At 64.2% G+C, this 55,909-nt stretch carries 59 protein-coding genes and 1 tRNA gene (2 of these 60 running past the window's edge); 17 read left to right on the top strand and 43 right to left on the bottom strand.

Going from position 1 to position 55,909, the window contains the following annotated elements; all coding sequences use genetic code 11:
- The 3 genes from AC1MBU_RS02800 to AC1MBU_RS02790 all read right to left on the bottom strand — a co-directional run.
- Window positions 1-702: the 5' portion of a hypothetical protein gene (locus AC1MBU_RS02800; protein ID WP_479788410.1), read on the bottom strand. It extends 39 nt beyond the left edge of the window; the window shows 702 of its 741 coding nt (coding positions 1-702); the start codon lies at window positions 700-702; its stop codon lies beyond the left edge, outside the window.
- The gene (locus tag AC1MBU_RS02795) at window positions 699-1,433 is read right to left on the bottom strand and encodes a hypothetical protein (RefSeq protein ID WP_479788408.1); all 735 of its coding nucleotides are present in this window, start codon (window positions 1,431-1,433) and stop codon (window positions 699-701) included. The genes AC1MBU_RS02800 and AC1MBU_RS02795 overlap by 4 nt, the downstream gene beginning before the upstream one ends.
- A gap of 155 nt (window positions 1,434-1,588) precedes the next feature.
- On the bottom strand, window positions 1,589-1,801 hold the full coding sequence (locus AC1MBU_RS02790) for a hypothetical protein (protein ID WP_056545819.1): 213 nt from the start codon (window positions 1,799-1,801) through the stop codon (window positions 1,589-1,591).
- A 410-nt stretch (window positions 1,802-2,211) separates the two neighbouring features.
- Between AC1MBU_RS02790 and AC1MBU_RS02785 the strand changes: the two genes are divergently transcribed.
- A complete protein-coding gene (locus tag AC1MBU_RS02785; RefSeq protein WP_277358787.1) occupies window positions 2,212-2,694 on the top strand; it encodes a tetraspanin family protein in 483 nt (160 codons plus the stop codon).
- A gap of 45 nt (window positions 2,695-2,739) precedes the next feature.
- Here the strand turns inward: AC1MBU_RS02785 and AC1MBU_RS02780 are convergent, their stop codons facing one another.
- The 3 genes from AC1MBU_RS02780 to AC1MBU_RS02770 form a co-directional block, all read right to left on the bottom strand.
- Window positions 2,740-4,008, bottom strand: a complete 1,269-nt coding sequence (locus AC1MBU_RS02780) for an endonuclease/exonuclease/phosphatase family protein (RefSeq protein ID WP_479788406.1) — start codon at window positions 4,006-4,008, stop codon at window positions 2,740-2,742.
- Window positions 4,009-4,044: 36 nt separating this feature from the next.
- On the bottom strand, window positions 4,045-4,701 hold the full coding sequence (locus AC1MBU_RS02775; protein ID WP_479788404.1) for a hypothetical protein: 657 nt from the start codon (window positions 4,699-4,701) through the stop codon (window positions 4,045-4,047).
- Window positions 4,702-4,836: 135 nt separating this feature from the next.
- Window positions 4,837-4,909, bottom strand: a tRNA-Lys gene (locus AC1MBU_RS02770).
- Window positions 4,910-5,063: 154 nt separating this feature from the next.
- On the opposite strand from AC1MBU_RS02770, the gene AC1MBU_RS02765 reads away from it, so the two are divergent.
- The 4 genes from AC1MBU_RS02765 to AC1MBU_RS02750 all read left to right on the top strand — a co-directional run bounded on the left by AC1MBU_RS02765 (window position 5,064) and on the right by AC1MBU_RS02750 (window position 8,099).
- On the top strand, window positions 5,064-5,711 hold the full coding sequence (locus tag AC1MBU_RS02765; protein WP_277358790.1) for a hypothetical protein: 648 nt from the start codon (window positions 5,064-5,066) through the stop codon (window positions 5,709-5,711).
- A gap of 64 nt (window positions 5,712-5,775) precedes the next feature.
- On the top strand, window positions 5,776-6,240 hold the full coding sequence (locus AC1MBU_RS02760; RefSeq protein WP_277358791.1) for a pyridoxamine 5'-phosphate oxidase family protein: 465 nt from the start codon (window positions 5,776-5,778) through the stop codon (window positions 6,238-6,240).
- Between the two features lie 230 nt (window positions 6,241-6,470).
- Window positions 6,471-7,088, top strand: coding sequence for a DUF47 domain-containing protein (locus tag AC1MBU_RS02755; protein WP_204533535.1), 618 nt, complete (start codon window positions 6,471-6,473; stop codon window positions 7,086-7,088).
- The gene (locus AC1MBU_RS02750) at window positions 7,089-8,099 is read left to right on the top strand and encodes an inorganic phosphate transporter (RefSeq protein ID WP_277358792.1); all 1,011 of its coding nucleotides are present in this window, start codon (window positions 7,089-7,091) and stop codon (window positions 8,097-8,099) included. It begins immediately after the preceding gene.
- A gap of 21 nt (window positions 8,100-8,120) precedes the next feature.
- On the opposite strand, the gene pstB is transcribed toward AC1MBU_RS02750, so the two are convergent.
- The 4 genes from pstB to pstS all read right to left on the bottom strand — a co-directional run bounded on the left by pstB (window position 8,121) and on the right by pstS (window position 12,230).
- The gene (gene pstB, locus AC1MBU_RS02745) at window positions 8,121-8,900 is read right to left on the bottom strand and encodes a phosphate ABC transporter ATP-binding protein PstB (protein ID WP_056545807.1); all 780 of its coding nucleotides are present in this window, start codon (window positions 8,898-8,900) and stop codon (window positions 8,121-8,123) included.
- Window positions 8,901-8,929: 29 nt separating this feature from the next.
- Window positions 8,930-10,033, bottom strand: a complete 1,104-nt coding sequence (pstA, locus tag AC1MBU_RS02740) for a phosphate ABC transporter permease PstA (protein WP_277358793.1) — start codon at window positions 10,031-10,033, stop codon at window positions 8,930-8,932.
- A complete protein-coding gene (gene pstC, locus AC1MBU_RS02735; RefSeq protein ID WP_277358794.1) occupies window positions 10,033-10,965 on the bottom strand; it encodes a phosphate ABC transporter permease subunit PstC in 933 nt (310 codons plus the stop codon). Before pstC ends, pstA begins: the two co-directional genes overlap by 1 nt.
- 149 nt (window positions 10,966-11,114) lie before the next feature.
- Window positions 11,115-12,230 carry a phosphate ABC transporter substrate-binding protein PstS gene (gene pstS / locus AC1MBU_RS02730; RefSeq protein WP_277358795.1) on the bottom strand — a complete coding sequence of 372 codons (1,116 nt, stop codon included), beginning with the start codon at window positions 12,228-12,230 and terminating at the stop codon, window positions 11,115-11,117.
- A gap of 246 nt (window positions 12,231-12,476) precedes the next feature.
- On the opposite strand from pstS, the gene AC1MBU_RS02725 reads away from it, so the two are divergent.
- The 4 genes from AC1MBU_RS02725 (at window position 12,477) to disA (ending at window position 17,052) form a co-directional block, all read left to right on the top strand.
- Entirely contained in the window at window positions 12,477-13,238 is a 762-nt protein-coding gene (locus AC1MBU_RS02725; protein WP_346027829.1) for a hypothetical protein, read from the top strand.
- Window positions 13,239-13,248: 10 nt separating this feature from the next.
- Window positions 13,249-14,376, top strand: a complete 1,128-nt coding sequence (locus AC1MBU_RS02720; protein ID WP_277358797.1) for an FUSC family protein — start codon at window positions 13,249-13,251, stop codon at window positions 14,374-14,376.
- 55 nt (window positions 14,377-14,431) lie between these two features.
- Window positions 14,432-15,808 (top strand): DNA repair protein RadA, encoded by a 1,377-nt coding sequence (radA, locus tag AC1MBU_RS02715; RefSeq protein ID WP_277358798.1) that lies wholly within the window; start codon window positions 14,432-14,434, stop codon window positions 15,806-15,808.
- Between the two features lie 167 nt (window positions 15,809-15,975).
- Window positions 15,976-17,052, top strand: coding sequence for a DNA integrity scanning diadenylate cyclase DisA (disA, locus tag AC1MBU_RS02710; RefSeq protein ID WP_479788398.1), 1,077 nt, complete (start codon window positions 15,976-15,978; stop codon window positions 17,050-17,052).
- 24 nt (window positions 17,053-17,076) lie between these two features.
- On the opposite strand, the gene AC1MBU_RS02705 is transcribed toward disA, so the two are convergent.
- A complete protein-coding gene (locus tag AC1MBU_RS02705; protein WP_479788396.1) occupies window positions 17,077-17,757 on the bottom strand; it encodes a hypothetical protein in 681 nt (226 codons plus the stop codon).
- Between the two features lie 120 nt (window positions 17,758-17,877).
- Between AC1MBU_RS02705 and AC1MBU_RS02700 the strand changes: the two genes are divergently transcribed.
- Complete coding sequence (locus AC1MBU_RS02700; RefSeq protein WP_479788395.1) at window positions 17,878-18,801, top strand: HhH-GPD family protein; 924 nt, start codon at window positions 17,878-17,880, stop codon at window positions 18,799-18,801.
- Window positions 18,802-18,899: 98 nt separating this feature from the next.
- On the opposite strand, the gene dhaM is transcribed toward AC1MBU_RS02700, so the two are convergent.
- The 24 genes from dhaM to dacB form a co-directional block, all read right to left on the bottom strand.
- Entirely contained in the window at window positions 18,900-19,628 is a 729-nt protein-coding gene (gene dhaM, locus AC1MBU_RS02695) for a dihydroxyacetone kinase phosphoryl donor subunit DhaM (protein WP_277359649.1), read from the bottom strand.
- Window positions 19,625-20,263, bottom strand: a complete 639-nt coding sequence (gene dhaL / locus AC1MBU_RS02690; RefSeq protein WP_277359650.1) for a dihydroxyacetone kinase subunit DhaL — start codon at window positions 20,261-20,263, stop codon at window positions 19,625-19,627. Before dhaL ends, dhaM begins: the two co-directional genes overlap by 4 nt.
- Window positions 20,264-21,265: a dihydroxyacetone kinase subunit DhaK gene (dhaK, locus tag AC1MBU_RS02685; protein WP_479788392.1), complete on the bottom strand. Its 1,002-nt coding sequence runs from the start codon at window positions 21,263-21,265 to the stop codon at window positions 20,264-20,266. It lies immediately after the preceding gene.
- Window positions 21,266-21,442: 177 nt separating this feature from the next.
- The gene (locus AC1MBU_RS02680; protein WP_056545784.1) at window positions 21,443-21,616 is read right to left on the bottom strand and encodes a CsbD family protein; all 174 of its coding nucleotides are present in this window, start codon (window positions 21,614-21,616) and stop codon (window positions 21,443-21,445) included.
- Between the two features lie 111 nt (window positions 21,617-21,727).
- The gene (locus AC1MBU_RS02675) at window positions 21,728-22,237 is read right to left on the bottom strand and encodes an amino-acid N-acetyltransferase (RefSeq protein WP_277359652.1); all 510 of its coding nucleotides are present in this window, start codon (window positions 22,235-22,237) and stop codon (window positions 21,728-21,730) included.
- Window positions 22,238-22,266: 29 nt separating this feature from the next.
- The gene (locus AC1MBU_RS02670; RefSeq protein WP_479788389.1) at window positions 22,267-24,354 is read right to left on the bottom strand and encodes a S9 family peptidase; all 2,088 of its coding nucleotides are present in this window, start codon (window positions 24,352-24,354) and stop codon (window positions 22,267-22,269) included.
- 120 nt (window positions 24,355-24,474) lie between these two features.
- Window positions 24,475-26,982, bottom strand: coding sequence for an ATP-dependent Clp protease ATP-binding subunit (locus tag AC1MBU_RS02665; RefSeq protein ID WP_277359654.1), 2,508 nt, complete (start codon window positions 26,980-26,982; stop codon window positions 24,475-24,477).
- A 107-nt stretch (window positions 26,983-27,089) separates the two neighbouring features.
- Window positions 27,090-27,413, bottom strand: coding sequence for a histone-like nucleoid-structuring protein Lsr2 (locus AC1MBU_RS02660; RefSeq protein ID WP_056545775.1), 324 nt, complete (start codon window positions 27,411-27,413; stop codon window positions 27,090-27,092).
- Window positions 27,414-27,507: 94 nt separating this feature from the next.
- Window positions 27,508-27,693: a hypothetical protein gene (locus AC1MBU_RS02655; protein WP_277359655.1), complete on the bottom strand. Its 186-nt coding sequence runs from the start codon at window positions 27,691-27,693 to the stop codon at window positions 27,508-27,510.
- 3 nt (window positions 27,694-27,696) lie between these two features.
- Window positions 27,697-29,151 (bottom strand): lysine--tRNA ligase, encoded by a 1,455-nt coding sequence (lysS, locus tag AC1MBU_RS02650; protein WP_277359659.1) that lies wholly within the window; start codon window positions 29,149-29,151, stop codon window positions 27,697-27,699.
- Between the two features lie 70 nt (window positions 29,152-29,221).
- Window positions 29,222-30,127, bottom strand: a complete 906-nt coding sequence (gene panC, locus AC1MBU_RS02645; RefSeq protein ID WP_277359656.1) for a pantoate--beta-alanine ligase — start codon at window positions 30,125-30,127, stop codon at window positions 29,222-29,224.
- Entirely contained in the window at window positions 30,124-31,062 is a 939-nt protein-coding gene (locus AC1MBU_RS02640) for a Rossmann-like and DUF2520 domain-containing protein (protein WP_471672663.1), read from the bottom strand. Before AC1MBU_RS02640 ends, panC begins: the two co-directional genes overlap by 4 nt.
- Window positions 31,049-32,587: a PH domain-containing protein gene (locus AC1MBU_RS02635; RefSeq protein WP_479788383.1), complete on the bottom strand. Its 1,539-nt coding sequence runs from the start codon at window positions 32,585-32,587 to the stop codon at window positions 31,049-31,051. The genes AC1MBU_RS02640 and AC1MBU_RS02635 overlap by 14 nt, the downstream gene beginning before the upstream one ends.
- On the bottom strand, window positions 32,584-33,096 hold the full coding sequence (locus AC1MBU_RS02630) for a PH domain-containing protein (RefSeq protein WP_346027822.1): 513 nt from the start codon (window positions 33,094-33,096) through the stop codon (window positions 32,584-32,586). The genes AC1MBU_RS02635 and AC1MBU_RS02630 overlap by 4 nt, the downstream gene beginning before the upstream one ends.
- A complete protein-coding gene (locus AC1MBU_RS02625) occupies window positions 33,089-33,580 on the bottom strand; it encodes a DUF3180 domain-containing protein (protein ID WP_056545763.1) in 492 nt (163 codons plus the stop codon). Before AC1MBU_RS02625 ends, AC1MBU_RS02630 begins: the two co-directional genes overlap by 8 nt.
- A gap of 7 nt (window positions 33,581-33,587) precedes the next feature.
- Complete coding sequence (gene folK, locus AC1MBU_RS02620) at window positions 33,588-34,082, bottom strand: 2-amino-4-hydroxy-6-hydroxymethyldihydropteridine diphosphokinase (protein ID WP_277359359.1); 495 nt, start codon at window positions 34,080-34,082, stop codon at window positions 33,588-33,590.
- Window positions 34,079-34,462: a dihydroneopterin aldolase gene (gene folB / locus AC1MBU_RS02615; protein WP_277359360.1), complete on the bottom strand. Its 384-nt coding sequence runs from the start codon at window positions 34,460-34,462 to the stop codon at window positions 34,079-34,081. The genes folK and folB overlap by 4 nt, the downstream gene beginning before the upstream one ends.
- Before the next feature lie 7 nt (window positions 34,463-34,469).
- Entirely contained in the window at window positions 34,470-35,375 is a 906-nt protein-coding gene (folP, locus tag AC1MBU_RS02610; RefSeq protein WP_479788378.1) for a dihydropteroate synthase, read from the bottom strand.
- Window positions 35,376-35,389: 14 nt separating this feature from the next.
- Entirely contained in the window at window positions 35,390-36,007 is a 618-nt protein-coding gene (gene folE, locus AC1MBU_RS02605; RefSeq protein WP_404800751.1) for a GTP cyclohydrolase I FolE, read from the bottom strand.
- 36 nt (window positions 36,008-36,043) lie between these two features.
- A complete protein-coding gene (ftsH, locus tag AC1MBU_RS02600; protein WP_277359362.1) occupies window positions 36,044-38,140 on the bottom strand; it encodes an ATP-dependent zinc metalloprotease FtsH in 2,097 nt (698 codons plus the stop codon).
- A 186-nt stretch (window positions 38,141-38,326) separates the two neighbouring features.
- The gene (gene hpt / locus AC1MBU_RS02595) at window positions 38,327-38,878 is read right to left on the bottom strand and encodes a hypoxanthine phosphoribosyltransferase (RefSeq protein WP_277359363.1); all 552 of its coding nucleotides are present in this window, start codon (window positions 38,876-38,878) and stop codon (window positions 38,327-38,329) included.
- 3 nt (window positions 38,879-38,881) lie between these two features.
- Window positions 38,882-39,961, bottom strand: coding sequence for a tRNA lysidine(34) synthetase TilS (tilS, locus tag AC1MBU_RS02590; RefSeq protein ID WP_471672659.1), 1,080 nt, complete (start codon window positions 39,959-39,961; stop codon window positions 38,882-38,884).
- Window positions 39,958-41,076, bottom strand: coding sequence for a zinc-dependent metalloprotease (locus AC1MBU_RS02585; RefSeq protein WP_479788375.1), 1,119 nt, complete (start codon window positions 41,074-41,076; stop codon window positions 39,958-39,960). The genes tilS and AC1MBU_RS02585 overlap by 4 nt, the downstream gene beginning before the upstream one ends.
- A 59-nt stretch (window positions 41,077-41,135) precedes the next feature.
- On the bottom strand, window positions 41,136-42,563 hold the full coding sequence (gene dacB, locus AC1MBU_RS02580) for a D-alanyl-D-alanine carboxypeptidase/D-alanyl-D-alanine endopeptidase (RefSeq protein WP_277359366.1): 1,428 nt from the start codon (window positions 42,561-42,563) through the stop codon (window positions 41,136-41,138).
- A gap of 172 nt (window positions 42,564-42,735) precedes the next feature.
- Here dacB and AC1MBU_RS02575 point away from each other — a divergent pair, with 172 nt between their 5' ends.
- Window positions 42,736-43,302: an inorganic diphosphatase gene (locus AC1MBU_RS02575; RefSeq protein ID WP_056546699.1), complete on the top strand. Its 567-nt coding sequence runs from the start codon at window positions 42,736-42,738 to the stop codon at window positions 43,300-43,302.
- Between the two features lie 90 nt (window positions 43,303-43,392).
- Window positions 43,393-44,019, top strand: a complete 627-nt coding sequence (locus AC1MBU_RS02570) for a hypothetical protein (RefSeq protein ID WP_479789709.1) — start codon at window positions 43,393-43,395, stop codon at window positions 44,017-44,019.
- Here the strand turns inward: AC1MBU_RS02570 and AC1MBU_RS02565 are convergent.
- Window positions 44,016-44,873, bottom strand: a complete 858-nt coding sequence (locus tag AC1MBU_RS02565; RefSeq protein WP_277359367.1) for an HAD family hydrolase — start codon at window positions 44,871-44,873, stop codon at window positions 44,016-44,018. The two genes, AC1MBU_RS02570 and AC1MBU_RS02565, sit on opposite strands and share 4 nt — an antisense overlap.
- Before the next feature lie 92 nt (window positions 44,874-44,965).
- Window positions 44,966-46,231 carry a serine--tRNA ligase gene (gene serS, locus AC1MBU_RS02560; RefSeq protein WP_277359368.1) on the bottom strand — a complete coding sequence of 422 codons (1,266 nt, stop codon included), beginning with the start codon at window positions 46,229-46,231 and terminating at the stop codon, window positions 44,966-44,968.
- Window positions 46,232-46,299: 68 nt separating this feature from the next.
- On the opposite strand from serS, the gene AC1MBU_RS02555 reads away from it, so the two are divergent.
- Window positions 46,300-47,403: a diacylglycerol/lipid kinase family protein gene (locus AC1MBU_RS02555; RefSeq protein WP_346027817.1), complete on the top strand. Its 1,104-nt coding sequence runs from the start codon at window positions 46,300-46,302 to the stop codon at window positions 47,401-47,403.
- 8 nt (window positions 47,404-47,411) lie between these two features.
- Here the strand turns inward: AC1MBU_RS02555 and AC1MBU_RS02550 are convergent, their stop codons facing one another.
- From AC1MBU_RS02550 to AC1MBU_RS02535, 4 genes are all read right to left on the bottom strand, one after another.
- Window positions 47,412-47,795, bottom strand: a complete 384-nt coding sequence (locus AC1MBU_RS02550; RefSeq protein WP_277359370.1) for a hypothetical protein — start codon at window positions 47,793-47,795, stop codon at window positions 47,412-47,414.
- 84 nt (window positions 47,796-47,879) lie between these two features.
- The gene (locus tag AC1MBU_RS02545) at window positions 47,880-48,851 is read right to left on the bottom strand and encodes a DNA topoisomerase IB (RefSeq protein WP_479788370.1); all 972 of its coding nucleotides are present in this window, start codon (window positions 48,849-48,851) and stop codon (window positions 47,880-47,882) included.
- Between the two features lie 33 nt (window positions 48,852-48,884).
- Window positions 48,885-49,832: a prephenate dehydratase gene (pheA, locus tag AC1MBU_RS02540; RefSeq protein WP_346027815.1), complete on the bottom strand. Its 948-nt coding sequence runs from the start codon at window positions 49,830-49,832 to the stop codon at window positions 48,885-48,887.
- The gene (locus AC1MBU_RS02535) at window positions 49,829-50,155 is read right to left on the bottom strand and encodes a rhodanese-like domain-containing protein (protein WP_056545739.1); all 327 of its coding nucleotides are present in this window, start codon (window positions 50,153-50,155) and stop codon (window positions 49,829-49,831) included. Before AC1MBU_RS02535 ends, pheA begins: the two co-directional genes overlap by 4 nt.
- 113 nt (window positions 50,156-50,268) lie before the next feature.
- Here AC1MBU_RS02535 and AC1MBU_RS02530 point away from each other — a divergent pair, with 113 nt between their 5' ends.
- Both AC1MBU_RS02530 and AC1MBU_RS02525 read left to right on the top strand, forming a co-directional pair.
- The gene (locus AC1MBU_RS02530) at window positions 50,269-51,678 is read left to right on the top strand and encodes an amidase (RefSeq protein ID WP_479788367.1); all 1,410 of its coding nucleotides are present in this window, start codon (window positions 50,269-50,271) and stop codon (window positions 51,676-51,678) included.
- A gap of 57 nt (window positions 51,679-51,735) precedes the next feature.
- Entirely contained in the window at window positions 51,736-53,202 is a 1,467-nt protein-coding gene (locus AC1MBU_RS02525) for a peptide MFS transporter (protein WP_479788365.1), read from the top strand.
- A 63-nt stretch (window positions 53,203-53,265) separates the two neighbouring features.
- On the opposite strand, the gene AC1MBU_RS02520 is transcribed toward AC1MBU_RS02525, so the two are convergent.
- Window positions 53,266-53,451, bottom strand: a complete 186-nt coding sequence (locus tag AC1MBU_RS02520; RefSeq protein ID WP_471672653.1) for a hypothetical protein — start codon at window positions 53,449-53,451, stop codon at window positions 53,266-53,268.
- Here AC1MBU_RS02520 and AC1MBU_RS02515 point away from each other — a divergent pair.
- Window positions 53,450-54,043, top strand: a complete 594-nt coding sequence (locus tag AC1MBU_RS02515) for a hypothetical protein (protein ID WP_479788362.1) — start codon at window positions 53,450-53,452, stop codon at window positions 54,041-54,043. The two genes, AC1MBU_RS02520 and AC1MBU_RS02515, sit on opposite strands and share 2 nt — an antisense overlap.
- Window positions 54,044-54,137: 94 nt before the next feature.
- On the opposite strand, the gene AC1MBU_RS02510 is transcribed toward AC1MBU_RS02515, so the two are convergent.
- Window positions 54,138-55,088: a DUF559 domain-containing protein gene (locus AC1MBU_RS02510; RefSeq protein WP_479788360.1), complete on the bottom strand. Its 951-nt coding sequence runs from the start codon at window positions 55,086-55,088 to the stop codon at window positions 54,138-54,140.
- 252 nt (window positions 55,089-55,340) lie between these two features.
- Here AC1MBU_RS02510 and AC1MBU_RS02505 point away from each other — a divergent pair, with 252 nt between their 5' ends.
- Window positions 55,341-55,909 carry the 5' portion of a LacI family DNA-binding transcriptional regulator gene (locus tag AC1MBU_RS02505; protein WP_277359541.1) on the top strand. 451 nt of this gene lie beyond the right edge of the window, so only the first 569 of its 1,020 coding nucleotides appear in the window; the start codon lies at window positions 55,341-55,343; its stop codon lies beyond the right edge, outside the window.

Below are 55,909 nucleotides of genomic sequence, written 5' to 3'. Positions count from 1 at the left end.
GCGGTTGCGTACCGAACGCCGGCGGGACAGCCAGATCATGGTGAGGCCGCTGGTGACGAGGACAATCGCGCCGAACGGCAGAATAAGGTCCGCCGCCCCCATCTCAAGTCCGGTGAAGTAGAGCGCAGTGTGGACCAGCACCATCGCAAATCCGGCCGCCATAAAGGCCGCAGCAACACGGTGAAGACCCCTCGCCGAGGTGTCCCGTGCACTTGTGATCGCCGGGACCAGTAGGCATGCGCCGACATACGCCGGGTAGATTCGCCCCAGGTGGCCGTACCAGTGCACGGTGGGTTGGTCCGCATATTCCCGCAGCCCCGTTGAGGGTTCGGGAAGGTCACTGAGCCCGAACAGAATCACCGTAGCCAGAACCGTGAGGCCCAGTACGGCGGCACCCAGTGGCCCGCTGATGAGCCTCAACGCCCGCTCAGAACTGAACGCGGCCGCGACCCGCAGCCCCAGGAGCAGCATGATGGCATACAGGCAGAACCGGATGAGCAGGTTCGCGATGTTGTCCCCGCCGAGCAGGCCGTCAACAAAAAGATAAATCGGCGCCAGGCTGAGGCCTACCGCAACACACAGCAGAACCAGCACCGCGAAGATGCTCCGCCCTTTACCCCGCAGAGCATCCGGGAGGCGCGTAGCCGCGAAGAGAACGCACAGTGTCAGCGCCAGCCATTGGGTAAACGTTCCGACGCTCATCCGAGGTTCTCCCATAAGGTCTGGTCACGAGTGTTGTCCTGCTCCTGCTTGCGAAGCCTCTTGCCCAGTCCATCAAGCCGGTCCCGCCCTATCAGGATGAGTTTCGAATCAGGCAGGGAACTCAGCACCTGCTCACGGCCGTCATCTGCCCAGCTGCCTTCCTGCGGTGTGAGCAGCCCGGTGACAACCAGGCCGTTTGCGAGCGAAACCCCGGAAACCCTGGCCACCTCAACGCACAACTGGGTACTCAGCCGGCCGGCGCTGAGTTGCGCCGAGAGGTTTTGCGGAGCAATGCCGGTGCGCGTGGTCAGCGCCTGGCGGAGTTCACCGCCGTCGACCGCATCGAACCACGAGCGCACTGAGTAGCGATGAGGCAGGGGCGCGAGCCGAAAACTCAGCGGACTGCCCACCCAGTCCGTTTCCTCACTGCGGCCAAGGATCAGCCGCAGCAGATCCATCGGGGAAACCTGGCTGAGATATTCCTCGCCGGTGGGCGGCAGGATTCCCTCCGCGAGGTCCCGGTAGCCGTCAAACACACTCAGCGCCTGAACCGGCGGAATCCCGTAGGCGCGGGCGATGCTGATGACGGTTTCTATTGAGACTTTTCCACGGACCAGCTGCTGCGCCAGTGTGGACCGCTTGATGTCCGCCTTCCGGCAGAGGTCGGAAACCGTTGCCTCAGGTGCTATCTGGGTACGCCACAGCTGGAAAGCTTTGGCTGTGACTGCCATCATCACCCTTCAGGAACATTTCGACTGGACTTCTGACCCCTACTGTGAAGTATAGTTGGAGAGCTGGCTCCCCATTCTGCGATTCCCCCATACGCAGAACGCGGAGCCAGTTTCACTTTAATCTCTCCAGTGGCGCCTCGAGGCGGGCTGTCGCCCTACCAGCGCACCTTCTTCTCCCGCTTTCCCTGACGGTTACTGGCGTGTACTGACTTGTTCCTGCGCCCAGTGCTGTGCGCGCTGTCCAGGTCCCCGAAGGCGGGGTTCTTCCGGGCCAACGCTTCCCGCGCGCGCGGATCATCCACCAGTTTCTTTGCAGCATCTTCGGTCAGATGGACGTTGAGCGGCTGTTGATTGTCTTGCTGGGTCATGGCTCTCCTTCAGTGGCTCTGACCGGCTGGGCCACTCACCTACCGGCAATGACGACGACGGCGGCTCTTGCTGTCCGCCGGCGCTCCGCCGGTTCCGTAGGGGTCCTGTTGCGCTGATTGGCCGGTTCAGGGCGACCCTGATCCGGACTCATGCAGGGGAGGAGTGGAAACAAACATGGAGACGAAGGCCTCAACACGGTCTTTTCGAATGGTTTCGTTGATGTTTGGACGAGTGCGCCAGGCACGCGACCGGCACAATTACTCGAAAATTATTGTTCCCATGCACTTCAACCTACACGAGCCCCCGGAGCCTTGGCCAGAGGTGTCCCGGATTTTGGCGCGCAGACAGCGGCTACTTACCCCGACGGAGCAGAACGAGTAGATTTCCAACAAAGGGTCAGGGAGGAACAATGGGCGAAAATACGCCGAACATCGACAATCGGTACAGTTCCATCTACCAGCGGGGCGGCGGATCATCGACCACCCAGGGTGATCGCTGGCCCGCACCGAAGGAACCACCGCAGCAGCGCCGGGCAGTATCCGAGGCGCACACCGCAACCTCACCCGAGCAGCCCGCCAACGTTGTTGAAGTGATGCCGGCAGGAGCGGTCTTGCCGGACCCCGGACCGGCGCACCCGCGGTTCAATCCGTTTGTTTTGGTGCTCTGGCTGCTCGGGGCGGCCATGCTTGCCCTGGGCTTGTGGGCGGTGTTTGCACCTCTACAGGTTGATCAGACCGCAGTCAGCGGCCCGTTCCCGCAATGGATCTTCATCATCAGCCAGTCGGCGGGCGGCATCATTGTCAGCGCCAGCATTCTGCTCACGGCGGCAGGGGCACTCAGCGCGGTCTTCTGGGACCGGCGGCGCCGCCTCACCTCCAATCAACAGGGGTGACCGGCCTGACCGCGGTTCGCGGCGGTTCCTGTTGAGTCGGTCTGGTCAGCGCTTCTTGACGTCAACATCGACGTACACCAACCGGTGGTCGCTCGTGGGGAAAGGGAAAACCCCCGTGAGCTCCGCGCCGGGAGCCCCTGCGCGCGGCCAGAAGATGCCGGCGCCGCGCACCTTGAGAGACTTGGACGGCAGCACATAATCCACCCGGAGGTTTCCCGCCTCAGCGTCCTCGAAGTCCGCCGTGTCCAAAGCCGGATTACCGCGGTGCTCAGGATTCACCCGCCCCTGCAGGACTGACGCTTCAGCCGCGCCTTCCGCTGCCGGCTCCGGATCCTGGAGTTCCTTCAGCTCGAGCAACGAACTGATCGAGCCAGGGCGGGAATCGCCATCAGCCGGGTCGCTGTTGAGGTCTCCCAGCACAACGAAGTCATCACGTCGGTCCAGTCCGCCGCGTTCGCCGTCGTCGTCGTAGATGTAGCGCGCGTTGCCGCCGCCGCGGATATAGTCCACCCAAAAGCGGATCTCGTCGCTGTTCCGTCTGCCGTTGCGGTCTTCCTCAGAGTCGAAAACCGGGGGCGTGGGGTGACTGGCGAGAACATGGACTGTCGAATCACCGATGGTCACCGGAATGTCCCAGTGCGATTTGCTGGACAGGCGGACAGCCGCCAGTTCGTCCTCGGTGAACCAGTCCGCGGCGCCGGCGGTAGCCGGGTCATCGGGCAGGAGCGCACCCGGCATGTCCGCCCAGAGGAAGTTCTGGAAGGTGCGGACATTCCTGGTGTCGATGGGGTACCTGGAGTAGAGAACCATTCCGTACTGGCCCTCGAACTGGCCGAACCCGAATGCATCGTCCGGCCCACCTACGGTGCCGTCATTGTTCAGGTCCATCCCGCTGGGAACACCGGTGTTGGACGGGGCGGTGTAGACGTAGGGGTAGCTGACGGGGGCTTTACCGTTCTGGCTCAACTCAAGGTAGTTGGTCCGGAAAAGTTCGGCCGCCGCGTGGTCTGCGTCGAAATCGAATTCGTTGAGCAGCACCACATCAGGGTTGTTGATCTGAATCACTTCGGCGATGCGCCGCGCCTGCTCATCATGGCCGGTCGACAGGTCCTCGACGAGCTCACCCTCGGCGGACCGGTTCAGGCTTGCGTTGTAGGTGGCGAAGCGCACTTCCTGCTTGCCCTGGCCCTGCGCAGCACCGGTCGGTTTGTGAGCAGCAGTTGCCGTTGACGGCACCGCCAAGCCGGCAGCGGCGACCGCGAGCGCGACGACAATAGCGGCCGTTCTGCGGCGCGGTGCACGTGCTGAATCCATGGACTTCCCCTCCGGTCCCCCAGTGACCGGTCCAGCCTAACTGTCCCGGCTGGGAGGGGTCGAACGGGCTCCTGCGGCACGCTCGGCCTTTTCAAAGGCAGTCTCCAGCTCGCTGACCGCGGATTCATAAGCAGGTGCAGCTCCGTCGTCGTCAGTATCTGCCTGCTCGCGCAGCACCGCCGCGGTCCGCATCGCGCGGACCAACCCGGCAGTCTCGGGACGCTTGACGTCCGTCATGTCCGGATAGTCGATGGCGACGGCGGGATCCAGTTCATAGCTCACCCACCGCTGCAACACGGATTCATGGCGTGCCCGCAACGCTGACCGCGCCTCTTCCACGGATCGACGACGACGGCGCACAGCCCGCTCCTGCTCCCCGCGCCAGACCCAGCCGCCCGCCAACCCCATCCCGAGCATGCCTGCCAGCCCGGTCACCGCAGCTGTCTCGGGGATGAGCACCATGGCTCCCAGCATGGCGCTGAGGCACGCGAACCCGCCGGTGAAGCCGTACCAGAAGACGCCATCGCGGTCCTTGTCCGTCAGCAGCCCGCGCGAGACGGCGAAAGCGGTCAGCGCAATGAGCGCTCCGATGACGGCGACGGCTAGCGCCGTCTGAACGGGTAACGCCAATAGGCCGGGCATCGGAGTTCCTCCCGGCACTTTCCCGTGCCGCTCGATGGAAAGGATCTGCACTTCCAGTACAGGCTTCCTGTGCCCGGGAGTCAATGCTTGTTGCCTGAAAGCAACCTTGGAAAGCGGATCGGCCTTCCACGAAAAAGCGCGCCCTCACCGATACCTCGGCGGGGGCGCGCTCCTCGTACTCGCGGGTGGGCCCTGTGGGACTCGAACCCACGACCCACGGATTAAAAGTCCGATGCTCTACCAACTGAGCTAAAGGCCCACGTCACCCGGGCACGCCCGAACAACGTGTCTACTTTATCGCACCCGATCGGGCGATAAGGCAACCTGGGCCGATATGCCCTGTGCCGTGGGAGCGAACCCGCGGGTTTGGTTGGCGCCTAGCCCCCCATTAGGCGCAGGAGTATTCTCGACCCATGGACGGCGAATATGTAGACAACAGCCCTCGGCACCACAAACCCAAGCCGTTTGCGCCCGCAGATTTTGAGGTTTTCGCCGGCGGTGCAGACCCCTCGCGGGTTTCCGAAGCCGCCCACCTTGCCGCGCACGCACTGGTTCACCACGGCCGCGAGACCGATGACCCCGTGGTGACGCAACGCCTGGTGCAACTGGCTGACCAGCAGGGGCTGGAAGCCATTGCCGAGTTGTGGGCGGAAAGTCCTGCTCGTTCCCTGCCCGGCGCACTCTGGCGCCTCTACGCGCTCCGTGCCGCTACCCAGCAGAACCCGGAAAAAATCGCCGCCTTCTTCAAAGCCGGCAAGGAGGTGGCCCAGGTTTCGAAGGTTGTCGCGGGAGTCGCCGAGCCCCCCGGCGCGGACGAGGTCCAGCACATGGCGGACACCATTCTTTCCGGCGCGTTCGACGGCGAATTCGACGTAGCGCTTGAGCGCTTTGCCGCTTTCTGCCGGGTAGTGGCGCTCGGCCAAACCAACCACGCGGACGACGTCGATACCTCCAACGGCGCCCACGCCACCAAACTCACGCGCAGTTCACACCAGCTGGTCAAGACTGCGGAGGACCTGGAGCACGCTGCCGCTTCCTGGCGCCGCGGCGAGCTGGACTAGCAGCACCGTGCACTCCCGGCCACTGGCCCTGTCCTGGCGCGCGAACCCGGTCTAGGATCGCCGTATGGAAGCGAATGCTGCGGGAGTCGAAGTTTTGACCGACAGTGAATGCTGGAACTGCCTGAGGGCAGTTTCAGTGGGGCGGCTCGCCGTCGCTCTCGAAGACGGCCCTGACATTTTTCCGGTCAACTACACCACCGATCACGGAACGCTCGTATTCCGGACAGGAACCGGAACCAAGCTTGCAGCGGTGCAGGCTGATGCCCGCGTTGCGCTGGAAGCGGACGGGGTGGACTCCGAAGCGGGTGTCGCCTGGAGCGTCGTCATCCGGGGTGGGGCGGAACTGGTGAAACTCCCCGACGACGTCCTTGAGACATTCTCGCTTCCCCTCTTTCCGTGGCAGGGAGGCAGGAAAGACCAGTTTGTCCGGATCATTCCGGAGACAGTTTCAGGACGGCGATTCCCCGTAGTTGAGCCGAAGACCTGGTGGACTCCGGAGTCCAGCGCAACCCATTCGGCGCCGGAGTAGACAGTGCTCGTTGACATGCACGCGGGTCAGTAGCAGACTGAAACTGGTGTCGGACCGTGGAACCCCCGGGCTTCAACATTTAGCCGCTTCGAGCGGCCTTCCGCCGAGAGGCGCTCCCGGTTCGGCGCCACTTTTGTGCCCTCAGGGGGCCGGCCGCACAGCGCCGGCCACCTGAGTGAGGCGCAGGTAGTCTTAGGTGGCAACCGTCCGTGCGACCGTAGGTGATCCTTGTGAAGCTCCGCCTCTTTCCCCAGGAAAACGCAGGACTTGAACTGCTCTCCAGCATGGCCCAGCAACTGGTCCTCGGAGTCCGCAGCATGTCCGGCATCCTTGGTGCCGCACCCCAGGACTATGATCAGCTGGCCGAAGAGCTGCACCAGTATGAAGGCACCTCGACGGACCTGCACTTTGCCCTGCTGACCTCGATGCGCACGAGCTTCATCAACCCGCTCCCCCGTGAAGACCTCTACTCCATGTCGCGTCTGTTGAGCGAAGCCATGGAGAAGCTCGACGGCGCTGCGGAGCTCATCGCCCTCTACAAGCTGACCAAACTCAGCCGCCGCGCAACCGAGCAGCTCGAGGTGATCACCCGGCAGGCGGAACTGACCGCCGAGGCGATGCGGCAGCTCAATTCCCTCGATGACCTCGAGGACTACTGGATCGAGATCCTGCGACTGGCCAAGCGTGCCGAACGCACGCACCGGATCTGGTGCTCGGAGCTGCTCGCTGACCACAAGCCGCTGGTCTACGCGCGGCACCGTGACGTCGCCAACCAGCTCGTCGACGTCACAAAGGACATCCGCAAGGTGGCAACCCACGTCGGAGCGATCCTCGTCAAGGAATCGTAGGTGGAGGTCTTCCTCCTCGGCACCGTGGTGCTCCTCGCTGGCGGATTCGCCTTCATCAACGGGTTCCACGACGTCTCCAACTCCATTGCCACGTCGGTCCGTACCCGCGCACTGACTCCAACTGTGGCAGTCCTGCTCGCTGCGCTGTTCAACCTCGTCGGTGCCCTCATGAGCGCCAGCGTGGCGACTCTCTTCACCGGGAACAGCATCAGCCTCCCCACCGGGCAGAGCGGTCTGGGCATTTTGCTCGCCGCCCTGCTGGCAGCGTGCGCCTGGGGTATCTTCACCTGGTACCGAGGCAAGCCGTCGTCGTCCACGCATGCATTGATCGGCGGACTGATAGGGGCCGGCGGGGCGGCGGCAGTGCTCGGCGGGGAGTCCATTGCCGCGTCCGGCCGCGTATTCCTCCTGGAGATCGGACTGCCGCTGCTGCTGTCGCCGCTGATTGCCTACCTGCTCGCCTACGTGGTTGTCTTCCCTGCCACGTGGCTGCTGCGTCACAATTCCCCGCGCAAGGTCAACAACGGGAACCGGATGGCCCAGGCCGTCCTGACCGCCGCATTCGCCTTGGGCCACGGGCTGCAGGACGGTCAGCGCACCATGGCCGTGATCGTCCTGGCGCTGGTGGGAGCCGGCCTCTACTCCGGGAGCGATATTCCGCTCTGGGTCCAAGTCTTTGCCGCCGTGCTGCTGGCGGGCGGATCACTGCTTGGAGGCTGGCGCATTACACACACCCTTTCCAACCGGCTGGTACGCATTGACCCGCTCCGCGGGATGGCGGCCCAGGGGGTCAGCGCCGTCATGCTTTTTGTCGGCGCACTGTCGCTGAACATGCCGCTCTCCAGCACGCATACCATGACCTCGGCAATTGTGGGCGCCGGCGCCAACCAGCGCTACGCCACGGTTCGGGGACGCGTGGTGCGCTCGGTATTGCTGGTCTGGATTACGACGGCGCCCGCCACCGCGCTGCTCGCCGCCATCCTTTTCCTGGCGATGAGCCCGCTGCTCTAGATTGCAGGCTGAGGCAGGTCCTTATCCGAAGCGGCCGGAGACGTAGTCCTCGGTTGCCTTCTCCGAGGGCATGTTGAAGATGTTGGTGGTCTCGCCGTATTCGATCAGCTTTCCCGGCTTGCCGGTGCCCGCGATGTTGAAGAACGCCGTTTTGTCCGAAACGCGGGCTGCCTGCTGCATGTTGTGGGTAACGATGACCACGGTGTACTCGCTCTTGAGCTCGTTGATAAGGTCCTCGATAGCGAGGGTTGAGATGGGGTCCAGCGCCGAGCAGGGCTCGTCCATGAGGATGACCTCGGGAGAAACCGCGATGGCCCGCGCAATGCACAGGCGCTGCTGCTGGCCGCCGGACAGGCCGGATCCGGGACGGCCGAGGCGGTCCTTCACCTCGTTCCAGAGGTTGGCGCCGCGCAGCGACTTCTCCACCAGTGCGTCCGCGTCTGACTTCGAGATCCGCTTGTTGTTCAGCTTGACGCCGGCCAGCACGTTGTCGCGGATGGACATCGTGGGGAACGGGTTGGGCCGCTGGAAGACCATTCCGATCTGGCTGCGGACCGTCACGGGGTCCACCGCGGAGTCATACAGGTTGTCACCGTCCAGCAGCACTTCCCCCTCAACCCGCGCACCGGGAATGACCTCGTGCATGCGGTTCAGGGTGCGCAGGAAGGTGGACTTCCCGCAGCCCGACGGGCCGATGAAGGCCGTGACGGAACGTGCGTCGATGCTGATGTTCACGTCTTCCACAGCGAGGAACTTGCTGTAGTAGACGTTGAGGTCCTTGACGTCGATTCGCTTGGACAATGGAGATCCTTCTGGGTTGTGCCGGCGGGTCAGCGGCTGGTCTTGGGAGCGAAGAGGCGGGCGATGAGGCGCGCCGCGAGGTTCAGGAGCATGACCATGATGATCAGCACCAGCGCGGCCGCCCAGGCACGCTGCGTGCTGGGGTCTGTGGCCGTCGGTGAGGTGGGCGTGAGGATCTGGTAGTAGATAAAAGTGGGCAGGGTGCTCATCCAGTCACCGAAGACGTTCCAGTTGATGGAGCTGGCAAAGCCTGCCGTGACCAGAATCGGAGCGGTTTCGCCAATCACCCGGGCGATGGCCAGGGTGACACCGGAGGCGATACCTGAGATCGCCGTCGGAATAACCACACGCGTGATGGTGCGCCACTTGCGAACGCCCAGCGCGTAGGCCGCTTCACGGAGTTCATTCGGGACAATTTTGAGCATTTCCTCCGTGGAGCGCACAACAACCGGGATCATCAGCACAGACAGCGCGACGGCGGCAACAAAGCCGGTGCGCGTGCCCGGCCCGAATAGCTGGCCGAACAGTGCAGCGGCGAAGAGACCGGCCACGATGGACGGGATACCCGTCATTACGTCAACGAAGAACGTGATGGCTCGGGCAAGCTTTCCGCCCGTGGAGTATTCCACGAGGTAGACGGCGGAGAGGAGCCCGATCGGCACGGAGATGAGCGTTGCCCACAGGGTGATCTGCAGGGTGCCGACAATGGCGTGGTACGCACCTCCCAGTACCGGTGTTCCCTCTGCGACAACCTGGTTGTCAATGGCTCCGGTGACGCCGTTCATGGACGTGAACAGGAAGTTGTAGGTCAGCCCCGGGAGGCCGCGCTCCAGAACGGTCCAGATAACCGAGAGCAGCGGAAGGAGTGCGACGAGGAATGACCCGTAGATCAGGAACATGGCGAACCGGTTGCGGGCCTTGCGTGAGCCTTCGACGACGCCCGTGACAGCTGTCCCCGCACCGATGAAGATGAGCGCACTGAAGAGGGCGAAGGGAACCAGGCTGAAACCGACCAGCGCGGCCAGTGCTGCGCCAACGACGATCGACGCTGCCAGGACCACCCATAGCGTGTAGGAGGGCATCCTGCCCTTGGTCAGCTGGGAGCGGCGCGGAGTCAATGTGGCGTTGGCCATTAGTTAGCCCCTGAAAATTCTTTGTGACGGCTGATGATCCACCGCGCCACGATGTTGACGGCAAGCGTAATGACGAAGAGGACCAGGCCGGCGGCGATGAGTTCGGCCAACCGGAGCCCGTAGGCTTCGGGGAAGTTCAGTGCGATCTCGGCCGCGATGGTCTGGTTGCCGGACTGAATGAGGCTGGCTGTCAAGGCACCGCCGGAGAGCACCAGCGCCACGGCCATGGTCTCACCCAACGCGCGGCCGAGGCCGAGCATCGCCGCGCTGATGATGCCCGGGCGGGCAAAGGGCAGGACCGCCATGGTGATCATCTCCCAGCGGGTGGCTCCCATGGCGAGCGCCGCTTCCTCGTGAAGCTTCGGCGTCTGGAGGAAGATTTCCCGGCTGAGCGAGGTGATGATCGGAAGGACCATGACAGCGAGCACAATACCGGCGGTCAGCATGGTGCGTCCCGTCTGGCTGGCGGGGCCTTCGAAAATCGGAATCCAACCGAGGTTGCGCGCCAGCCAGTCATAGGCGATGGCCAATTGCGGAGCGAGGACGGCGTATCCCCATGCGCCGTAGACCACCGAAGGTATGGCCGCGAGCAGGTCGATCACATAGCCGAGCCCCTGCGCGAACCGGCGGGGCGCGTAGTGCGAGATGAACAGCGCAACGCCGATGCCGAGCGGTGTGGCAATCAGCAGCGCGATGGCCGCGGCAATCACGGTTCCGATGACGATCGGGAAGATGTAGGTGAAAAAGCCGTCCCCGCCGGTAATTTCCGATGGCTCGGCGCCGAAAACCGGCAGAGCCTCAATGATCAGGAAGACTGCGACGCTAAAGAGCGCTGCCAGGATCAGGCAGCCTGCGGCCAGGCTCGCGCCGGAGAAAATCTTGTCTCCGGATTGACCTGCACCGCCTGCTCGTTTCAGTGCATTCGTGGACACGGGGGGACCTTTCGGCGCTGCGCGGGGACGTCTGGAACAGTGCTCACGCAACTGTCCCGCTCTTACAAGGTACCTGCAACCCTGCCGGGACGCAGACAGCCAACAGCCCCGCCAGGGCCTTCTGGGCCTGGCAGGGCGTCATTGACCTGTTAGGAGGCAACCTGAATGGAATCAATCGCTTCCATTGCCTGCTCGCGCAGGGCCTCGGAGATGGGCGCGTTGCCCGCAGAGGATTCAGCTGTGGCCTGGCCCTCTTCGCTCACTGCGTAGCTCGCGAAAGCCTTGACCAGGTCCACCGTCTCCTGATCCTGGTACGCGCTGCAGTAGATGTGGTACGAGACAAGCACGATCGGGTAGGCACCGGACTCGGTGGTGTCGCGCTTCAGTTCCAGCGACATGTCAACCTCGCTGCGTCCTTCGACCGGTTCTGCAACTTCGACTGCGCGGGAGGCTGCTTCGGCGCTGAGCGGCACGTATTCCTCGCCAACCTTGACGAGGGCCTGTCCCAGGTCTCCGACGGCGGAGGCATCGGTGTAGGTGATGGCGCCTTCCGTGGAGGAGGTGGTGGAGACGACACCGTTGGTGCCCTGGGCGTTCTCAGCGACGATTTCGGCAGGCCAGTCGCCGGAAACCTCGTAAGTCCATACGTCCGGTGCCGCGGCAGCCAGGTACTCGACGAAGTTCTCGGTGGTACCTGAATCATCTGCGCGGTGAACAACGGTGATCGGCAGGTCCGGCAGTTCAACGCCCTCGTTCTGTGAAGCGATCACCTCGTCATTCCAGTTGGTGATCTCACCGGCGAAGATTGACGCGATCGTGTTCGCGTCAAGGTTCAGTTCCTGGATTCCGGGGAGATTGAACGCCACGGCGATGGGAGAGACGTAGGCGGGGATGTTAATGGCGCCATCGGGGCCGCAGATTTCCTTGGACGCCTCGTATTCCTCGTCATCCAGGTACGCATCCGAGCCGGCGAACTGCACGCCTTCGGCAAGGAATGCCTCGCGGCCTGCACCGGAGCCGTCCGGGGAGTACTGAATGGTTGCTTCGGGGTTCAGCTCCTCGAAGCCGGTCTTCCAGGCGGTCATCGCCGCGTTCTGGGAGGATGCACCCGCACCGGTCAGGGTTCCGGAAACCGTGCTTTCGGGAGCCGCGCTTGCATCACCCTCAGTACCGGGGTTGACGGCGGCGTCGGAACCGCACGCCGTGAGGGCCAGGGCGGCCACAGAAATAACTGCCGCTGCGCGGCCAAAGCGAAGAGCCTTCACGTGAATATTGCCCCTTCCAGGGTTTGAACAGTCGGTGCTCAGATGACACCCGCGTTGTCTGTACGAGATTCGGTACTCACCACACGCTAGGCACCGCAGGTAACGAGATTGACGGGTCAAAATGAACGGAAGATGAACGCCGGTGGGACATTAGCCGTGATCCGGTTGCAAACCCTTGTGCTTTGGACGGAATGAGTTATTGAGCTGTCACCTTCGTCCTAGTGCCCAGCCGTTAGCGTTAGAGGTATGACCACGGACAGCAGCGTTGACGGCGGATACGCGAAGCACGAGGATGCCACGGCTGTGCGTCCGGGTCACCCGTTGCGGTGGCGCCGCCTGCTCATAGGGCTCGGCCTGGTGCACGCCCTGGTTGTCGGATTCAGCCTGATCTCTCCGCTGCTGACAGGTCAGGCAAGAGGTGAAACTCTCTTCAGCGTGTACTTCGACGTCAACTATGAGGGCAACTTTCCTACCTGGTGGTCCGTGGTGCAGCTGGCCGCAGCAACAACAACCCTCCTGTTCGCCGCCGTCCTCGCCAGACATCAGAGAATCAAGGGGGCCACCGCCTGGTGGATTCTGGCCGGCATGGTGTTCCTCCTGTGCCTCGACGAGGGAACCTGGCTGCATGAACGCCTCGACACCCTTGCCGGGCAGTTTGTGGACGTCGCGGACTTCACGTTCGTCTGGCTGGTGTTCGGCATACCCATCGCCGTTGTCGTGCTCGTACTGGCGACCGTCAGCGCCCGGCACCTGCCGGAAGCATCAACCCGGCTGATCGTGCTGGGAATAGTGACCCTGTTGTTTGCAGCCGTCGGGCTCGAGTTAGTGGCGGGGGAAGTCATTCGCCTCGGTGCTCCGACCGCAGTGCTGGCGGTGGTCTACCACCTCGAGGAATTCCTGGAACTGGTGGCGGGGGCGCTCTTGCTTGCAGCGCCGCTCGCGGCCGTCCGGACGCGGACTATGGGCAGGTCCACCACCTTTACCCTGATGGACCGCTCCCGGCGGTAGGGTCAGGCGTATGACCCGGCGCTCGCGACTGGACCGCGCACGTTCCTTTCTGCGCAACCGATCCCGCGTAGGCCTGCGCCGCAGCCGCTCATCCTTGCTTCCGGCCATCCAGATCACCGTCGGCGCTGTTGGGGCGTATGCGTTTGCAGAGCAGGTACTCGGCCACGATGGGCCCCTTTTTGCTGCCACCTCTTCGCTCATCGCACTAGGGTTTTCGCGGGATCCGCGGCTGCGTCGGGTGCTGGAAGTCGGTTTCGGATGCACACTCGGTATCGCTGTGGGCGATGTGCTCCTGGCGTTGCTGGGCACAGGACTCTGGCAGGCCGCCGTCGTTCTTTTTGTGTCCGTCCTGCTGGCGCGTTTCCTGGACAGCGGGACCATTTTCACCACCCAACTGGCACTGCAGTCCCTCCTGGTTGTGCTCCTGCCGGCCCCGGAAGGAGGACCGTTCACGCGAAGTGTGGACGCCGTCGTCGGCGGTGCTTTCGCACTGCTGATCACCATGGCGATGCCGCGTGATCCGCGCCGCGAGCCCAAAGGCGATGTCCGCAAGCTGCTCGGGGAGCTCTCCGCGGTGCTGCGTGAGAACGCCCGTGCGCTGTCCGCCAGCGATCCCACGCAGGCGTGGCACGCGCTGATCCGGGCACGGAACTGCCAGCCGCTGATGGACGGGCTCTCGACTTCCATGCGCGCGGCGACGGAGGTTGCGCGCCTTTCACCGGCGTACCGGCGGCACCGGGGCGAGCTGGGCGAGCTGCACGGCTCGATCAGCTATATCGATCTCGCGATCCGAAATAGCCGGGTGTTCTCCCGGCGGCTGACCTCGGTGATCAATCACGCGGCGCTCTCGGACGAAGCCGTGCAGTCGCTGGCGCAGGTGATCGAGGAAACTGCCGATGCCGTGGATGTCCTCGCGCTTGCCCTGCACTCCTCCTCCACAGCGGAGCGCGATCAACACCTACGCAGGGCGCGGGAGGATCTTGCCGCGGTGGCCACCGTCCTGCACCCCGCCCGCCTCAATGTGAAGCGGCTCGAGGGTGAGGGGCTGGTGGTTCTGTACCGGCCGCTCATCGTCGACCTCCTCGAAGCCACCGGCCTCTCCCACGAGGACGCCGCCGGGTACCTGCCCAAACTGTGAGTAGCAACAGCTGAGCCTCGACAGGACTGTCAGTTGCACCCGGTACGTTTGAACCATGGCTACAAAGACCGCGCGATCGCGCACGCAATCCCCCGCCTACCGCTGCGGTGAGTGCGGCTGGACCACCGCCAAGTGGGTGGGCCGGTGCGGCGAGTGCCAGGCGTGGGGCACGGTCGAGGAGGCAGCCGCGGCAGGCGTAGCGCGTACTACGGCGGCCACTACCGTTGCGCGCCCCGCCCTCCGGATCGCTGAGGTGGATTCCACCACGGCGTCCTACCACCCAACCGAGATCGGCGAACTCGACAGGGTGCTCGGCGGGGGATTGGTTCCGGGTGCGGTCATCCTCGTCGCCGGTGAGCCCGGGGTCGGCAAGTCCACGCTCCTGCTGGACGTCGCGGCGAGGGTCGCCCGGCTGGGACGCACGGTTCTCTACGTCACCGGTGAGGAATCAACCGCACAGGTGAAACTGCGGGCAGAACGGATCGGCGCGTTGGCGGACACGCTGTACCTTACGGCGGAATCGGACCTCAGTCAGGCATTGGGCCAGGTTGAGAAGGTGGATCCCGCTTTGCTCATCGTGGATTCGGTACAGACGCTCAGCAGTCCGGACGTGGACGGCAGTGCGGGAGGTGTCACCCAGGTGCGGGAGGTGGCGGCGTCGCTCATCAACGCTGCCAAGACCCGCGGTATGACCACGTTGCTGGTCGGCCACGTCACCAAGGACGGCTCTATCGCAGGCCCGCGGCTGCTTGAGCACCTTGTGGATGTGGTGTGCCAATTTGAGGGTGAACGGCACTCACGCCTCCGCCTGATGCGCGCGGTCAAAAACCGTTATGGCCCCACCGATGAGGTGGGTTGCTTCGACCTGACGGATACCGGGATCGTGGGACTCGCGGATCCAAGCGGGCTGTTTGTCTCCCGTACCAAGGAGCCGGTGGCGGGAACCTGCATCACCGTCACGCTCGAGGGCCGGCGTCCACTGCTGGCCGAGGTTCAGGCGCTGCTCGCCGAATCGGCAACTTCGCAGCCGCGGCGCGCCACGAGCGGTCTCGACGGCTCCCGGGTCTCCATGCTCCTTGCCGTCCTGCAGCGCCGGGCTTCGCTGCAGCTGCACAAGGATGACAGCTATGTGGCCACAGTCGGCGGCGTAAAGCTGAGCGAACCGGCAACGGATCTCTCGGTTGCCCTTGCCATTGCTTCCGCCAAGACCAACCAGGCGCTTCCCTCCCGCATGATCGCCTTCGGAGAGGTGGGGTTAGCCGGCGAGGTGCGTCCGGTGCCGGGAATTTCGCGTCGCATCCAGGAGGCCGAGCGCCTCGGGTTCACCCACGCCGTCGTACCGGAATCGCCCAACGGCCCCGGGCGTATCCCAGCCGGCTTCACCGTCAAGCAGGTCAGCACGCTCACGGAAGCCCTCGAATTGCTCTTCTAAGGCTTCCCGATGCGGTCCCAGTGCCCGCTGAACGCTGGAACGTTACGCATTTGAGGGAACGTTACGCATTTGAGTGGAAACTGGGCCGTCAGCCGATGCCGTGCTCCCATAGGATTAGGAACTGTCGGTCCGTGCATTCGCCTGCCCGGCTTCGAAGAGGGAGTGAGATGGTACGCAGTCCGGAGGACGCGCTGAAAGCAACCCTGGCGCGGGTGGCGCCGGGTACGCAGTTGCGCGACGGCCTTGAGCGGATCCTTCGCGGCCGCACCGGTGCCCTGATCGTCCTGGGGTTCGACCGCACAGTGGACTCGATCTGCTCTGGCGGCTTCGACATCGGAATCGACTTCTCCCCCACCCGGCTGCGCGAGCTCGCAAAAATGGACGGCGCTATTGTCTGTGACCGGGACGCCAGCAAGATCCTCCGCGCCGGCGTGCAACTGGTGCCGGATCACCGGATCGAAACGCAGGAGTCAGGAACACGCCACCGGACTGCCGAGCGCGTAGCCATCCAGACCGGCGTTCCCGTCATTTCCGTCAGCCAATCCATGCAGATCATCGCGCTCTACGTTGACGGCCTCCGCCATGTGTTGGAAGGGTCCGAGCCCGTGCTCGCCCGCGCCAACCAGGCGCTCGCCACCCTCGAACGGTACCGCGCACGCCTGGACCAGGTCACCGGATCACTCTCGGCACTCGAAATTGAGGCCATGGTGACTGTTCGCGACGTCGCCGTTACCCTGCAGCGCCAGGAAATGGTGCGCCGCATTTCCGAGGAAATCTCGCAGTACGTCCTCGAACTCGGCATCGACGGACGCCTCCTCTCCCTACAGGTGGAAGAGCTGACCACGGGCCTCGGCCCGGGCAGCGAGATGGTGCTTCGCGATTACTCCGGGCTCGGCGCAAGCACCATGCCGGTCGAAGACCAGTTGGCGCGCCTCCAGAGTTTCAGCTCCACAGACCTCATCGATCTGGGCACCATCGCAAGCGTGCTCGGCTTCAACCCGTCCACAGACTCCCTCGATGCGGTGGTGCAGCCCAAGGGGTACCGGCTGCTTTCGGGAATCAAGGCCGTGCCTCCCACGGTCGCCAACCGGCTCGTGGACCACTTTGATGGACTGCAGAACCTCATGGCCGCCAACATCGATGACCTCATGGCGGTGGACGGGATTGGCGAACAGCGGGCACGGACTGTCCGGGAAGGCCTCTCACGGATCGCGGAGACCAGCCTCCTCGACCGCTTCATGTAGTCCGTGTAAACCTGAAGTTCATCTCTACTCAAGCGTGAAAAGAACTTCGTCGCTGGTGCGTTCACCCAGGCGGGTCTGGAACGCGTACTGTCCGGCGCCGGGCACCACATCAACTGTTGCGCACTCGGGAGCGCTCCGGAGTCGTTCCCAGGTGAAGCGCGCAGTTTCCGACTTTCCCGGCTCAATGATCACTTCCAGGTCCTCAGCGCCCTCCTGGCAGTCCCGGGACGAGAAGATCCGGTCTTCGCCGCTGGTGATCATGAACTCCATCTGCGATGTCCCTACATTCACCGGGCAGGGAACCTCACCCGTATTGCTGACGGTGAGGGAGAGGACGGGATTCTGGTCCGGCGCATAGGTTTCGGCGTCCACGCTGCCGATGACCTCGATTGACGCCGGATTGCACACCGGCTCAGTTGGTGTTGGTGTTGGTGATGGGCTCGACTCCGTCGGGGAGGGGGACGAGGAGGGGGTTGCGGACGCAGTCGGGTTCGCGGCGGCGCTGGTAGGAGCCGCGGCGGCCGGCGCCGGACCCGGCTCCGAGCGGAAAAGCCCGGCAAGTGCAATCCCTGCCCAGATAAGACCTCCGACAAGCAGGAGGGCGAGCAGTGCCACCACCTGACGACGCCGTTTGTAGACCTGGGGGCTGGGTGTCCGCCGGGGACCGTTCACCCGGCTGCTGCCTGTACCTCCTGCCGAGCTCATGATTCAAGGCTAAGAGACGTGACGCCGACGCGCATGCTCACCACGCCGCGCGGCGGCCAGTTCCGCCGATGCTTTGGGTAGGGTGGATCCTGCCGATTTGTCGAACATCTGGAGTTCACCGTGGACGCCGCAGTGCTGCATGCTCGCCTGAGTGACTGGTTCGACGACGCCGCCCGGGACCTCCCCTGGCGGCTTCCCTCCCGAACCCCCTGGGGCGTTCTGGTGAGCGAGTTCATGCTTCAGCAGACTCCCGTCTCGCGTGTCCTGCCCGTATGGGAGGACTGGATGTCCCGCTGGCCTGCACCAGCTGACCTCGCTGCAGCCCCCGCGGGTGAGGCCCTCCGCCACTGGGGGCGCCTGGGTTACCCACGGCGGGCGCTGCGCCTCCACGCGGCGGCGACTGCCGTCGTCGTTCATCATGGGGGCAACGTACCCAATTCATATGCTGAGCTCCTTGCACTGCCGGGCGTGGGAACCTACACAGCTGCCGCCGTCGCGGCGTTCGCCTTCGGTCGTCGCGAGACGGTCGTCGACACGAACATCCGCCGCGTCCACGCGCGGCTTGTGGGCGGTGCCGCCCTGCCGGCGCCGGCGCTGACGGCCGCTGAGATGAAGCGGGCTGCCACACTCCTGCCCGACGACGGTCCCGCCTCGGTCCGCTGGAACGCGGCTGTGATGGAGCTCGGTGCGCTGGTCTGCACTGCGCGGACGCCCTCCTGCGAGCAGTGTCCGGTCCTCGATCGGTGCGCCTGGGTGGCGGCCGGGAAACCCGCGCCGACGTACGTACCCAAGGGCCAGTCCTGGGCAGGAACGGACCGGCAGGTACGTGGCGCGATCATGCATGTGCTGCGGCATACGGACAGCCCCGTGCCGCTGCCACTGATCCGCGAGCGCCCCGTGGACCTGGCGCACGGCACCCCCGCGGCATTTGAGAAGCTGTATGGATTGCATGCCCCGCTTGAGCAGCTCGAGCGAGCGCTCAACGGCCTCCTCGCGGATGGCCTGGCAGAGGAGACACCACGGGGATTGCAGCTCCCAGCCTGACCTCTCCTCGGAACTTCCTGGGCCCTCCTGGGGAACTTTTGCGCACCTCTGGCGACTTCGGCCCGCCCGGAAGTCACCGTAAGTGCCCAAAAGTTCCGCTAGAGCTCGCCGAACCCTGCCTTGACCTCACCGCCGATGTACTCGATGGCCTTCTGCGCCTCTGGGCCCGTGGCCTCAGCGCGGAGTTCCTTGCCCTCGCCCAGAGCGAGCGACATGAGCAGCATCACCGACTTGCCGTCCACGCCGTTGATGGTCACTTCGGCGTCCAGGTCCGTGAGCGCCCTTGCTATGACGGCCGCGGGCCGAGCGTGCAGGCCCATCTTGTTCGGCAGGGTCCAGGCGCCCGTCACCGCCGGCTCAGCAGCTGCTTCCAGCGGAGCTGAGGGACCGGGAGCCGCCGCCCCATGGGAGACGAACGGCTCAAGTGACTCAGGGTCGATGGAAACGACAGCACGCTCGGCAGCGGAAGCGACCTCGTCCACCGTGCCGCCGGACTCCGCCTGCACGGCCGCTGCCACCGCTCCTTCGACCAGGGCGGCTTGAGGCAGGCGGATCCTCGACCGGGTATCAGGGGGGAGGAATTCAAGGGTCATTTCTGCAGTCATGACTGCAGAACCGAGGTCGGTAAGGACCACGACGCCGTCGCCCTGCTCGGCTTCCTCAAGCGCCGACTGAACCTTCTCAAGACTGGTGCCGATGCGCGACGGGGAATCACTCGTACCGCCGGCGGCGGCTATCCGGACGTTGGGGGCCATCTGCGCGGCCAGCTCAATGACCCCCTCGGCGATTTTGCTGCTGTGCGAGACGATCACCAGGCCGACCGTCACTGTTGACGCCCTGCGGTGTCAGCTGCCGCCTGAAGAATCAGGGCCGAGGACTGCGCACCGGGGTCACGATGCCCGGCACTGCGCTCACCCAGGTAACTGGCCCTGCCTTTTCTGGCGATCAGCGGCTCTGTGGCGAGGGCACCGGCCTGGGCGGCATTGGCTGCAGCCTCAAGCACCTCCACGGCCGACGCCCCGGCCGACTGCGCCGTGCCGGCAGCCTCGACGGCGGGAGTCCACGCATCGATCATGGTCTTGTCCCCCGGCTCGGCCTTGCCGCGCGCCACCACGCCGTCGCGTGCTGCAGTTAGGAAGCCAACGACGGCGGCGGGATCGATCTCAGCTGCGTCACCCAGAGCTGTGGCCGCGCGGAGGAACGCGGTACCGTACAGCGGACCGGCCGCACCGCCAACGGTGGACATCAAAGTCATGGCAGTCAGCTTGAAGACCGCGCCGGGTGTTTCCTGCCCACCGGCGTCGAGCTTTGCCACCACCGCCGCGAACCCGCGCTGCATGTTCTCGCCGTGGTCCGCGTCCCCGATCGCCCGGTCCAACTCGATCAGCGCAGTACGGTGCTCAGTGAGGACCTGTGAGCACTCCCGGATCCAGGCTTCGGCCCATTGCGCAGTCAGCGCCATCTACACTCCCCATCGCAGGGCCGGCGTCCATACCGGCGTGTCCCAGAGTTCCACCATTTCATCGTCCAGCTTCAGCACCGAAATCGACGCTCCCTGCATCTCCAGCGCCGTGATGTAGTTGCCAACCAGGGAGCGCTCAACCGAGATGCCGCGCTCGGCAAGCAACTGACGCGCGCGCCGGTACACAATGTAAAGCTCACTGGCCGGCGTGCCGCCCATGCCGTTGACGAAGAGCAGCACGCGGTCACCGTCCGTCGCTTTGAGGTCGGCGAGGATCGGCTCCAGGAGGCGGTCGGTTATTCCGTCCGCATTTTCCATGGCGATCTTGTGCCGGCCAGGTTCACCGTGAATCCCGATGCCGATCTCGATTTCTTCCTCGGTCAGATCGAAGCTGGGCACGCCGGCGTGCGGCACCGTGCAGGCAGAGAGCGCAACGCCCATGGAACGCACGTTGTCATTGACGCGCTGGGCAATCCCGGTGACGCCGTCGAGGGAATCACCGCGCTCGGCTGCTGCTCCGGCGATTCGTTCCACGAGCACCGTCCCGCCGACGCCGCGGCGGCCTGCGGTGTACAGCGAATCTTCCACAGCGACGTCGTCATTGATCAGGACCGACCGGACCTCCACGCCCTCGGCCTGCGCCATTTCGGCTGCGGTCTCGAAGTTGAGGACGTCGCCGGTGTAGTTTTTGACGATGTGGAGCACTCCTGCGCCGCCGTTCACGGCAAGTGTGGCGGGAATGATCTGATCGGGAGTAGGCGAGGTAAACACCGCGCCAGGGACCGCAGCATCAAGCATCCCGCGGCCCACGAACCCTGCGTGCAAAGGTTCATGACCGCTTCCGCCGCCCGAAACCAACCCCACCTTGCCCTGGACCGGAGCGTCTCTGCGGGTGATGAACAAGGGGTCCGGATGCACCTCAACCAGATCAGCGTGGGCAGCCCCGAACCCCTCAACGGATTCAGTTACCACTGCCTGCGGGTCATTGATCAGCTTCTTCATGCGAGTCTCCTTGGACGGTGATCGACTGCTGCAAAACCGGTTCGCCCTTGAACAGTACTCTGCGGCAGGGACGGTTGCCCAGACCCTTCATGCTGAAGCACCCGGATATGACTGTGGGAAGGACCCGGACGGTCCTTCCCACAGCTGGCGGCCTGATGCCGCCTACGTTTTTACCGGCTATTTCTTGAACGCGTCCTTGATGTTCTCGCCGGCATTCTTGAGGTCGGCCTTGCTCTGGTCCTTCTGGCCCTCGGCTTCCATGTCCTTGTTGCCAGTGGCCTTGCCCAGGCCTTCCTGAACCTTGCCGCCCAATTTCTCGGCGTTGTTCTGTGTCTTGTCGTCTGCACCCATGGCGTTCCGCCTTTCGTCGACGTTCCGTCCCCCTGTCAGGAGACTCACCTGGCGTTCACATACCAAGCATCCTTAGCTTATCGGCGCAGAACGCCGCTGGCTAGCTCACCGTCAGAGCGTACGGATCATCCTGGTATTGCCGAGGGTATTGGGCTTCACGCGTGCCAGGTCCAGAAATTCCGCTACGCCTTCGTCATGCGAACGCAGGAGTTCCGAATACACAACGGGATCCACTGCCGACTGGTCCGCCATCACACGGAACCCGTGGCGGCGGAAGAAGGCCTCTTCGAAGGTGAGGCAGAAAACCCGCTGCACACCGATAGCGCGCGCTTCCTCAAGCAGCGCGTTGACGACGGCGGTGCCCACGCCCCTGCCCCGCGCCGCTGCGGCGGTGGCTAGCGTACGGATCTCCGCGAGATCCTCCCACATGACGTGGAGGGCTCCGCACCCCAGCACACCGCCGTCGTCATCTTCGGCGATTTTGAACTCCTGAAGGCCCTCATAGTAGGCGACCGTTTCCTTGGCAATCAGGATGCGCTCTTCCGCGAGCGGGGCCACCAGCTGCTTGATGATGGGCACGTCAGCGGTGGTTGCCCGGCGAATATGAAAGGACTGGCTCATTCAACCCAGTGTAGGGACCCGGACGTACCTCAGATTCCCAACTCCGGGGGAAGGTCCACCTTCTCGCCCAGCAGGTGACGGGCCAGGAAGTGCTCGACGACGGAGTACCAGATCTTCGCGTGCTGCGGCTTGAGGATCCAGTGGTTCTCATCCGGGAAGTACAGGAAGCGGTGCTCAGTCTCCCCGTCCGGCCCGGCAGGCAGCTGGGACTTGGACAGGAGCTCGTACCAGAGCCGCAAACCTTCGCCGATCGGAACGCGGTAATCCTTGTCACCGTGGATCACCAGCATCGGCGTGCTGATCTTCCCGACATGCGTGTGCGGGGAGTTCTCGAGCGCCATCTCGGCCGTCATCTCCTTCTCCCAGTAGAAAGAGGCATCGGTGGTGGGCCCGAATTGGTCCAGGGCCCACAGGCTGGCGTGCGTGACGATCGCATTGAACCGGTCCGTATGCCCGGCCACCCAGTTGGCCATGTACCCGCCGAACGAACCGCCCATCGCCGCCGTGCGGCTCTCATCGATGTCCGCACGCGCCACCACGGCATCCGTTGCGGCCATGAGGTCCGTGTAGGGCGCGTCTCCCCATGCGCCCCAGCCGCGTTCGATCATCTTCTGTCCGTAACCCGTGGAGAGGGCGGGGTCCGGCAGGAGGACGGCGTATCCCTGGGCGGCCAGCAGCCACGGCGACCAGCGCCAGGTCCACGCGTTCCAGGATCCGAGCGGGCCGCCGTGGATCCAGAGCAGCAACGGCGCGGGCGCAGATGCGCCGGCTCCTTCCGGCAGGACCAGATAGGACTTCACGGCGTGCCCGTCCGCGCCGACAGCCTCCACCCGCTCCAGCGTTCCCGGCAGCGGAGGGCGCTCACTCGGCGCCGGCAGCGGCGCAACAGTGCCCGTGGCAAGCTCAATGCGCACAGCCTCCGGCGGGAACTCGTAGGAACTGCGCAGCGCGTAGGCGGCCAAACCGTCAGGCGAAATAACGACGTCGGTGTAGGCAGCAGCATCCATCGTCACCTGCCGCACCTCGCCGCTGGCGACGTCAATAACGAAAACCGGCGCCGCGCCGTCGTCGTCCGCTGTGACCACCAGTGCGCTTCCATCCGGAAGCCAGGCGGCAGGAGCAGGCCAACGGTCCCATCCGGAGGCAAGGGGCGTCAGGGAACCTCCAGCGGCAGGAAGCAGCCCGAGCTCCACGTTCGGCGGTGTATCGGGGCCGGTGCGGTGCCGGACTACCACGACGGCGGTTGAGCTGTCCGGACTGATGGGGCCCGCGTCATAGTCATAATCAGGGTGTTCGAGGAGAACAGAGCGCTCTCCGGTGGCAGTGTCGACGCGCACCAGCACCGACCGCTGGTCCCCGCCTCCCACGGGTACGGTCTGCGCTGTGAGCAGGAACGTACCGTCCGGACTGAGGCGCGGGCTCGCGTTCCGGAGTGCGGAGCCAATTCCGCCGGTCACATTGCGGAGCGTGACGGAGGGCTCGTCGTCGAGCGTGATCTTGCCGGCTTCACCAGGCTTACCGGGCTCAATCAGGAAGTAGCGTGGCTCGGAGGGGCCCAGATCGGCATCCCAGTGACGAACCGGGTAGCCCGTGTGCAGAATTGCGGCAACACCGGCGTCCTTGCGGGCCTTGCGGCGTTCTCCGTCGTCCGATTCATCAGTTGATCCGGCCAGCACCTCAGCAACGACGACGGCGGCGTCTGCCTCCGCTGCAGCGAGGACCGATTGCACTCCTCCCGGGCGGGTGTGCACTACCCGGGCTTCGCCGCCGGCGGCCGGAAGCTTCCAGAGCGCTGGAATCGGTTCCTCCTCCGCGTTGTCCGGGTCCGGGCGGGCGGACGTGAAAAGGAGGTCGCCGCTCCTAAGGAAGGCGGCGCCCGATTCTCCCTTCGCGCTGCGGGTGATGCGCCGGGCCGGTTGGCGGCCGGATGGGTCCAGCTCCCACAGGGCGGAGGTGTAGGCAGTGCCCTTGGAGTTGAGGGTGGCCACGGAGGTAACCAGCCGGGTGCCGTCGGCGCTTAACGAAAGCCCACTCAAACGCGGTAGGGCGACGAAACGATCCAGGTCATGGAAGGCAGTGGTGTTCGCTGGGGTAGGCGAATCTGGTACGAGTGTCATGGAACATCTTTATCATCCGATGTGCTCCAGCTCACAACCCAGGGTAGTTCCGAATGCGCTTAAAAGAACCTGCCCGTATCGGCGGACCGATACGGGCAGGTGTGCTTGAGAGTCCCCGGTTTACTCGGGAACGACCGCCTCGATTGCCGCCGGCGAATCCTCGATCTCCTTGGGAGCACCATGCCCGACGAAGGTGAATTTTGCTTCGTCACCCTCGCCCTCGACGTCCACCGAGACGAGCTCTCCGGACTTGATCTCTCCGAAGAGAATCTTTTCGGAAAGCTGGTCTTCGATCTCACGCTGCATGGTCCTGCGCAGCGGGCGTGCACCCATTGCCGGATCATAACCGCGGGTCGCGAGCAGCACCTTGGCCGCAGGTGTGAGTTCGATGCTCATACCCTTATCTGCCATCCGCTTGCTCAGGCGGTCGAGGAACAGATCCACGATCTGGACAATCTCGTCCTGGGTCAGCTGCGGGAACACCACGGTGTCATCCACACGGTTGAGGAACTCGGGGCGGAAGTGCTGCTTCAGCTCCTCCGTTACCTTCGCCTTGATGCGGGTGTAACCCGTGTTGGTGTCAGTGCCGGACTGGAAGCCCGTCATGACGCCCTTGGAGATGTCCCGGGTGCCGAGGTTGGTGGTCATGATGATGACGGTGTTCTTGAAGTCCACCACACGGCCCTGGCTGTCAGTCAGGCGGCCATCCTCGAGGATCTGCAGCAGCGAGTTGAAGAGATCGGCGTGAGCCTTCTCCACCTCGTCGAACAGGACAACGGAGAACGGACGGCGACGGACCTTTTCGGTAAGTTGACCGCCCTCTTCATAGCCCACGTATCCGGGGGGCGCACCGAAGAGCCGGGAGACAGTGTGCTTCTCCGAGTACTCCGACATGTCCAGTGTGATCAGCGCATCTTCATCTCCGAAGAGGAACTCAGCAAGCGCCTTGGCGAGCTCGGTCTTTCCAACGCCGGTGGGACCGGCGAAGATGAACGAACCGCCCGGACGTTTCGGATCCTTCAGGCCTGCACGGGTCCGGCGGATGGCCTGGGAGATTGCCTTGATGGCGTCATCCTGGCCGATGACCCGCTTGTGCAGTTCATCTTCCATCTTGAGCAGCCGCGAGGACTCTTCCTCGGTGAGCTTGAAGACGGGGATACCGGTGGAGTTCGCCAGAACCTCGGCGATCAGCTCCTCGTCAACCTCGGCGATGTCATCGAGACCGCCTGACTTCCAGCGGCGCTCCTTGTCCATGCGCTCGTCATGAAGCTTCTGCTCACGATCTCGCAGGCGGGCTGCACCCTCGAAGTCCTGGGCGTCGATAGCGGATTCCTTCTCCCGCTTCACGGACGCGATGCGCTCATCGATTTCTTTGAGCTCCGGCGGAGCGGTCATGCGGCGGATTCGCAGCCGCGCTCCGGCTTCATCGATGAGGTCAATGGCCTTGTCCGGCAGGAACCGATCGGAGATGTACCGCTCGGCAAGGTTGGCAGCCGATGCCAGTGCGGCATCAGTGATGGAGACACGGTGGTGTGCCTCATAGCGGTCCCGGAGCCCCTTCAGGATTTCAATGGCATGTGCCACCGAAGGCTCCTGAACCTGGATTGGCTGGAAGCGGCGCTCAAGGGCCGCGTCCTTTTCGATGTGCTTGCGATATTCATCCAGCGTGGTGGCGCCGATGGTCTGAAGCTCTCCACGCGCCAGCATGGGCTTCAGGATGGACGCGGCGTCGATAGCGCCCTCTGCCGCGCCGGCACCAACGAGCGTGTGGATCTCATCGATGAACAGGATGATGTCGCCGCGTGTGCGGATCTCCTTCAGGACCTTCTTGAGGCGTTCCTCGAAGTCACCGCGGTAGCGGGATCCGGCAACCAGTGAGCCGAGGTCCAGGGTGTACAACTGCTTGTCCCGGATGGTCTCGGGTACATCTCCGCGGACAATCGCCTGAGCGAGGCCCTCGACGACGGCCGTCTTGCCGACGCCGGGCTCGCCGATGAGCACGGGGTTGTTCTTGGTGCGGCGGGAGAGGACCTGCATGACGCGTTCCATCTCGAGCTCGCGGCCGATGACCGGATCGAGCTTGCCCTCCCGGGCCGCCTGGGTGAGATTGCGTCCGAACTGGTCCAGTACGACGGACCCGGCAGGGGTGCCCTCCTGCTGCTGGCCACCTGATGCCACAGGTTCTTTGCCCTGGTACCCGGAAAGCAGTTGAATGACCTGCTGACGGACGCGGTTGAGGTCAGCGCCGAGCTTGACCAGAACCTGCGCGGCAACGCCCTCACCCTCACGAATGAGACCGAGCAGAATGTGCTCAGTGCCGATGTAATTGTGGCCGAGCTGCAGTGCCTCGCGGAGAGACAGCTCCAGCACCTTCTTGGCACGCGGCGTGAAGGGGATGTGACCGGAAGGAGCCTGCTGGCCCTGCCCGATGATCTCCTGCACCTGCTCGCGCACAGCGCCGAGGGAAATGCTGAGCGACTCAAGCGCCTTTGCGGCGACACCCTCACCCTCATGAATTAGCCCAAGCAGAATGTGCTCGGTGCCGATGTAATTGTGGTTGAGCATGCGGGCCTCTTCCTGGGCCAGCACTACAACTCGACGGGCACGATCCGTAAATCTCTCAAACATGAGACACACTCCTAGCTAACGCGTAGTTCGATGCTACGTGCCCACGGATGGCTTGTGGAGCGTGTTCGCCACAGGCGAGATAGGCCGGCGGGCCCTGCTCGGAGGCGCTAGCGCTGCGCGGCCCGGTATGCCTCGATGATCTCGGAATTGACGCGCCCCCGCGAAGAGACGTTGTAACCGTTTGCCTTTGCCCATTCGCGGATCTGCGCGGCTTCCTGATTGCGGGCGGCGGGTGCGCCCTGCCGCTGTTTACCCTGGCTCTCGCGCCTGGCGGAGGAGACATAGGTGGACAGCGCACTGCGCAGTTCCTCCGCGTGCACTGAGGAAAGGTCAATTTCATACTGCGATCCGTCGAGGCCGAACCTTACGGTTTCATCTGCCTCACCGCCGTCGAGGTCGTCAATCAGAATGATTTTGACTTTCTGCGCCATAACAATCTCCTCAATCGGCCTATCGAGTATTCAAGAGACATTATCGTCCGCATTAAACCCAGACGTCAAAAGAGAAAAATGATGATCAGGCTTTTTACTGCTTCCCGGGCGGCGCATCATCCGGCGACGGTGTCGGTTTTACTATTTCATTCTCCCTGTTGCGGCGTTCTGCGGATTCGGCCTCACGCTCGGCCCGGTCCGCGTTGAAGATCGACTTCATGACGAAGTAGAAGATGAGCCCAACGGCAAGGGAAGGCAGGAGAACAGCCAAATACTCCATGAATTAACCCAACTCCGGCTTCAACAGCGGGAATAGGATGGTTTCCCTTATTCCGGTGGAAGTGAAAAGCATGACGAGCCGGTCAATGCCCAGGCCGATCCCGCCCATCGGCGGTGCGCCGTATTCAAGGGCACGAAGGAAGTCTTCGTCCAATTGCATGGCTTCCTCGTCACCGGCAGCTGCCCGCCGTGACTGTTCGGTGAGGCGCTCCCTCTGGATGACGGGATCAATCAGTTCGGAAAACGCGGTTCCACGCTCCATGCCGCCGATGATGAGGTCCCATGCCTCAATAAGCTGCGGCTGGTCGCGGTGGGGACGGGCCAGGGGCTGCGCTGACGGCGGATAGTCATAAACGAACGTCGGCTGCACCAATGTCGGTTCGACAATCTCGCTGAAGAGTTCCAGGACAAGCTTTTCCGCGTCCCAGTCCAGGTCCACGGAAACCTCCTGTTCTTCAGCTACCGTCAACAACGTTTCCCTGTCAGTGTCCGGAGTGATAACACGTCCAACTGCCTCGGAGAGCCCCGGATAGACCCCGAGCCAGCGCCATTCGCCGTCCAGGTCAATGGTCCCGGCTCCGGATTCAATCTGGCGCGATCCAAGAAGGTCAGCACAATTCAGGATGATCTCCTTCATGCGGTCAGCCATCACGAACTGGTCAGCATAAGCCTCGTAGCACTCGAGCATCGTGAATTCGGGACTGTGCGTAGAGTCGACTCCCTCATTGCGGAAAATACGACCAATTTCATAAACGCGGTCGATTCCACCGACAACTGCCCGCTTCAGATAAAGCTCCAGCGCGATGCGAAGGGTCATCTTCTGATCAAAGGCATTCACGTGGGTCTCGAACGGCCGCGCGGTGGCGCCGCCATGGACCAGTTGGAGGATCGGCGTTTCCACCTCGATGTATTCATGCGAGTGAAGCGTCTCACGGATACTGCGGGTAATCATTGCCCGCGTCCGGACCATCTGGCGCGCTTCCTCGCGCACCAGCAGATCCACATAGCGCTGGCGGACTCGTGTCTCCTCGTTGACCCCGGCGTGCAGGGTGGGCAACGGGCGCAGCGCCTTCGACGCCATAGCCCAGCCCGTAGCCATCACCGACAGTTCACCGCGGCGTGAACTGATAACTTCCCCCGAAACCTGCACGTGATCGCCCAGATCCACCGTTGACTTCCACTCCGCCAGGGGCTCCTCGCCGACGGCGGCGAGGCTCAGCATCGCCTGGAGACGGGTTCCGTCGCCCTCCTGGAGCGTCGCGAAGCACAATTTCCCGGTATTCCGGAGGAAGACTATCCGGCCAACCACGCTGACGTTCTCACCGGTTGAGTCACCGGCCTCGAGACCGGAAAAGCGGTCCCGGATCTCGCCCAGGGAAGATGTCCGCTCCGGCTTGACCGGATACGGCTCCTCACCGCGCTCCAGGAGGCGCGCGCGCTTTTCCATGCGGATGCGCATCTGCTCGTTGAATTCTTCGATGGAGAGGGCTGGCTCAGTGGTCACGGTATCTAAGGTTACCGGTTCAGCCTTACGTGCCCGCCGGGTCCGCAAGCAGCGGTTGATTGTCAATGAGCCTGACGCTGCCCACCCTTGCGGCAATCAGCGCGAGTGCCTCCCCCGAGAAGGGAGTCTCGCGGCAGTTGAAGGCGAGCGGTTCCAAAGTATCCGGGTCCACCACCTCGAAATACTCCAGTTGCACGAGCGGCTGGCTTTCCACCAGTGCGACGGCGGATTCCAGGTCCAGCGGTTCGCAGCGGACAGCGCGCTCCGTCAGCAGGCGCAATGCGCGGGACAGGACAAGGGCGGCATCCGCCTCCTGTGCCGTCAGGAACCGGTTCCGGCTCGAGAGCGCCAGCCCTTCGGCAGACCGCACCGTGGGTACCGCACGGATGTCCGCCGTGAAGCTGAGGTCGCGGACCATCCGGCGGATCAGTGCCAGCTGCTGCGCGTCCTTCTGCCCGAAGTAGGCCCGATACGCGGCGTCGGCGGCGGGCCAGGCCAGATGCAGCAACTTGGCGACGACGGTGAGCATCCCGTCGAAGTGTCCCGGCCGGAATTCGCCCTCAAACCTTGCGCCGAGGCGTCCGGCGGAGAGCCGGACCAGCGGTTCGCCGCCCGGATACATTTCTTCCCGGGACGGCACGAAGACCAGGTCGACACCGTAGCCCCCAAGGATTTCCAGGTCCGCCTCCAGCGTTCGGGGGTACCGGTCAAGGTCTAGCGGGTCCCCGAACTGAAGAGGATTGACGAAGATGGTGGCAACAACGACGTCGTTCTCTGTCCGTGCAGCGCGGGCCAGCGCAGCGTGGCCCTCATGGAGGGCGCCCATAGTGGGGACGAGCCCCAGGCTGACGGGGCCGGGACCTGCCGCAGCCAGCTGTTCGGCGAGCGCAGCACGCAGCTCCGCCGCAGTAGTGAGAACCCGTGGCCTCATTCGCTTTCTTCCTTCTCGGGCCGTGCCAGCGCCTCAGTGATTGCGCGTTCCTGCTCCGGGGACAGGAGCCCGCGTTCCAGTGCGCGGGAGGCAGTCACCGCGGCTAATCGCGTATAGGCACGGGAAATGTCTTCGGGCGCTTCGGCGAGGGCAGCGGCGTGCGCCGCGACCGTACCGGTGTCACCGCGTGCAACCGGCCCAGTGAGTGCCCCCTCGCCCGCGGCGAGCGCGTTCTCAAGGGAGGCACGCATCAGCGGCCCGAGCATTCGGTCCGGCCGCTCCACACCAATGCTGCCGAGCAACTGTGTTGACTGCGCAGCGAGGGTGACCAGGTGATTCGACGCGTGCGCAAGCGCCGCGTGGTACAGGACGCGGTCCTCTTCCTCGATGACCACCGGCTCAGCGCCCATCTCGACCACGAGTGCCTGCGCCACCGGGAGGACGGCGGTGGGCGCTGTGACACCGAACGTGCAGTCGGGCAGGCGCGTGAGGTCCAGGCTCATGCCGGTGAACGTCATCGCAGGGTGCAGCGCTAGCGGGATGGCGCCAAGCCTCCGCGCCGGGTCCAGAACGGCCGTTCCGTAGCGGCCCGACGTGTGCGCGACGAGCTGGCCGGGCTGCCAGGCACCAACGGCGGCCAGGCCGGAGACGAGATCCGGGAGGGCGTCGTCGGGCACTGCCAGCAGGACAAGCTCCGCCCGTTCCACGATCTGCTCGATCCCAAGCAGCGGGACCCCGGGCAGGAGGTTCTCGGCCCGTTCCCTGCTTGCTTCGGAGACAGCGGAAACTCCGACGACGGCGTGTTCGGCTGCACGCAGGGCAGCACCCAGAACGGCACCAACCCTGCCTGCGCCGATCACTCCGACGCCGAGCCTCCCGGGTTTCCGGCGGGGGCCTCCAGCGCCGGGACGGACCGGACGCTCAGGAACGTTCATGATGTGGACCTTCCAGGTATGAGGGCGGTGCCGGCATGACGGGTGCGTCGGCAGCCGCATCCGTCTCTTCCATCTGCTCCTGCACCGGGACGGGCCGCATCCACTGTTCGGGACCGCTGCGGCGTCGGGCATCGGCCGCCCGCCCGGCCTCTTCGGAGAACAGCCGCGAGGCGTCCACTTCAGGGATCTGCCGGACGCGGGGAGAGACCGGCCCGGGAGTGGTGTGCAGGATGAGGTCAGCCACCCCGAACCTGCGCGCCAGCGGGCCCTGGTGAAGGGCCAGGGACTGCGTGCGTTCATGCGGTACGACGGCGACCTGCCGCCACCACGCACCTGACCGGGCCAATAGCGCGGTGTCGGTCACCGCCACCCCGTTGCGCCGCCAGGCGAGCGGCGCGATGAGGCGTGCACGCCGCGGGGTGGTGATGAAACCGGCGTCGGAATCCCGTCCTGACAGGCCTGCCGAGAACACCTCGACGGGCGAGTCCGTTCCCGGATCGGGGAGCACCAGCGCGATTACCTGAAGAACCTCGTCCAGCGTTCCCACCGGAAGGAGGGTGGCGCGTGCCTGCGCCTCACCACTCGCGGACGCGCCGTAGCCGGCCACGTTCACGGTGACCTTGTACCAGCCCTTCAGGCGCCACAGGGGTGACTGGATCACGCCGACCGCCTGCACCCGACCGGGCGGCACCGTCTGTGTGCGGGTATCGAGAAGCCCGTAGCGGATGCGAATGCCGTCCGGTGAAATTGCTGCCCGGAAGTTGAACCCCGTGTTCAGCACGTTCCAGTAACCGCTGACCACACCGATGAGGATGGGAACGAAAGCCGCCAGCAGCGCCCCGGTCTCAAGAACGAAGGCAAAAACCACCACGCCGATCAGGCCGAGTACCACCGCGACAGTGTTGCCGGAGAGTGCCGCGGCGCCCAGCACGCGGGCAGGAGTGAGGGCAAGGACCTCGCGTTCGGGTGCCTCGGGGATGTCCTGTGGGTGCTCCGGATCCACGACGACGCCAGCTGCCCGCGCCAGGATGGTTGCCCGCAGCTTCTGAGCCTCCCCCAGTTTCAGGAAGGAGAGCCGTACCGCCGACTCCCCGGCGTCCGCCACATCGAACTTGAGCTCCGCGAGCCCGAACAGCCGCGCGAGGAACGGCTGGACAACGTCGATGGCTTGCACCCGGTCCAGACGCGCCTGCCGGTGCTGACGGAAGACCACTCCCGAATTGACCCGGACGTGCTCCTCGGTCACCTGGTAGCGCGTGTAGTACCAGGAGAGGAAGAACCCGGCCGCGATCAGCAGCACGACGCCGACGACGATGGCTATGGCAAGGGGAAGATTGCCTACCCCTTCTCCCCTGAATCCTCCAGGCTCTCCGGTCAGGAGACCCTCGAACCAATCGCGGCCGCCGAAAAAGATCAGCGCGGCAATGGCAATCCAGCCGCGGACGAGCGGCGAAATGATGTGGACGCGCTTCCATTCCTCGGGTGAGGCGGAGAGCACCGCCGGGTCAGGTACGGCGCCGGTCACAGCCCTGCCAGCTTCGCTTCACCGCGTGCCGAGAGCTGCTCCCGCAACCGCGCTCCCTCACTGGAAGGAAGCCCTGGAATTTCGGCATTGGTGCCCGGCGACGCCGTGTGCAGCTTGAGCGTGCACAGGCCGAGGGCGCGTTCAATCGGCCCTACCGCGACGTCGACATACTGCATCCGGCCGTAGGGCACCACCATGGTGCGCTGGAAGAAGATGCCCTGCCGGATCAGCAAATCCTCATTGCGCTCCGCATAGCCGATAGCGCGCACCTGACGGGGCAGGAGCAGTCCACGCCACCCGGCAAAGATGACGACGGCGGCGGGCAGCAACCACGCGAGCAGTAGCGGAAAGCGGGGCAGCACCCCCGTCAGCAACAGGACGAGCGGAACAGAGAAGATCACCAGGAAGATGAGGCTGCCTATCGCCCACCCTACAAGCCGGACCCTGAGGTACTTGGGTGACACCCGCGTCCACTCAATCCCCGCCGGGTCAATTGGTTCCCTACGCATACTCCCCCTCGCCGCTCTCACGCCTCGTCTCCGACCCGGCCTCATCATCCGGCGGAAGCTTACAGAAGCTCTCCACGATCAGTCCGACTGCAATCATGACTATGCCACCGGCAATCACCGCCAGCGAACCCCACAATGGACCGAGGTTGCTGCGGACTCCCACCAGCGTCAGCTGATCGGCGAGGATCCCCGCGTGCCAGCCGGTTGTCAGGGCACCCGCATAGGCAGTCGCCTGGGCAAGCACCACGGTGCGTGCCGCCAGGATCGGATCGAGGACCCGCTTGCGATTGCCGCCGCGCCAGCGCCTCACCCGGAGCCCGAAAATAAGTGTCACCGCGACGACGGCGGCGATAGTCAACAGCGAACTCAGCGGCAGCGACGGGGTGGGGTACCCGTTGCGGGTTGCCCACCAGTTGACCAGCCACCCGGCGGCACCGAACACCAAACCGATCAGAACCAGCCAGCCGATGCGGATTGATCCCACGGCTCTGCTAGGCCCCCTCGAACGGTACGAGGCCGGGGAGGTCTTCCGCCTGCTGGACAAGCTCCGCGACCGGGCGCCCCGACAGCGTAGCCGTTCCGTCCATCCACGCCCAGGGCTGCAGGACAAAGGCCCGCTCCGCCGCGCGGGGATGGGGCAGGGTCAGCTTTTCGTCATCCGAGACGAGATCGCCGTAGGTGATGATGTCGACGTCGAGAGTACGCGGACCCCACCGGACAGAGCGGACCCGGTGGTGCTTATTCTCAACGGCCTGACAGTGCTCAAGCAGTTCATACGGCCCAAGGTCCGTCTCAATCTCGATCACCATGTTGAGGTAGTCCGGCTGCTCCGGGCCGCCGACGGCCTTCGTCTGCACGATCGGCGACACTTCACGCAAACGCACGTTCGTGGAGTCAACGAGGTCGGCAACGGCGAGGGACAGCGTGTCGCGGCTTTCGCCGAGATTGCTGCCCAGCGCGAGGATGGAACGCACCGTTCCACTCATGAACGCTCCCGGAAGATGGAGACGGCGACGTCGCCAAACGGCACCTCGATGGGCGCCTTGGGTTTGTGCACGGTGACCTCGACGGCGTCCACGGCGAAGGCGGAAAGGATAGCGGCGGCTATGCGCTCAGCCAGTGCCTCGATGAGATCAAGCGGCTCACCCGTGATGAGTTCTACGACCTGTTCGGCGAGTTCGCCGTAGTGCGCGGTGCGCGTGAGGTCATCGCTCTCACCTGCCGGCCGCAGATCGAGGTGAAGCACCACGTCGACAATGAAGGGCTGGCCATCACGGCGCTCATGCTCGAACACCCCATGGTGCCCGACGGCGGTAATCCCCGTCAGTGTGATCCTGTCCCGCTGCGCGGGAGAACTTTGTGCCATGATCCGTCTACCTGGTCCAGGCTGCGGAGACCTTGACCGCATCCAGGTTCGGTCCGACGTCATGCACACGGACGCACCAGGCGCCGTGTGCAGCTGCTAGGGCGGAAACGGCAACGCTCGCGTCACCGCGCTCGGCGGGAGCTGCTGCCTTGCCAGCAACGCTGAGCAGGGTTCCGAGGAACCGCTTGCGGGAGGCTCCCACCAGAATGCGGTGACCGAGCACGTCGAATCGGTCCAGTGCGCGCAACAGTGCCCAGTTGTGGTCTTCCTTCTTGGCGAAGCCAATTCCGGGATCCAGGATGATCTGTTCCGGGGTTACACCGGCGGCGTAGAACTTGTCCCGGATGTCCGTGAGTTCGGAGATGACGTCTTCAACGACGTCATCATAGCTGGCAAGGGAATCCATGGTTTGCGGATTGCCGCGCTGGTGCATCAGGACGTAGTGGACTCCGCGTTCGGCAATCAGTCCCGGCATGTCCGGATCGAAATCCAGCCCGGAAACATCGTTCACAATGGCGGCGCCGGCATCAATCGCCCTAGCTGCAGTGGCCGCATGCATGGTGTCGACACTGACCAGCGCGCCCGCCTTAACCAGAGCCTCGACAACCGGAATGATGCGCTGCTGCTCCTCCTCTACGGTGATGCGGTCAGCGTTGGGGCGGGTCGATTCTCCGCCGACGTCCACGATGTCCGCTCCGGCGTAATGCATGCGCAGCCCTTCAGCAATGGCTTCATCTGCCGTTGCGAACTTGCCGCCGTCACTGAAGGAATCAGGGGTGACATTGAGGATTCCCATCACCAGCGCCCGCTCCGTCGGCAGGTCCGCGAAGGACTTGCGAACCCGGGATGGCCGCAGGACGGGAATGGGGGAGGTTGCCGGTCCGGTTCCTGGGGCTGCCGCGAGTGAATCCATAAAGTTGCTGTGTCCTATCTTCCAAGTATCAGGCTCATGGCCTCGGCGCGCGTGGCGGCTTCCCGCACCTGTCCGCGCACCGCTGAAGTGACCGTTTTGGCTCCCGGCTTGCGGATGCCGCGCATCGACATGCACATATGCTCACATTCGATGACCACGATCGCGCCCTTCGGCTGCAGGTGCTCCATCATCGCATCCACGATCTGCGTGGTGAGGCGCTCCTGCACCTGCGGACGCCGCGCATAAATCTCCACCAGCCGCGCCAGTTTGCTCAGGCCTGTGATTTTTCCGTCGTCTGAGGGAATGTACCCGATATGCGCTGAACCATGAAACGGGACAAGGTGATGCTCGCACGTCGAATAGAACGGAATGTCTTTGACGAGCACCAGCTCTTCGTGGTCCAGATCAAAGGTGGTCGAAAGGACATCCTTGGGATGCTGGTGAAGTCCCGCGAAGAACTCCGCGTACGCGCGGGCCACCCGTTTGGGTGTTTGCACGAGGCCGTCCCTGTCAGGATCCTCGCCGATGGCGGCGAGGATCTCCCGGACTGCCCGCTCGATTCTCGGCTGGTCCACCGTTGAACCGCTGGCCGCGAGAGCCACATCAACCATTTGATCGTCAAAATCGGTCACGCCAAGAATCCTATCCCGGCCCCTGTGGCCGACCTGCTAGCGGTTACGACGCTGGCCGTACCCGTCCTGGTCATTGTTCCCGGTGGTTCCGCCTTTGTTGTCCGGCTCAGTCTCCGGCTCCGGCAGGGCATCGCCCGTGACGTCGAAACCGCTGGGCAGATTGGCATCCGCAATCTGATCCTGCGGCGAAACGTTTTCGGGGTCAGGCTCTCCGGCTGCCTCCGCTTCCTGGCGTTCCTTGGCGGAGACCACGGGAGGGAGGGAGTGCACCGGCCGGCTATCCTTCGAGAGCCAGATGCTGCGCGCGTCCCGCTTGCGGATGTCGGTGAAGACCTCTGCAATCTCCGCCTGGTTCAGGGTTTCACGTTCCAGCAGTTCGAGAGCCAGCCGGTCCAAAACGTCTCGGTTTTCGGTAAGGATGGCATACGCCTCATCATGGGCGTTGTCCACGAGCCGACGCACCTCCTCATCGACGATGTAGGCGATGTGATCCGAATAGTTGCGCTCGTGGCCCATGTCGCGGCCCAGGAACGGCTCGCCGCCGCCCTGGCCGAGCTTCACGGCACCGATCCTCTCGCTCATCCCGTACTGTGTCACCATCTTCCGGGCAGTAGCGGTTGCCTTCTCGATGTCATTCGATGCACCTGTCGAGGGATCGTGGAACACGATCTCCTCCGCCACGCGGCCGCCCATGGCATAGGCCAGCTGATCGAGGAGTTCGTTGCGGGTGATGGAGTACTTGTCATCCGCGGGCAGCACCATGGTGTAACCCAGAGCCCGGCCCCGCGGAAGGATGGTCACCTTGGTGACCGGATCCGTGTTGCGCAGTGCGGCGGCAACCAGGGCGTGGCCGCCCTCATGGTACGCCGTGATTTTCCGCTCCAGCTCCTTCATGACCCGGCTGCGCTTCTGCGGCCCGGCGATGACGCGGTCGATCGCCTCGTCGAGGGCGCGGTCGTCGATGAGCTGGGCGTTGGACCGGGCGGTGAGCAGCGCTGCTTCGTTCAGGACGTTCGCGAGGTCAGCACCGGTGAACCCGGGAGTCTTTTTGGCTACGGACTTCAGGTCCACGCCGGGCGCCATGGGCTTGCCCTTCGAGTGGACCTGCAGGATGCGCAGACGCCCGCCCATATCCGGGGCTTCGACGCCGATCTGCCGGTCGAAGCGACCGGGACGCAGCAGCGCAGGATCCAGCACGTCCGGTCGGTTGGTCGCTGCGATGAGGATGACGTTGGTGTTGGCGTCGAAGCCGTCCATCTCCACCAGAAGCTGGTTGAGGGTCTGCTCACGCTCGTCGTTGCCGCCGCCCACGCCGGCACCGCGGTGGCGTCCGACCGCGTCGATCTCGTCAACGAAGATGATGGCCGGAGCGTTGGATTTTGCCTGTTCAAACAGGTCACGGACGCGCGAGGCACCGACACCCACGAACATCTCGACGAAGTCGGATCCGGAGATTGAGTAGAACGGCACTCCGGCTTCACCCGCAACGGCGCGGGCCAAGAGGGTTTTACCGGTTCCGGGAGGGCCGTAGAGAAGCACGCCCTTGGGGATCTTCGCGCCGAGCGCCTGGAATTTGGCAGGCTCCTGCAGGAATTCCTTGATCTCGTGGAGTTCCTCGACTGCTTCATCAGCGCCTGCGACGTCATTGAAGGTGACCTGGGGCATGTCCTTGTTGATGAGCTTGGCTTTGGATTTGCCGAACTGCATCACCTTGGAGCCGCCGCCCTGCATCCTGCTGAGCAGGAACCAGAAGATTGCACCAAGGATCAGGATGGGCAGGATCAGGCCGAGGATGCTGGTGAACCAGTTGTTCTCGACCGGCTGGTCCGTGAAGCCGTCCACGTCTGAGGAGTTGATGGCGTCGACTACGTCCTCGGCACGTGCGGCGCTGAAGAAGAAGGAAACGCTGCGGCCGAGCTCTTCATAGTCCTCGCGCAGCGTGAGATCAACCCGCTGCTCGCCGTCGTAAATCTTTGCCTGCTCCACCTGATCGCTCTCGAGGAGTTCCAGGCCGATATTGGTGTCCACTCGGGCACCGCTGCTGTTGAACACGGAGGGCAGGATGACCAGAAGTGCGGCAACTGCCAGCACAATCCAGAAAATGGGTCCTCTGAACAAGCTCTTCAATTTCATTCAACTCAGGGCGCAGTGCCCTGTCCCTCCTGATTAACTGCCACATAGCGCTCGTCCACCTGCGGATCGCCCAAAGCGGCGCGCCCGAAATGTGCTACCAGCTTTACATTCTCTCCAGAATCCACGCGCACCCGCGGTGGAAAGTTCCCTCTGGGCGTACAGGCGGGTTCCCGCCCACCTGCGGAGCTATTCGTAGACGTGCGGCGCGAGGGTACCGATGAAGTCCAGATTGCGGTACTTCTCGGCGAAGTCCAAGCCGTAGCCCACCACGAACTCGTTCGGGATGTCATAGCCGACGTACTTCACGTCGATCGCTACCTTTGCGGCGTCAGGCTTGCGGAGCAAAGTGCAGATCTCGACGGAAGCGGGACCGCGTGAGAGCAGGTTGGCTTTCAGCCAGGACAGGGTGAGTCCCGAATCAATGATGTCCTCGACGATCAGGACGTGCTTGCCCATGAGGTCTGTCTCGAGGTCCTTGAGAATCCGGACCACACCGGAGGACTGCGTTCCCGAACCGTAGGAGGAAACGGCCATCCAGTCCATGGTGACGTGCGAGTGCATGGCGCGTGCCAGATCAGCCATGACCATCACCGCACCCTTGAGCACTCCCACGATGAGGACGTCCCGGCCGGCGTAATCGCGGTCGATTTCCGCGGCCAGTTCCTGGACCCGTTGCTGAATCTCTTCCTTGGTGTAGAGAACGTGCTTGAGGTCCGACTGGACGTCTTGTGAATCCACCAATTACTCCCGGATTGTGAGGTTTTTCCTAAGGACAAGACTGCCATAGCTTGAGTGGCCTTGGGGAACCCCTGCACCCCTGACCTGCCGGTAGGCGCTCACGCTGCCGCCGAGCTGCACTGGACCCGCCGATCCGGTGCGCCGCAACAGGTTCTCTGCGGCCAACAGGCGTTCGAAGCTTGGTTGAATTCCGCCGAGTTCGACGACGGCGAGCGCCAGGACCCGCTGCCGGAGAGCGGGCGGAAGGGCGCGCAGGCCCTCTTCGGACAGGAGGAGGCTGCCGCCGTCGTGCTCTTCTTTCCCCGGCTCACTACTGCCTGCAGTCTTTCTGAGCCGGCCGTACTCGACCTCTGCGAGCTCGTCCAGGTAGGCGGCGTCCTGGGAGAGGATCCGCGACGTCCGGTACAGGGACTCTGCGATTCCGGGGCCTAGCTCGTCCTCCAGGAAAGGCAGCACCCGGGTGCGTACGCGTGAGCGCATCAGGGAAGGGTCCGCGTTGGTCGGATCATGCCACGGGTCAAGACCAGTGAACCGGCAGATCTCCTCCGTCTGAATGCGCCGGAGGGCGAGGAACGGTCGAAGGTAAACCCCTCTGCGCGGGGGCATGCCGCTCAATGAGCGGGTTCCCGAACCCCTGGAGAGACCGAGGAGTACCTGTTCGGCCTGGTCATCGAGGGTATGGCCGAGCAGAACGGCGGCGGCGCGGTGCTGTTCGACGGCGGCATCGAGCGCCCCGTATCGGGCAATCCGTGCTGCGGCTTCCGGGCCCATTCCAGCTGTTGCCACCTCAACCCGGCGCACCTCCACCGGTGCAAGGCCCAGACCCGCCAGTTGGGAGCGCGCGGCCTCCGCTACGTCCGCGCTGCCCTGCTGCAAACCATGATCGACGACGACGGCACCCACCCGGTACTGACCGGTCTGCGCGAAGTACGCTGCCGTAACGGCGAGCGCGAGTGAGTCGGTTCCGCCGCTGCACGCAACCAGGATCAGCGATCCCTCGGAAACCTGCGCATCCTCGAGCGCGGCGCGGATCAGGTTTCTCGCCGTGCCGACCGTAGGGCTGAGCCGCGGCCGGCGGCTCACAGTCCCATCCGGGTGATCCACTCCCTGGGCGCGTGGATCTCCTTTTCGGTGGGCAGGTTCTCCGCTTGCTCCCACACCCGGTTGAACCCTTCCATACCGACGGCGTCCACGACCGCGCGGACGAAGCGTGCCCCGTCGCTGTACTGGCGCATTTTCGCATCCAGGCCCAATAGGCGGCGGATGAACTTCTCGACCGGTCCACGGGTTTTCCCTCGTGCGTTGAACCGGCGGCGGATGGTCTTCACGGTGGGCACGATGCTGGAATCAACGGCGTCCATCACCACATTCGCGTGTCCTTCGAGCAGGCTCATGACGGCGGTGAGGTGGGAGAGCCGGGCCTTGTCTTCAGGTTCCTGGAGCAGGGAGAGGATGCCGCCATCGCTCGGGGGCATGCCGTCGTCGTCCTGGTCCTTACCGTTCTGGCTGCGTGTTGGCAGCGACTTCAGCGCGTTGGTGAGCCGCTCCGCCAGGGTTTCGGCCTTGTCCGCCAGGCCGACGGTGAGTTCGGAGATGTGCTCCAACATGTGGTCCTTGAGCCACGGTGCGGCAGCGAACTGCACCCGGTGGGTCTGCTCGTGCAGGCACACCCACAGCCGGAAGTCGGCGGGCTCCACATTCAGTTCACGCTCAACGGAGACGATGTTGGGCGCCACGAGCATCAGGCGTCCGCCGGGCCCGCGGCTGGAGGCAACAAACGGATCATACTGCCCGAGGACCTTGCTCGAGAGAAAGGCGAGGATGGTGCCCATCTGGGCACCGGTCACTGCGCCGCCGAGGGCCGCATTGGCCGCCTTCAGCTGCTCGCCTTTGGTCTGCGCAAGGTGCTCGATCGCCGGCGCCATCAGCACCTTGAAGCTCTGGGTGTTGGCCTTGGCCCACGATGCGCGGTCCACGATGATCAGCTCCGAATCCCGCAGGTCCCGCGCCGCCTCGAGGCCCGTGATCCGATGAACGTGCTCAACGGAGAGATCTGCCAGTTCCCGGAGGTTCGCTACGGCGTCCCGCACTTCCCCGGCGCTCAGTTTGGGGCCCGGAGGCGCCAGTTTCGCCGCGCTGCTGGCGGCCAGATCCCAGTTGACGAGCTGAAGGGGGGCGTTGCTGTCCATGGTGGACATTCGACCACATTAGTCTGGGAGGCCGCTTGGCGGAGTCCACCCAGAGCGCACACCGGGGTTCAGCGGCACCCGCAGGTGGCAAGGACAGCGGCTGCTCTGTCCACCGCGGCCCGTGCCGGCTCCGTGGTCCCGTCAAGGCCGCTCGCAATGAACGAGAACACCAGCAGGCGGCCATCAACTGACACCACGTGACCGCTGAGGGCAGTCACCGCGTTGAGGGTTCCGGTCTTGGCGCGGACCAGGCCCGCGCCCGCAAAAGTGGGGGCGTCGTCGTCGTTGTAGCGGTCCGCCAGCGTGCCGGAGAGGCTGGCCACGGGAAGGCCGTGCAGCACGTGCCGCAGCGCCCGGTTGTCGGAGCGGAGCAGCGTGCGCACCACGTCCGAGAGCTGCCGCGGGCTGATTCGGTTCCTGGGCGAAAGGCCTGAGGCATCTCCAAGCACCATTTCCTCTGTCTGCACTTCGAGCCCGGCGATCACCTCGGCGATCGTTTCGAGCCCCCCGCCAAACGACGCCGGCCTGCCGCTGGCCTCTGCCGCGAGCCGGGCGAGCACCTCGGCGAGGTAGTTGTCCGAGGTGCGGAGCATGTGTTCAACCAGCGCTTCGACCGTCGCCGACTCGACGGACGCCACCTCCTCCGCGTCCTCACCCGTAACCTGCCGCTCGATGCCCTCCTCAACCTGCACGCCAGCGGCAAGTAGCGCCTCCCGGAATACGGTGGCCGCAGCCAGTGCCGCATCCGCCGCCCTCGCGCCGGACTGCTTCGACTCATCCGTCCAGGACGAATTGATGGCGAGAGGATAGATCGGCGCAATCTCGCCGGCCTGCACGTCACCGGGCTGCCAGCTGGGGTTGAGGACGTCCCCGACAAAGAGCGAGTCGTCAATCACGACGCGGTACGGGCCATCGCCGTCGAGCTGGGCTGCCGTCTCCCGGGCGAGTGTAGCAAGACCGGCATGGCCGATAACGCTCTCGGCATCGGACTCCCCGGAGCCGAGGAGGACGTCCCCTCCTCCACGCAACACCAGGACGCCTTCCCCGCCGGCGCCTCCCGTGAGCACAGAGGTGGTCAACCGCTGATTCGGATCGAGTTTGGCCAGCGCCGCGGTGGCAGTGAGGATCTTGATGTTCGAGGCGGGAAGCTGCGGTTCCCCTCCGCCCCGGTCAAAAAGCACCTCGCCGGTCAGCGCATCAAGAACGACGCCGGTCACCGGGGTCCCGCCCGGAACCTCCAGTGCGGCGGCGAGCAGGGGGGCAAGAACGTCCGGAACCGGCACCGGCGCCTGTGCGTCCAGCTGGCTGACGAGCGTGGGGGCGGCAACGTCGTCCGGAGTTTGTTGGATGACCGGGATTTCCGGTTCCGCCTGCGGAGGCGGGCCGGTGACCAGCTCCGCAACCTGCGGGCCGTAATGGAAACCGACAGGGACCGCTAGCACTCCGAGAACCAGGGCAAGCAACAGGGCAGTGAACACCCTGGCGCTGCGGTTCATGGCGTCCTCTCGAAAGGCTCATGCTGGGAACTCAAGGGATCGGCTCCGGACACGAATCGATGATGCGCGCGGCGGCCTATATCTTTAACAGTAGATGGGGGCTGCGGGTGGTTCGGCAGCCCCGCCAAGGTTTTCACTTACCAACCGCTGACCGCAGGAGTTCCACATGGCAATGAAGCTCGACGTCACCATTGAGATCCCCAAGGGATCACGCGTCAAGTATGAGATCGACCACGAGACCCACCGCCTCCGGCTGGATCGCGTGCTCTTCACCTCGATGCAGTACCCCACGCATTACGGCTACTTCGAGAACACGCTGGGCGAAGATGGAGATCCGCTGGACGCCCTGGTTCTGCTGCAGGACTTCGACCTCATCCCGGGAGTCCTGGTTGAGTCCCGCCCGATCGGCGTTTTCAACATGGTGGACGACGGCGGCGGAGACGCCAAAGTACTGTGTGTCCCCGTTGATGCCCGCTTCGACCACATCCAGGATCTCGGAGACGTTTCCAAGTTCCTGCTGGATGAGATCGAGCACTTCTTCCGGAAGTACAAGGATCTGGAGCCGGGCAAGTGGGTTGAAGCCGCTGATTGGGAGGGCCGCGAGGCCGCAGAGGCAGAAGTTGAGGCATCACTGAAGCGTTTCCAGGCTCTGGGTGAAGCAAGTGAAGAGGACGAGCCGCAGGGGCGCGCTGTCGACACCGACACCGACAACGCTGACAATGATCCGCAGGGCCGGTAGCTCCTGATCGATAGTTCCACACCAAACATTGCCCTCGAATCAACGCAAATCGGTTGATTCGAGGGCTTCCTCGGTCATACTGGGGTCATGCTGTTCGTGGTCACCATCAATCAGCGCGATTCCCGCGACGTGGGTGACCTGGTGCCCGAGCTGCTGCGTGAGTTCCGGTTCATCGACACGGTGGTGCCGTTTCAACGCTCGGTAGGCGACGAGCTGCAGGGCGTTGTGGGCAGCGCCGGGGTTACCGTCGATGTGGCGCTGAAAGCGATCCGGTACCGGCGCTGGCACGTCGGGATCGGCGTCGGAGAGGTCCATTCCCCCCTGCCTGAACGCATCACCGACGCCGAGGGGTACGGCCTGGTGTACTCGCGCAGGGCGGTGAACCGGGCGCAGAAGACTGGTGAGCGGATCCCGCTCGCGGTAGAAGGCCCTGACTCGGAGGTTTCGGCCGAGGCGGAAGCGGTTCTGCGGCTTTTGGGGCAGATTGTCTACACGCGCACCGACGCGGAGTGGAATGTCCTGGACCTCATGACACCGGGAGCCCGCGGGCAGCAGAAACTGATAGCCCAGGAGCTGGGAATCACCACCCAGGCAGTGAGCAAGGCCGTCATCCGTTCACACTGGATGGAAGAGTGGGCCACCCGTCCCGCAGCCGCCCGGCTGCTGGACCTGGTGTACGGCCCGGCGGCGCTGCCGCCGGCAGCGCTGGCGTACTAGCGCTCGTCCTGTCCCGCCCGGGTGAGGGAGCGCAGGATCTTCGCGGCGCCGTCGTCGTACACCGAAGCCGTCACCTCGGAAGCCGCGGCCAGCACCTCTTCAGGGGCCTGGCCCATCGCAACCCCGCGCGCTGCCCAGGAAAGCATCTCAATGTCATTGCGGCCGTCACCGATGGCAACGGTTTCGGAGGGATCGACGTCCAGCCTCCGACGTACCAGCTCAAGCGCGCTGGCCTTCGTGACGCCCGCAGCTGCAATGTCCAGCCAGGCGGTCCACCCTACCGAGTAGGTAACACCGTGGAGTCCGATGGATTCGACGGCCTCGCCGAACTCCTCGGCCGTGCTGTCCGTACTGAACACCACCACCCGGACGGCCCGCGCCCGCAGCATCCGCTGGAAGTCAACGCTTTCTGCCTCTGCTCCGAAACTCGCATCCTGGAACCGCTCGGTGGAAAGGAAGCGGCCCTCATCATCCTCGAGGGCGAACTTGGCCGAGGGAAGGCACTTTCGCAGGGCCACCAGCGCCGGTCGCGGGTCGAAGACCACCCGGTTGACGACTTCATAGCCGTCCTCGAACTCGTCCACATCGATGCGAAGAGTGACGCCGCCGTTGGAGCACACGGCATGACCGCGAGTAAGCCCGATCTTCTCGATAATGGGCAGGGTGGCGCCGAGCGATCTGCCGGTAGCGATCACCACCTCGTGGCCGGCATCCACGACGGCGCTGGCCGCGGTGCGGACCTCGTCCGACATGAGCCCCTCGTGATCCACAAGGGTCCCGTCAACATCGAGGGCAATGAGTTTCCGTGTTGTCTGCTGCTGGTCATCGATGCCAGCGGAAAATGTAGTTGTCATCGTTAAAGTGAACCAGAAAGCCAGTAATCGCGGGTAGGTTTTTGATCACAACTAAGCCAACGGCTGGTTACGTGTGAGGGCTGAACCTGCCTCTACAGGACCGGGAGAACCTCCAGGCCTCCGAGATATGGGCGCAGTGCGGCCGGCACGTTGACCGAGCCGTCAGGGTTTTGGTGATGCTCAAGGATGGCGACAATCCACCGGGTTGTCGCGAGGGTACCGTTCAGCGTTGCCACGGCGCGGGTAGCCTTGGCGCCCTGCACGCGTTCGCGGATGTTGAGCCGCCGAGCCTGGAAGCCGGTGCAGTTAGAGGTGGACGTGAGCTCGCGGTACGCGTTCTGGGTGGGCACCCAGGCTTCGCAGTCGAACTTGCGCGCGGCTGACATCCCGAGATCCCCGGCGGCGGTGTCGATGACGCGGTAGGGCAGCTCAACCTTTGCCAGCATCTCCTCTTCCCAGGCGAGCATGCGCTCGTGCTCCGCTTCTGATTCCTCAACCGTGGTGTAAGTGAACATCTCCACTTTGTTGAACTGGTGCACCCGGATGATCCCCCGGGTGTCCTTCCCATGTGAACCGGCTTCCCTCCGGTAGCAGGAGGACCAGCCGGCATACCGCAGTGGCCCGGCCGAGAGGTCCACGATCTCATCCGAGTGATACCCGGCCAGCGCTACCTCGGACGTGCCGGTCAGGTAGAGGTCGTCCTCCGGAAGGCGATAGATCTCCGCGTCGTGGGCGATATCGAAACCGGTCCCCTGCATGGTCTCGGGCCGCACCAGTGTGGGCGTGATCATGGGTGTGAACCCGGCACTGATTGCCTGATCCATAGCCATGTTGAGCAGGGCAAGCTCCAGGCGCGCACCTACGCCCTTCAGGAAGTAGAAGCGGGACCCGGAAACCTTGGCGCCGCGCTCCATGTCGATCGCGCCGATCAGCTCGCCGATTTCCAGGTGGTCCCGCGGATCAAAATCGAACTGCCGGGGCTCTCCTACTGTTTTGAGGACCACGAAGTCTTCCTCGCCACCAGCCGGCACGCCATCGAGAATGGCGTTGGGCAGCCGACGCAGAAGGGCGTCCGCCTCGGATTTCGCTTCCTCGGCCTGCGCTGCGGCAGCCTTCACCGACGCCGCCAGTTCCTTCACCTCGGCAAGAAGTGCCTGCTTTTCCTCGCCCTGCGCCTTGGCAACGCGCTTGCCGAAGGAGTTCTGCTCAGCCCGCAGCGACTCCGCACTCGTGACCGCCTCGCGACGCCGGGAATCAGCCGCGATGATCGCATCCACCAAAGACTCGTCGGCCTTCCGCGCACGCTGCGAAAGGCGGAATTTTTCAGGATTGTCGCGGAGTTCGTTTACGTCGATCACCTCACAAGACTACCGAATGGGATCTGCGCGCCCGGCACCCGTGCGCTGAAGGATAGTCTGGGGAAATCATGCCCCTTGAGTGGATTATCACCGCCCTTGCGGTTGTCGCCGCAGCCGCGTCAGCGTTCAGCTGGTGGGGCGTTCGAAAGCTGCGCCGTGAACGCTCACTGCAGTGGGAGGAACCGCGCCCCACCCTTTCGGCGACCGGGGAACAGCAGCGGGTTGCGTTGGTCCTCAACCCGGTCAAACTCAGTGCGCCGCTCGCCCGCGAGCAGGTTGAGCAGGCCTGCTCAGACGCCGGATGGGAACCTCCCCTGGTGCTGGAGACTACGGTTGCGGAGCCGGGTGCCGCCCAGGCGCGGCGCGCTGTCGCAGAAGGTTACGACGTCGTTCTTGCTGCAGGTGGAGACGGCACTGTCCGCGCCGTGGCAACCGGGCTGGTTTCCAGCGATGCCGCGCTGGGACTGCTGCCGCTGGGGACCGGTAATCTGCTGGCGCGCAACCTCGGTATAGCCGTCAACGACGTGCCACGCAGCGTCAGGCAGGCGCTTCACGGGGCTGGCCGGCGGATCGATATGGGCCGTGTCGAGCTCCGCAATGAGCGGACCGGTGTCAGCGGTGAGCATACATTCCTGGTGATGGGCGGCGTCGGGCTTGATGCTGTGGTGGTGGCTGCCACCAAGGACGCCCTGAAGAAGAAATTCGGTTGGCTGGCTTACAGCGAAGCCGGCGTGCGGAGCCTACCCGGAAAACGCCAACGCATGTCGATCAGCATTGACGGCGGGCCCGCGCAGACCCGGAAAGTGCACAGTGTCCTGTTCGCAAATTGCGCACGGCTGCCCGGCGGCATCACCTTCGTCCCCGACGCGACAATAGACGACGGCTATCTCGATGTTGTGATTACGAGTCCGCGGAGCATACTCGGCTGGCTGTGGGTTGCCGCGAAGATCCTCTTCCGGCACGCGGGGCCCATTCCGGTGATCACCTACCACCGCGTGAAGCGGGTGGACGTCCGTGTCTCCGAGGCAACGGGCACCCAGCTCGACGGCGACACCTCCGGCGATGTGACCTCCCTGAGCGTGAGCGTGGCTCCCGGCGCACTGATGGTCCGGGTCCCTGGACGGGCAACCGGACCATCAGCTGGAATGTTCAGCGACGCGCCTGCGCAGTAGAAACGCTGCTAGTGGCGCTCAGTTCCCTCGGCGTCGCCGCCTTCCTGGAGGGACGGGACGGAGTCAGCATCGGTGTACTCCCCCTCAATGTTGGAGTCTGCGTCTGTGGTGCCGTCCTTGTCGGTGTACTCACCTTCATCAAGCTGGTCCTGACCTTCGGTGTACTCGCCGACCCCGTCAGCGCGCTGCGCGCCGGTGTAGCCGCCCGTGGCTGCGCCGGTTGTCTCACCCACCGCATCAGCGTTCTGTGCCTGGCTGTTGATGAGCTGCTGCTCCTCCGCGAAGCGCAGGTCATTGCCCTGGTCGCCGGCATCGCCGTGCCAGTTCGGGTCAGAGGTGGATCCGTCATCCTTGTTTGGGTTGACCTCGTTGTTGTGTGGCTGCTCGCTCATGGTGCCTGCCTTTCCAAAAGGGTCGCCCATTGGCCGGGCGCTCACCATCAGCCTACTTAGCGACCGGTCCGTGGGAAAGCATTCCTACGCTTTAAGCAGCTCGCGAACAGCCTTCTCCGACGCGGAGTAGCTCGCCACGGGTATGGCCTCCCCGGACATGAAGCGGTCCACCACGCGCGGGTCCACATACGAGCTGCGGGCGATCGCCGGAGTATTGCCGAGGTGTTCAGCGACCGAGCGCATGGTCGCGGCGACTGCCTTCTGCCGCGCCGTCCGGCTGGTGGCCTTCAGATCCATCCGGGCGAGCTCCATGGCCGCGACGACAGTAGCCTGCCAGGTGCGGAAATCCTTCGCCGTAAAGCCTCCACCCGTGACCTGGCGAAGGAACTCATTGAGCTGGGAAGCGTCAATCGAATGCCAGGATTCGTCTGCGGCACGGTACGCGAGCATGGTGTCCGCGCCTTCCCTGCGCATCATCGGGCGCAGCGCCGCGGCGAGATCCGGGTCCTCGATGGTGGTGTCCCACTGCTGGCCGCTCTTTCCGGGAAACTGCAGGGTAATCACCGGTCCGCTGAGCGTAACGTGCTCAACCCGCAGGGTTGTCACCCCGAAAGAACCGTTCTCGGCTGCGTACTGCGCCGATCCAATCCGTAGCGCGCCGGAGTCAACAATGCGCAGCGCAGCCGCGAAGGCCCGCTCCCGGCCGCTGCCGTTGCTGCGCAGGTGCTGTGTGATGACCCGCCGCGCGCTGGGGAGGCGTTCGCCGAAATCCAGCGCCCGGTCAAACTTCTCGCGGTCCTTCTTCTCCCGCCAGGCGGGGTGATAGATGTATTGCCGCCGACCGGCGTCGTCTGTGCCTAGCGCCTGGATATGGCCATTGGGATAGGGGCTGATCCAGACATCACGCCACGCCGGCGGAATGACCAGGTCTTTGATCCGCTCAAGTTCATCGCGTTCCAGCGGCTCACCCTGCTGGTTGCGGTAACTGAAGCCCTTTCCGTGGCGACGGCGGGTGTAACCGGGCTTGTTGCAGTCACTGCGTCGAAGTCGTGGCACGCCGCCTCCTCTGATACCGCCTGCAGGGAAGACCTAGCCTATGCTCTCCGGATCAACCGTGGGGGAACGCAGCAGCGAGTCAACCCACTCCTGCGCTGACTGGAACGCCTGGTCGGAGGTATGCCGGGCAACGTCATATTCACGCCGGTCCGCGCGTGCATAGGAACCGAGGAACCGCAGCCCCGGGCTGATGCGGTGCAGTCCCTGGAGGGCGTCGGCAACGCGGGCATCCGCTACGTGGCCGTCCGCGTCGATGCTGAAGAAGTAGTCCCCCAGGAACAGTCCCGTGGGGCGGGATTCAATCCTGCTGAGGTTGACTCCGCGTGCAGCGAACTGATCGAGAATCTCCATCAGGGCGCCCGGATGGTCTTCCGGCAGGGGAATGACCAGGGTGGTCTTGTCCGCCCCGGTCCGTGCCGGCAGGGTGTCCGGCCTGCTGACCAGGATGAACCGCGTCACCGCGTCGGCAACATCACCGATGTGCTCCGCGAGGATGCGCAGGCCAAGGCGGTTGGCCACGAGAGGTGAGCAGATCGCGGCATCGTGGCCGGCGCCGTCGTCGAGCAGGGTGTGGGCTGCAGCCGCTGTTGAGGACGCCGGAATGTATTCCGCGGATGGAATGTTCTGTTCGGTCCAGCCCCGGCACTGCGCCCAGGCGTGGCCGTGGGTTGCCACGAAGCGGATGTCGGCGAGCTCCAGCCCCGGGCGTCCCACCAGCACGAAGGAGACCGGAACAAGGATTTCCCGGATGATGCGCAGGGGGTCCCCGTTGGCAATCGAATCAAGGGTGGCTGATACGCCGCCCTCCACCGAGTTTTCGATGGGCACCATCGCTGCCGTCACCCGGCCTGTGCGGACCATGTCCAGAGCGGAGCTCACCGTGACGGCGGGTACCCTCTCGGCCTTGTCCGCCCCGGGCACCTGGAGGAGCGCTGCCTCGGTGAAAGTGCCCTCGGGGCCGAGATATGCGTAGGAGCTCATAGAACGCGCGGCTCCTCACCGGTTTCAGAGACCATCGGCCTCGAGGCCTCCACCCAGGCGTCCATTCCGCCGCTGACATTCACCGCAGAGTATCCGTTGGCGACCAGCCATTCGCTTACCCGGAACGAGCGTCCGCCGGTCCGGCAAATGACGTGCAGGTCTTCATCCGGGTCAAGCTCGTCGAGCCGCGCCGGAATATCGTTGACGGGGATGTGCCGGGCTCCTTCGATGTGCCCGGCCTCCCACTCATAATCTTCACGCACGTCCAGGACGGCGGTGCCCTCACTGATTGCGTCGATGGACACGTTTTCGCTGTTGGTCACTGCAAGCTCCGTCTCTGTTCCTTGTCCGACTCCGACATTCCGACTCCAGTACGCCTTGAATCCAAGCCTATAGTGGGGACCGCAGACACCCCACCCCTGAGGAAGGCCCTCCCATGAGTTCCCTTTCCGAGCTGACCGCTCTTGAACAGCGGGACCTCCTCCGACGCGGTGAGCTCAGCTCCCGGGAACTCACTACGCATTATCTGGACCGAATCCACGCCCGAAATATGGAGCTGGGCGCCTTTGTCACCGTGACTGCTGACGCGGCACTGGCGGAAGCCGAGGGCGCTGACCAGCGCCAGGCGAGCGGGGCTGACCAGCCTCCACTGCATGGCCTGCCGCTCGCCCACAAGGACCTGACCGACGTCGTCGGCGTTGTGACCACGCACGGAAGCGCAGCGCTGCAGCACTCAGTGGCAGCCGCGGACTCACCGCTTGTCGCCGTTCTCCGGCGGGCCGGCGCGATCAGTGTGGGGAAGACGCAGGTCCCGGAGTTCGGTTTGAGCTGCTACAGCGAGAACCTCATCGCGCCGCCGTCGCGGAATCCGCTGAACCCTGCGCTCAGCTCGGGTGGTTCCTCCGGCGGCAGCGCGGCGGCGGTCGCGGCGGGCTTGATTCCCTTTGCGCCGGGCACGGACGGCGGCGGCTCGGTCCGGATTCCGGCAGCCGCCACCGGGCTGATCGGCCTGAAACCCAACCGCGGAAGGGTGCCTTCCGGTGCGGGCCAGAGCGACCTCGGTCAGTTTGTGGTTGCCGGACCGCTGGCGCGGACGACGGCGGATGCCGCCCTGCTGCTCGACGCCCTGGTGGACGAGCCGAACTTCCACGCAACCAGCGCCGCCGCCCATGGTTCATTCCTCGACGCGGCGCTGCGGGCTGACGGTAGATTCCGGATCGGGGTCAGCACCGCCTCGCCGTTCGCCGCGGCCTTTCCCATCGAGCTCGACGACGCCGCGCAGGCCGGTTTCGACGCCGGGGTAAAGGCGCTCGGCGCCGTCGGTCACGACATCCTTGAAGCAGACCTCCGCTACGATCCCCGCTATCACGAAGCTTTTCAGACGGTGTGGACCGCAGGCCTGGCCGTCGCACGCATCCCGACCGACCGGGAAAAAGACCTGACGACCCTCGCCCGTACCCTCCGGCGCCGCGCGCAAGGGAAGTCTGCGACGGACCTTGCCTCCGCCGTCGACATCCTGCGGCAATTTGAGCAGGACACCATCGCGCAGTACTCCGCCTTCGACATCATTGCGACGCCGGCTCTCGGCATGGTCCCGCGTCCAATCGGCTGGTACACCGATGCGGATGCTGACACCGACTATCTGCGCCAGTGCCAATACTCGCCCTACACGTCGATGGTGAACGTGTGCGGGTTGCCTGCCATCTCGGTGCCTATCCTCACCACAGCCGAGGGTCTGTCCATGAGCATCCAGTTGATCGGAGGACCCAGCGCTGAGGCGGACCTCCTTACCGTGTCAGCTCAGCTTGAGGACCACTTCCGCACTGGCCAAAACCGAACAGCATAACTGTTTGTTCGCATTTTGGATATGACAGTCCAAAAAGTGACTGGCATCATGGAGTGAATGAGCACAACTCACAACGACAAAGCCACAACGGAGGGCAAAACATTTCTGGGTCACCCCCGAATGCTTGCTAACCTGTTCAGCGTAGAACTCTGGGAGCGCTTCTCCTTCTACGGCATGCAGGGAATCCTCCTCTACTACATGTACTACTCCGTGGCCGACGGCGGCCTCGGCATCGATCAGGGGATCGCCACCGGCCTGGTGGGCGCCTATGGCGGCGGCGTCTATCTCTCCACCATCCTTGGAGCATGGCTGGCTGACCGGGTTATGGGATCCGAGAAGGTCCTCTTCTATTCCGCCATCATGATCATGTTCGGCCACATTGCGCTGGCGCTGCTGCCGGGCGGAATTGGCCTTGCGGTGGGTCTGGTCCTCGTCGGTGTCGGTTCCGGTGGGCTGAAAGCCAACGCGACCTCGCTGGTTGGCACCCTCTACGCCGAGGGTGATGAGCGGCGCGACGCCGGTTTCTCCATCTTCTACATGGGCATAAACATCGGCGCCCTCATCGGTCCACTGCTGACGGGCCTGGCCTGGACGGAGTTCGGATTCCACTACGGCTTCGGTCTCGCGGCAGTCGGCATGGCGATCGGCCTGACGCAGTACGCGCTGACCCGCAAGAACCTGCCGGAGACCGCCCACGCGGTCACCAACCCGCTGCCGTCCGGTCGACTGGCGCGAATGGGGCTGATTGCTGCGGCCGTCGTCGTTGTGATCATCCTTGCCTTCACCACCGGCCTGGTGACGCCCGCGAATCTCGCCCAGACCATGGCGTACGTCGCCATCGCGGCCTCGATCGCCTACTTCACGGTGATTCTGCGCAGCAAGCGCGTGACCGCCATCGAGCGCAAGCGGGTCTACTCCTTCATTCCGCTGTTCATTGCGAGCGCTGCGTTCTGGGGGCTGTTCCAGCAGCAGTTCACCGTTGTCGCGATCTACGCGGACCGCAGCCTGGACCGCAACCTGTTCGGCTGGATCATGCCGCCGAGCTTTGTGCAGTCGATCAACCCGATCTTCATCATCATCTTCGCCGCCGTATTCGCTGCGCTGTGGACGAAGCTCGGAAACCGGCAACCGTCATCACCGTTGAAGTTCGCTCTCGGCCTGGTGTTCATGGGCGTCGCGTTCCTGCTGTTCATTCCGTTCTCCGGCGGCGGACCGAACAGCACTCCGCTGATGGCTCTCGTGGTCATCCTGCTGTTCTTCACCTGGGCGGAGCTGTTCCTGTCGCCGATCGGGCTCTCGGTTGCAACGAAGCTTGCGCCGAGTGCCTTCCGAACCCAGATGGTGGCCCTGTTCTTCCTATCGATCTCGCTGGGAACCACGGTGGCCGGCATTCTGGCGGGATACTACAACCAGGACAACGAGGTGCCGTACTTCTCCTTCAGCGGCATCACGGCAATCGTGCTCGGCATAGCCCTTGCGCTGGCTACGCCCGCCATCAAGAAACTGATGAGCGGCGTCCGCTAGGCGCTACAGCGAACCACGACGGCGCCCTCCTCTCGCAGGAGGGCGCCGTCGTCGTCTGTGGTTTTAGGAGCCGTCTTCTGCGGAACCGGCGTTGCCGGCCTCGCTTCCGCCGGACTCGCTCTCCGGACCCGGGCCGCCGTAACCGCCACCGCTCTCGGAATCAGCCTTGCCGGCAGCCTGCTCGGCGTCCTGCTCCAGCTTTTCGTCGTCAGTGTGGTCAATTTCGTCGCTGGTGGGGTTCTCGCTCATGACACAACCTTTCGTTGACGGGTGTTCTCAACGTACCGTCCGGCAGGCCTGTGCACTAGGGCCGGCGAGTGCCACACTGGGCGCATGGGGGAAGTTCCGGCCAGGCGCCGTCGTCGTCGTTTCTTCGATGCTGCTTGCGGGGTGTGCCGGGACCGGCGGGCCGCCTGTGGCGTGTCCGGCAATCGGATGGCTGAACAACGTTCTGGTGGAGCTGGAGGGTGACGTTTCGGCGGTTGCTGAGGTGCAGGGCTGCGTGGACGACGTGTGCTCGCAGGTTGTGCGGCCGCCAACTACCGATGTGCCCGTCGAGATCATCACACCAGCGCCTGGTGGAACGATCGATGAAACCGGCCAGAAATCGCACCCTCCGCGCGAATTACTCTCGCCCTATATGGCTACGCCACTGGACGAGGACAGTTGGGTGATCAACCTCGACATGGACACCCCCGAGATCGTCACTGTACGGGCTCTCGCTGCCGACGGGACGGTCCTCGTCGAGGGCGAGTTCACCCTGGATTGGGTTCGGGTAGGCGGCTCCGAGCAGTGCGGTGGGCCGGAGGAGGCCGGGCCGGTGACGCTCACCGTCCCGTAGGAGCCGTCGTCCTCGGCTTTCATACCCTCCCCCAATCCCTCAATCCCTCAATCGAGTGGGCGTTGGCGACCTATTCCTCGTGGACAGCCGGCCGTCAGCGCCCACTCGATGCACGGGCTGACGCAATCGCCGACCTTATTCTCGCAATCGATGCTCGCTCGTTATCAGGCTCGAGGTGTTTCTTCGTGAAGCGAAGCACCGTCCAGCCCATCGCCCGTAACCGATCGTCGCGGTTGATGTCGCTGTGCCACTGTTCGGCGTCCACCAGATGGTGCTCACCCTCATATTCGATAGCGATGCGCAGTTCGCTGTACGACAGGTCAGGTCTCGACACCCGGCGCCCGTTCTGGTCCAGGACCCATTGATTGACCTCAGGCTCGGGCAACCCCGCCTGTGTCATTAACAGCCGCAAACGCGACTCGCGACCGGAATCAACACCACTCCTCAACAAGGGCAGCGCTTCCCGCACACGCCGGATACCGCGGGCGCCGCCGCGTCGATCGGCTGCTTCCGCAATCTGGGTCAGTGAGGCGAGAGGGTCCGGGACGTTCAGGTCGCAACGGCGTCGCGGAGCATCCTGCCTGCGCAGAAGTGAATCGCCGGCAGCCACCAGCTCCTCCAGCGATAGCGACGGCGCCAGGTCCGTCCAGGTCCAAGCCGGGGAGGTGACGGTAACACCATAGATTTCGACGACGTCGCGGGACGTAAGGGGCGCACGGTGACCAACGACGCCTGGACGACGAACGCGGTTACTCCCCTTCCATCGGGTCAGGTGAAGCCCATGATCCTCCTCGAGTCGGAACGGGAGGATGATTCCCCACAGCCGGGCGGCTGTCGAATGGCTGACGGCGTCCGGGCAGCCGAGTCTTGTCAGCGGCGCCACATCATCGAGGAGCGACGGACCGGAACCATTCACAAGCCGGACGCCGCGGCTCGGGATGGTCAGATCCGAGCGTCGCAGCCTGCTGTACGGCAGCCCACGTCCGAGTGCCTCCTGAACCGTAAAGGAGTACCGATGGGGCAGAGGGATGGATGAGGAGCTCACCCGTTCATAATGCCGTCGAGAGGGCGGCAGAATTCCCTTATCCACAGGGTGTATTTGTGGGTCTCCGCTCCCCTCAGGATCGAGCGGGCGCTAGCGACCGCGCCCACGCCACAAACCCGTCCTCAGCGCCCACTCGATGCGAGAAGCGCCCACTCGATGCGAGAAGCGCCCACTCGATGCGAGAGAGGAATGACGACAGCCCTCTGACACGTATTAGCTAGAATGGCTGGACAGTTTCAACGAGGGAGACACATGGCAGCACGCAAGGCGACTGCGTTGGATGTTGCCAAATTGGCCGGCGTGTCACGCAGTGCCGTGTCCATGGTGCTCAACGGAAACATCAAGGGCAACGTTTCCAAAGACGCGCAGGAACGAATCCGCGCTGCTGCCAAAGAACTCAACTACCTACCCAACCCGGTCGCTGTGAGTCTGCGGAACCAGCGCACGGCGACACTCGGCATCATCACGGATGAGATTGTGACCAGCCCCTTCGCCGGGCGGCTTGTCAGCGGCGCCACGAACGCCGCCTTGGCTCGTGGATACATGATTCTGGTTGTCGATACCGAGCATATTCCCGGCCGCGAAGGGCCGGCGATCGAGGCGCTTCAGCATCGGCGGGTGGATGGCCTGATCTATGCCACTGGCAGCCTGCAGCCCTACATCCCCTCCGGGCCTTTTCGGGCCCAGCCGGCAGCGCTGGCAAATTGCTTCGACCCCGAGGACAGGCTTCCGGCAGTCGTCCCGGATGAGGTGACGGGGAGCCGGCGTGCCACCGAACTGCTCCTGGAACTGGGCCATCGCCGCATCGCCCTCCTCGGCGG

This window comes from Arthrobacter sp. PTI12 (assembly GCF_056679915.1).
This window is presented reverse-complemented; position numbering and strand designations above follow the sequence as displayed.

Bases quoted from the DNA above. Each gene is read 5' to 3' on its own strand.
- AC1MBU_RS02795 (WP_479788408.1), bottom strand. From the start codon at position 1,433: ATGGCAGTCACAGCCAAAGCTTTCCAGCTGTGGCGTACCCAGATAGCA.
- AC1MBU_RS02790 (WP_056545819.1), bottom strand. From the start codon at position 1,801: ATGACCCAGCAAGACAATCAACAGCCGCTCAACGTCCATCTGACCGAA.
- AC1MBU_RS02785 (WP_277358787.1), top strand. From the start codon at position 2,212: ATGGGCGAAAATACGCCGAACATCGACAATCGGTACAGTTCCATCTAC.
- AC1MBU_RS02780 (WP_479788406.1), bottom strand. From the start codon at position 4,008: ATGGATTCAGCACGTGCACCGCGCCGCAGAACGGCCGCTATTGTCGTC.
- AC1MBU_RS02765 (WP_277358790.1), top strand. From the start codon at position 5,064: ATGGACGGCGAATATGTAGACAACAGCCCTCGGCACCACAAACCCAAG.
- AC1MBU_RS02760 (WP_277358791.1), top strand. From the start codon at position 5,776: ATGGAAGCGAATGCTGCGGGAGTCGAAGTTTTGACCGACAGTGAATGC.
- pstA (WP_277358793.1), bottom strand. From the start codon at position 10,033: ATGGCCAACGCCACATTGACTCCGCGCCGCTCCCAGCTGACCAAGGGC.
- AC1MBU_RS02725 (WP_346027829.1), top strand. From the start codon at position 12,477: ATGACCACGGACAGCAGCGTTGACGGCGGATACGCGAAGCACGAGGAT.
- AC1MBU_RS02720 (WP_277358797.1), top strand. From the start codon at position 13,249: ATGACCCGGCGCTCGCGACTGGACCGCGCACGTTCCTTTCTGCGCAAC.
- radA (WP_277358798.1), top strand. From the start codon at position 14,432: ATGGCTACAAAGACCGCGCGATCGCGCACGCAATCCCCCGCCTACCGC.
- disA (WP_479788398.1), top strand. From the start codon at position 15,976: ATGGTACGCAGTCCGGAGGACGCGCTGAAAGCAACCCTGGCGCGGGTG.
- AC1MBU_RS02705 (WP_479788396.1), bottom strand. From the start codon at position 17,757: ATGAGCTCGGCAGGAGGTACAGGCAGCAGCCGGGTGAACGGTCCCCGG.
- dhaL (WP_277359650.1), bottom strand. From the start codon at position 20,263: ATGGCGCTGACTGCGCAATGGGCCGAAGCCTGGATCCGGGAGTGCTCA.
- dhaK (WP_479788392.1), bottom strand. From the start codon at position 21,265: ATGAAGAAGCTGATCAATGACCCGCAGGCAGTGGTAACTGAATCCGTT.
- AC1MBU_RS02680 (WP_056545784.1), bottom strand. From the start codon at position 21,616: ATGGGTGCAGACGACAAGACACAGAACAACGCCGAGAAATTGGGCGGC.
- AC1MBU_RS02675 (WP_277359652.1), bottom strand. From the start codon at position 22,237: ATGAGCCAGTCCTTTCATATTCGCCGGGCAACCACCGCTGACGTGCCC.
- AC1MBU_RS02670 (WP_479788389.1), bottom strand. From the start codon at position 24,354: ATGACACTCGTACCAGATTCGCCTACCCCAGCGAACACCACTGCCTTC.
- AC1MBU_RS02665 (WP_277359654.1), bottom strand. From the start codon at position 26,982: ATGTTTGAGAGATTTACGGATCGTGCCCGTCGAGTTGTAGTGCTGGCC.
- AC1MBU_RS02660 (WP_056545775.1), bottom strand. From the start codon at position 27,413: ATGGCGCAGAAAGTCAAAATCATTCTGATTGACGACCTCGACGGCGGT.
- AC1MBU_RS02655 (WP_277359655.1), bottom strand. From the start codon at position 27,693: ATGGAGTATTTGGCTGTTCTCCTGCCTTCCCTTGCCGTTGGGCTCATC.
- lysS (WP_277359659.1), bottom strand. From the start codon at position 29,151: ATGCGCATCCGCATGGAAAAGCGCGCGCGCCTCCTGGAGCGCGGTGAG.
- panC (WP_277359656.1), bottom strand. From the start codon at position 30,127: ATGAGGCCACGGGTTCTCACTACTGCGGCGGAGCTGCGTGCTGCGCTC.
- AC1MBU_RS02640 (WP_471672663.1), bottom strand. From the start codon at position 31,062: ATGAACGTTCCTGAGCGTCCGGTCCGTCCCGGCGCTGGAGGCCCCCGC.
- AC1MBU_RS02630 (WP_346027822.1), bottom strand. From the start codon at position 33,096: ATGCGTAGGGAACCAATTGACCCGGCGGGGATTGAGTGGACGCGGGTG.
- folK (WP_277359359.1), bottom strand. From the start codon at position 34,082: ATGAGTGGAACGGTGCGTTCCATCCTCGCGCTGGGCAGCAATCTCGGC.
- folB (WP_277359360.1), bottom strand. From the start codon at position 34,462: ATGGCACAAAGTTCTCCCGCGCAGCGGGACAGGATCACACTGACGGGG.
- folP (WP_479788378.1), bottom strand. From the start codon at position 35,375: ATGGATTCACTCGCGGCAGCCCCAGGAACCGGACCGGCAACCTCCCCC.
- ftsH (WP_277359362.1), bottom strand. From the start codon at position 38,140: ATGAAATTGAAGAGCTTGTTCAGAGGACCCATTTTCTGGATTGTGCTG.
- AC1MBU_RS02585 (WP_479788375.1), bottom strand. From the start codon at position 41,076: ATGTCCACCATGGACAGCAACGCCCCCCTTCAGCTCGTCAACTGGGAT.
- dacB (WP_277359366.1), bottom strand. From the start codon at position 42,563: ATGAACCGCAGCGCCAGGGTGTTCACTGCCCTGTTGCTTGCCCTGGTT.
- AC1MBU_RS02575 (WP_056546699.1), top strand. From the start codon at position 42,736: ATGAAGCTCGACGTCACCATTGAGATCCCCAAGGGATCACGCGTCAAG.
- AC1MBU_RS02565 (WP_277359367.1), bottom strand. From the start codon at position 44,873: ATGACAACTACATTTTCCGCTGGCATCGATGACCAGCAGCAGACAACA.
- AC1MBU_RS02555 (WP_346027817.1), top strand. From the start codon at position 46,300: ATGCCCCTTGAGTGGATTATCACCGCCCTTGCGGTTGTCGCCGCAGCC.
- AC1MBU_RS02550 (WP_277359370.1), bottom strand. From the start codon at position 47,795: ATGAGCGAGCAGCCACACAACAACGAGGTCAACCCAAACAAGGATGAC.
- pheA (WP_346027815.1), bottom strand. From the start codon at position 49,832: ATGAGCTCCTACGCATATCTCGGCCCCGAGGGCACTTTCACCGAGGCA.
- AC1MBU_RS02530 (WP_479788367.1), top strand. From the start codon at position 50,269: ATGAGTTCCCTTTCCGAGCTGACCGCTCTTGAACAGCGGGACCTCCTC.
- AC1MBU_RS02525 (WP_479788365.1), top strand. From the start codon at position 51,736: ATGAGCACAACTCACAACGACAAAGCCACAACGGAGGGCAAAACATTT.
- AC1MBU_RS02515 (WP_479788362.1), top strand. From the start codon at position 53,450: ATGACACAACCTTTCGTTGACGGGTGTTCTCAACGTACCGTCCGGCAG.
- AC1MBU_RS02520 (WP_471672653.1), bottom strand. From the start codon at position 53,451: ATGAGCGAGAACCCCACCAGCGACGAAATTGACCACACTGACGACGAA.